The following is a 52550-nucleotide window of genomic DNA, read 5'->3' on the forward strand; positions in this document are numbered from 1 at the left end:
GGGCCCGGTCGGCACCACGGAGACCTGGGCCAAGCCGCTGGCGGACGGCTCCGTCGCGGTCGCGCTGCTGAACCGCGGCGACCGGGCCGCCGAGGTGGCCACGACCGCCCGTGACCTGGGGCTGCGCAGCCGAGCGTTCGAGGTGCTGGACACCTGGACGGACGCCCGCACGCAGTCGGCCGGGACGATCCGGGCCGCGGTGCCCGCGCACGGCGCGGCGCTGCTGCGTGTCACACCGTCCCGGGCCGACGGCGCCCCGCGGCTGGTCGCCGCGCCGCCGGTCTTCACGGCCGTGGGAGCCGACGACATCGCGCCGACCACCGACGTGCTGGCCGCCGCCGGCGACCGGCTGACCACGCAGGTGACGCTGCACAACGACGGCAGCACCCCGGTACGTGACCCACGCGTCGTGCTCGACGCGCCCGAGGGCTGGACGGCGCGCCCGTCCGGCAGCACCCCGCGGACCGTCCGGCCGGGTACCTCGGCCACGGTGTCCTTCACCCTGACCGTCCCGGCCGGCACGCCCACCGGCGGCTACGACGTCGCCGCGTCCGTCTCGTCTGCCGGCGGCCCGGCCGTGACGACGCCGCCGGCCCGGGTGACCGTCGCGCCCTCGGCACCGTCGGGTGGCGACGTGGTGCTCTCGCGGCACCCGTGGGTGAGTGCGAGCAGCGGCTGGATGGAACCCACCGTGGACCAGAGCGTCGGTGGTGGCTCACCCCTGACGGTCGCCGGCGTCGTGCACCCGGCCGGGATCGGCGTCGCGAGCCCGTCCACGGTCCGGTACTACCTCGGCGCCGCGTGCACCGCGCTGACCGGCAGCGTCGGCATCGACGACGTCGTCGGCACGGTCGGCCCGGAGGGCGGCACGGCGACGTTCGACGTCGTCGGCGACGGCGCGACCCTCTGGAGCAGCGGCACGGTGGAGCGGGGCGCGGCGGTCGCGCTCGACGTGGACGTCACGGGAGTCCGCGACCTGTCGCTCCGGGTGGGCGACGCGGGCGACGGCGGCTACAACGACCGCGCCGACTGGCTCTCCCCGACCCTCACCTGCTGACCCCGTTGAGTGCTGGACATTCGCCCTCTTGGCACACCGAAAAGGGCGAATATCCAGCACTCGACGGTCAGGGCTGGGCGTCCGACAGGAGTTCCGTCAGGTGCGGGGCCGGTGAGTTGCGGTCCGGGGTCGTGACCAGCGAGACGATCCAGTCCCCGGCGCCGTCCGGCGCCACCGGGACCGCCACCAGGCGGGCGGCCTGCGGCTTGGCCGCGACGTGCCGCGGCACGACGGCGACGCCGAGGCCGCGGTCGACCAGGTCCAGCAGCGTGTGCACGTCGTTGACCGTGAACCGCACGCGGCGGCGCACCCCCCGCGCGGTGAACGCGTCGTCGTTGAGCTGGCGGATCGCCCACGACGGGTGGAAGTCGATGAAGCTCTCGCCGCCGAGGTCGGCCCGGTCCACGGCCGCGCGGGCGGCCAGCGGGTGGTCGGGCGGGCACAGGAGCACCACCGGCTCCTGACCGAGCACGGTGCGCGGCAGCACGCCCACATGGTCGGCCGTCGCGACGAACGCCGCGTCGAGGTCGCCGTCGCGCACCCCGGCCAGCAGCTCGTGCGAACCCGCCTGCTGGAACGCGATCTCCACGCGCGGGTAGCGCCGGTGGAAGCGTTCCAGCAGTGTGGCGACGTCGACGACGCCGAGGCACTGCTCCGCGCCCACCCGCAGCGTGCCCGCGAGCTCGCGCGAGACCTGGACCACCGCGTCGCGCGCCTCCGTCGCAGAGGAGAGCATGGAACGGGCGAACGGCAGGAGCGCCAGGCCCGCCTCGGTGGGCTCGACCCGGCGGGTGGTCCTGGTGAACAGCTTGGTGCCCAGCTCGACCTCGAGGTTGCGGATGGCGGCCGACAGGCCGGACTGGGAGACGCCGGTGAGCTCGGCGGCCCGGGTGAACTGCCGTTCGTCCGCGAGGGCCACGAGGTATTCCATCTGACGCAGTTCCATTGAGCACTACCAGTTCTAGGAATGATGATCCACAGTTGTTGGACTTCTAGGTTACGGCTTCCTAGTCTCAGGTCCGAACACGTCGCGACACAAGGAGAGAACTCATGCAGCTCCGCACCATCGGCGGCCGTTCCGTCTCCGCGATCGGCCTCGGCGGCATGCCGATGTCGATCGAGGGCCGGCCGGACCGCGACCGTTCGATCGCCACGATCCACGCCGCCCTCGACGCCGGCGTGACCCTGATCGACACCGCGGACGCCTACCACCTGCACGCCGACGAGGTGGGGCACAACGAGGCGCTCATCGCCGAGGCCCTGCGGTCCTACGGCGGCGACACCTCGGACGTCCTGGTCGCCACCAAGGGTGGCCACCTGCGGCCCGGGGACGGGTCCTGGACCAAGGACGGCCGGCCCGAGTACCTCAAGGAGGCCGCGAAGGCGTCGGCCAAGCGGCTCGGGGTCGAGGCCATCGGCCTGTACCAGTTCCACCGCCCCGACCCGGCCGTGCCCTACGGCGACTCCGTGGGCGCCATCCGTGACCTGCTCGACGAGGGCGTCATCGAGCTGGCCGGCATCTCGAACGCGAACCCCGACCAGATCCGCGAGGCCAACGAGATCCTGGGCGGCCGCCTGGTGTCCGTGCAGAACCAGTTCTCGCCGCGCTTCCGCTCCTCGCTGCCGGAGCTGGAGCTGTGCGCCGAGCTGGGCATCGCGTTCCTGCCGTGGAGCCCGCTCGGCGGCATCTCGCTGGCCCGCTCGGGCGAGCTCGGCACCGAGTACTCGGCGTTCCAGGAGATCGCGGACGCGCACGGCGTCTCGCCGTTCCGGGTGACGCTCGCCTGGGAGCTGGCGCTGGCGCCCGTCGTCGTGCCGATCCCCGGGGCGTCGCGCCCGGAGAGCATCCGCGACTCCGCGCAGGCACCCGACCTGACCCTCACGGCGGACGAGGTCGCCCGCCTGTCGGCGGCCTGAGCCCCACCGCACCCACCACAGGAGAGAACCCGTGAAGACCTTCACCCTGCCGGGGACGGACCTCACCGTCCCGAACGTCGTGCTCGGCCTCATGCGCATCCAGGAGAAGACCGACGAGGAGGTGCGCACCCTGGTCAAGACGGCCCGGGACGCCGGCATCTCGTTCTTCGACCACGCCGACGTGTACGGCTCCGGCCCGCACGGCTGCGAGAAGCGGTTCGCCGAGGCCATGCAGCTCACGCCGTCCGAGCGCGAGCAGATCGTGCTGCAGACAAAGGCCGGCATCGTGCGCGAGGGGCCGTACTTCGACTACTCGTATGAGCACCTCGTCGAGTCGGTGAACGGCTCGCTGGCCGCGCTCGGGACCGACTACATCGACATCCTGCTGCTGCACCGCCCGGACGCCCTCGTGGAGCCGGACGAGGTGGCGCGGGCCTTCGACGACCTGTCGGCCGCGGGCAAGGTGCGCGCGTTCGGCGTCTCGAACCACACGCCCGGCCAGATCGAGCTGCTGCGCAAGTCCGTGACGCAGCCCCTGGTGGCCAACCAGCTCCAGCTCTCGGTGACCCACGCGCCCCTGGTGGCGCAGGGCGTGGCCGCGAACATGCAGGGGCTGGACCAGTCGATCAGCCGGGACTCCGGCACGCTCGACTACTGCCGCCTGCACGACATCACCGTGCAGGCCTGGTCCCCGTTCCAGGCCGGCTTCTTCAACGGCACCTTCCTGGGCTCGCCGGACTACCCGGAGCTGAACGCCGTGATCGACCGGCTGGCCCAGAAGTACGACGTGCCGGCCATCGCGATCGCCACCGCGTGGATCACGCGCCACCCCGCGCAGATGCAGGTGGTGCTCGGCACGACCAACCCGGAGCGGGTCGCGGGTGCCGCGCTCGGGTCGGAGGTGCCCCTGACGCGTGCCGAGTGGTACGAGATGTTCCGGACGGCGGGGTACACGGTTCCCTGACGCGCGCGGGCGGTGTGGCCGCGCGGGCGGTGCGGCCGTGCGGGCGGTGCGGCCGTGCGGGCGGTGCGGCCGTGCGAGCGGTGCGGCCGTGCGAGCGGTGCGGCCGTGCGAGCGGTCCGTGCGGGCGGTCCGGCCGCGCGGCCGACGACGAGACCGGCGCCCGGGAACCTGCCCCACGGGGGTGTGTTGCGCTCCGTAGACAACGTCTACCGCGTGCAACACACCCCCGAAGCGCAGGTTCCTCCGCGGTTGTGTTGCGCTCCATAGACAACGTCTACCGCGTGCAACATACCCCCGTAGGGCAGGTTCCTCCGAGGTTGTGTTGCACACAGTAGACAACGTCTACTGTGTGCAACACACCTCCGCGGGGCAGGTTCCTCCGGGACGCTCCCGCCGGCCCGGACCCGGCCCGACCCAAACCCGGACCCGGCCGGGCCGACGCCGTCAGGGCCTGACGTTGTGGTTCGACGCGAAGAGGTTGCCGGGGTCGTACTCCCGCTTCACCTCGCGCAGCCGGGCGAGCGTCGCCTCCGGGTAGGCGTTGCGGACGTCCTCCTCCGTGGCGGCCCCCATGAAGTTCACGTAGCCGCGGCCGGCGACGCCGAGCGCCGACGCCGCCGACGCCACCCACTCCTGGGTCACGGGCAGCGCCTCGGCCGCCGGCGCGCTCCCGCCCACCGTCACCATGAAGGCCGGGTCGCGGTGCGCGAAGGCCGTCGCCGCCGGGTCGACCCGGCCGATCGCGCCACCCATGGGCCGGATGTTCACCGCGGCCGGACCGGCCGCCCCGGACACGGCCTCGATCGCGGCGGCGGCCCAGTCCTCGTCAGGCGCCCAGACCCCCTGGCCGAGGAACCCGGTCCGCGCGTCGCCGACCCCGCCGGCCGGCGGACCGCCCGCACCCTCGAACATGGCGGCGTACGGCAGCTCGCGGACGCCGTCGAGCACCGGGCCGAGCGCACGCAGCGGCGCGAGCGCCTCGTCCGCCGCCGCGGACGTGCCCGAGTGGACCAGCAGCGCCATGAGCACCGGCGTGCCGTGCAGCTCGGCGGGGATCATCGGCGCGGGCGGGGCGACCATCACGTTGATCATGCCCGCGAACTCCTCCGGGCCCTCGGCGAAGGCACGCAGGATGGTGGCCAGCCCGGCCGGCGTCGGCTCCCACATCATCATGCCGCCCGTGACGGTACCGACCTCCCGCAGCCGCAGGTCCAGACGCGTCACGACGCCGAAGTTGCCGCCGCCACCACGCAGCGCCCAGTACAGGTCCGGGTTCTCGTCCGGACCGGCCTCCACCACCTGGCCGTCCGCGAGCACCACCTGTGCGCCCAGGAGGTTGTCGAGCGTGAGGCCGTCGCGCCGGCTGAGGTAGCCGATCCCGCCGCCGAGCGTGATGCCGCCGACGCCGACGGTCGCGGTGTCGCCGAACCCCGTGGCCAGGCCCTGGGCACCGGCTGCCGCCGTGTAGGCACCCGCGAGCACCCCGCCCTGCGCACGGCCGACGCCGGCCGCGGCATCGATCTCGACGCCGTCCAGGAGCCGGAGGTCGAGCACGAGGCCGCCGTCGACCAGGGCGTGCCGGGCCTGGTGGTGGCCGCCGGCGCGCACCGCGAGCGGCAGCCCCGCGTTGCGGGCGACGGCCAGCGCCGTGCCGACCTCCGCGGTGCTGCGCACGCGCGCGATCGCCGCCGGGATCCGGGGCGGACCGCCCACGAACACGGTCGCCGCCTCGGCGAACCCGGCCGCCGCCGGGGTGAGCAGGCGGTCGCCGAGAGCGGCCGCGAGCGGGGCGAGGGCGCGCTCCAGCGCCTCGGGAGAACGTGGTGCGGTGGTGCCGGTGGTGCTGTCGTGCGTGGACATCTCAGGGCCTCCGGGGGGTCGGGTACTGCCTCGAGCAACGTTAGACATCTAAGGATTAGGCGTCAACGCATTTCGGCGTGGGGCGAACTACGCTGCCTCCATGGCACCGAACGGGCGGCCCGACGGCCAGTCAGACGCGACCGACCACCCGGCGACCGGGCCGACACCCGTCGCGGTCGCCATGTGGCAGTCCGTGCAGCGCGTGATGCGCGCGTTCGACGCGCTCCTGTCCGAGCAGGGCGGGAGCTGGCAGGTCTGGCACATCCTGCTCGCCCTGCACCAGGGCACGCCCGCCACCCAGCGCGAGCTCGCGCGCGCCGTGGGCATCCGCGAGGCGACCATGACGCACCACCTGCGCTCCATGGAGGACCGCGGGCTGATCGCCCGCACCCGGGACGCGTCGAACCGCCGGGTGCAGCGCATCGAGGTCACCGAGTCCGGCGAGGCGCTCTACCGCCGGCTCAAGTCCGCGGCCATCACCTTCGACCGCACGCTGCGGGACGCGATCGGCGGCCGCGAGGGGGACGTCGACGCGTTCTTCGGCACGCTCTGCCGGCTCGCCGACTCCGTGCCGGACGACGGCCGCGGCGCCGTGCCGGAGGGCATCCCCGGCAACCGGAGCGCCTGACCCGGCACGACCCGCGGCCGGGTCGAGATCCTGGTCGCGGCCTCTAGGCCGACGTCGGCAGCGTGAGGATCTCCGCACCGTCCGGCGTGATCGCGATCGTGTGCTCGCTGTGCGCGGTGCGGCAGCCGGTCGCGCTGCGCAGGGTCCAGCCGTCGGCGTCGACCACGAGCTCGTCGGTGTCGGCCATGACCCAGGGCTCCAGCGCCAGCAGGAGGCCGGGGCGCAGCCGGTACCCGCGGCCGGGCCGCCCGGTGTTCGAGACGTGCGGGTCCTGGTGCATCGTCGAACCGATGCCGTGCCCGCCGAACTCCGTGTTGATCGGATAGCCCGCCCCGCCCAGGACGGTGCCGATGGCGTGCGAGACGTCGCCGAGCCGGGCGCCGGGCCCCGCAGCGGCGATCCCGGCGGCCAGGGCCCGCTCGGTCACGTCGATCAGCGCGACGCTCTCCGGGGGCCGCGCGTCACCCACCACGAAGCTCACGGCGGAGTCGGCGGCGATGCCGTCGAGCAGCACGGCCAGGTCGAGGGTCAGCAGGTCACCGTCGGCGAGCGCGTAGTCGCGGGGCATCCCGTGCAGCACCGCGTCGTTCACCGCGGTGCAGACGTAGTGGCCGAACGGTCCGCGCCCGAACGACGGCGCGTAGTCGACGTAGCAGGACTGCGCACCCGCCTCCTCGATCAGCTCCCGGGTCCACCGGTCGAGGTCCAGCAGGTTGGTGCCGACCACGCTCCGGCTGCGCAGGGTCCGCAGGATGTCCGCGACCAGGGCGCCGGTGGCGCGCGCCCGGGTCAGCTCGGCGGGGTTCAGGATCTCGATCATGGGGGCCTTTCCACGGCACGTCCGACAGTTCTCCCAATAACTATACCGGCCATGTCATACCGGTACTACTATCGGAGCCATGGTCAGGTTGCCGCTCACCCCCGCCGAGGTCGAACGAGGGCAGCGTCTCGGCGCCCTGCTGCGCCGCGCCCGGGGAGACCGCCCGATGCTCGACGTCGCGCTCGCGGCCGGCGTCTCGCCGGAGACGCTCCGGAAGATCGAGACGGGCCGCATCGCCACACCGGCCTTCCCGACCATCGCGGCCATCGCCGACGTCCTGGGCCTGTCGCTCGACGAGCTGTGGTCCGGGGTCAACCGGCCCGCCCGCGAGCCGCTCGCCTCGTGACCCCCGGGGCTCCCGCGGGAATAGGAGATGCCCCGGGCAACTTTGCATGTGTCGTGCAGCACACCCGGAGTCCCCAGCCATGACCACGTCCGAGACCTCGTCGGCCGAGGCAGCCACCGACACCAGGCTCGGCCTGCGCGGCGACCGCGGCCCGATCCTCGGTGCGCTGATGCTCGCCACGGCGCTGGTCGCGCTCGACGCCACGATCCTCGCCACGGCCTCGACCACCATCGCGCGCGAGCTGGGCGCGTTCGAGCAGGTGCCATGGCTCTTCTCCGCCTACACGCTGGCCCAGGCCGTGACCGTGCCGGTGTACGGACGGCTGGCGGACGTGTTCGGCCGCAAGCGCGTGATCCTGGCCGGGATCGCCCTGTTCGTGCTCGGCTCCGTGCTGTGCGCGGTGGCCTGGAGCATGCCGGCGCTGATCTGGTTCCGGGTGCTGCAGGGCCTGGGCGCGGGCGCCATCCTGCCGATGTCGATGACGATCACCGGCGACATCTACACGCTCGCCGAGCGCGCGAAGACGCAGGGCTACATGGCCAGCGTGTGGGCCGTCTCCTCCGTGCTCGGCCCCACCCTCGGCGGCGTGTTCAGCCAGTTCGTGAGCTGGCGCTGGATCTTCTGGGTCAACCTGCCGATCGGCGCGGCGGCCCTGCTGGCCCTCTGGCTCCGGTTCCACGAGAAGGAGCGCGACGGCGCCCGCGAGCCCGTCGACTACGTGGGCGCGGTGCTGCTCACGGCGGGCAGCACGCTGCTCGTGCTCGGCCTGCTGGAGGGCGGTCACGCCTGGGGCTGGGCGTCGGCGCCGTCGATCGGCATCTTCGGCGCCGCGGTGGTGCTGCTGGCGGCGTTCGCCGTGTCGGCGCGGCGCACCGCGCACCCGATCTTCGACCTGCGGCTGCTGCGGCGCCGGGTCGTGGGTGCCTCGACGGCGGCGTCGCTGATGGTCGGCGTCATCACCCTCGGGCTGTCCACCTACGTGCCGATCTACGCGCAGGGGGTGCTCGGCGTCGGGCCGCTCGTGGCCGGGTTCGCGCTGGCCGCGCTCACGCTCGGCTGGCCCATCGCGGCCACGCTGTCGGGGCGTGTCTACCTGGCCATCGGGTTCCGCTGGACCAGCCTCATCGGCTCCGTGGTCGTGCTGACGGGCGCCCTGCTCACGCTCGTGCTCGACGCGGGCTCAGCCGTCTGGCAGATCTCGGTGGCCGTGTTCGTGATCGGCCTGGGCATGGGCCTGGTGGCGGTGCCCACGCTGCTCGCCGCCCAGCACAGCGTGGGCTGGGGCGAGCGCGGCGCGGTGACGGCGACCAACATGTTCGCCCGGTCGATCGGCCAGGCCGTCGGCGTCGCGGCGCTCGGCGCGGTGGTCAACGCCCTGACGGTGGTGGGCCCGGACGGCACGCCCGAGGGCGCGGGCCTGGCCAGCGCGATGCACCTGGTGTTCTGGTGCGTGGTGGGCTGCGCGTCGCTGATGATCGGCACGGTGCTGCTGCTCCCCCGCGACCGCCCGGCGCCGGCCTGAACCAGGGCGGCTACGCGCTCTCGCGGAGGGTGCGGCGCTCGGCCTCGATCGCCAGGAGCTCGGCGAACGCCGCCTGGTAGGCCTCCGTGTCCGACGGGTCCAGCCGCTGCAGGCGGCTGCGCGCGTCGGCCACGCGCCGCATCAGCCCCATGTCCACCACCCGGCGCACGACGCCCTCGACGAAGGCCGCGATGGCCGTCTCCCGGTCCTCCGGGAGCGAGGCCACGGAGAGCTGCGTGACCAGGCCCGCGACGGTCTCGGAGGCCTGGTCCAGCACGGCCGCGACCCACTGCGCGGCCGACGTGTCCCGCCCGGCGGCGACGCCCCCGGCCGCCCGGATCGCCGTGTGCACCGCGCGCCACGCGGGAACCGCGAAGGCGTCCTCGCCCAGGTCGTCGAACGACGGCGGCACGTGCTGCGGGTACTGCAGCACCGCCACCAGTGCGAGCCGCTCGTCACGGGCCACGGGGTCGCGCGGGTCGGGTGCGGGCACCTGGGGCACGCCGCCCGACGCGGGCCGGCGGTCGCCGTCCGCCCCCGGTCCGGCAGGGCCGCCGGACGACGCCGCGGTGGCCGGCGCGTCCCGCAGGGACGGTGTGCTCGCCGCACGCTGGATCTCCCGGACCACGGCGCGCTCGTCGGTGCCGATCCAGCCCGCCAGCAGGCGCGCGTACTCGGGACGCAGCGCGGTGTCCCGGATGCCCGCGATGATCGGGGCGGCGGCACGGAGCGCGCCGACCCGGCCCTCGGCGGTGTCGAGGTCGAACTCGTCGAGCTTGCTGCGCACCACGAACTGGAAGAGCGGCACCCGCCCGTCCACGAGGGCGCGCACCGCCTCGGGGCCGTTCGCCATGCGCAGGTCGCACGGGTCCATGCCGCTGGGCTCGACGGCCACGAACGTCTGCGCGAAGAACCGCTGGTCCTCGCCGAAGGCGCGCACGGCGGCCTTCTGCCCGGCCGCGTCGCCGTCGAAGGTGAAGATGATCTCGCCGCCGAGCGAGGCACCGGACTTGAGCTGGAGCCCGCCGCCCGCGGTCGTGTCGCCCAGCAGACGCCGCACGACCTTGGCGTGGTCGGCGCCGAACGCGGTACCGCACGTCGCCACCGCGGTCGTGACACCGGACAGGTGCGCCGCCATGACGTCCGTGTACCCCTCGACCACCACGACGCGCTTGCCGCGGGCGATCTCGCGCTTGGCGAGGTCGATGCCGTACAGCACGTGCGACTTCTTGTAGAGGCTGGTCTCCGGGGTGTTGAGGTACTTGGGGCCCTGGTCGTCCTCGAACAGGCGGCGGGCACCGAAACCGATCACCGCGCCCGTCACGTCGCGGATGGGCCACATGACCCGGCCGCGGAACCGGTCGTAGATCCCGCGCTGGCCCTGTGACATCAGCCCGCTCGCCACGAGCTCCGCCTGGGTGAAGCCCCGGCCCTGGAGGTGACGCTGGAGCGCGTCCCAGCCCTTGGGGGCGAACCCGACGCCGAACCGCTCGGCGTCGGACCGGTCGAAGCTGCGCTCGGCCAGGAACGCGCGGGCCGCGGCCGCGTCGGGGCCCATGAGCTGCTCGGCATAGAACTCGGCCGCCACGCGGTGGGCCTCCAGCAGGCGCTGCCGCTTGCCGGGCTCCTCGCGCGGGCGGGCGGAGCCGCCCTCCTCGTACCGGAGCTGCACGCCGGTCTTGCCCGCGAGGTACTCGATGGCCTCGGTGAAGCTCAGCCCGTCCATCTTCATGACGAACTCGATGACGTCGCCGCCCTCACCGCACCCGAAGCAGTGGTACCGCCCGACGCTGGGGCGCACGTTGAAGCTGGGGCTGCGCTCGTCGTGGAAGGGGCACAGACCCACCAGCGCGCCGACCCCGGCGGGCTTGAGGGTCACGTGCGCCGAGACGATCTCGTCGATCCGCGCGCGCTCACGGACCAGGTCCACGTCCTCACGTCTGATCAGCCCGGCCACGCTCCGAAGTCTATGCTCGCGCGGCGGGGCCCGAGGCCGCCGTCCACACCTCCGGCTCAGCCGAGGGCGGCCGCGCAGGTGCGCGCGTACTCGCCCGGCGCGACGCCGACCGCCCGGACGAAGTCCCCCGTGAAGTGCGCCTGGTCGTAGTAGCCGACGGCGGCGGCCAGCCCCGCGAGGTCCAGCGCCGGATCCCGCCCCAGCAGCTCCGCGGCCAGGTGCACGCGGTGCCGCTGGAGCACCCACTTGGGGCTCACGCCCACCCAGTCGGCGAACAGCCGCTGCAGCGAGCGGGGCGTGGTGCCGAGCCGGGTCGCGAGCGCCGCTACGGTCGTGCCCGGCACGGCGTCGGCGACCGCGGCGAAGGCCTCGGCAAGCGTGGCCAGGGCCGCCGTCGAGCGGGGCGTGCGGGTGCGTTCCGCGGCGGCGAGGAGCAGCGGGGTGACGGTCCGGACGGCGTCGTCCGGGCGGCCGCGGCAGGCCTGGGCGATGGCCTCGGCCCCGGTGCGGTCCGCCGTCGGGCCGAGCACCAGGGCCGGGCCGACGGCGCCCCGCTCCCCCGGGCGATCCAGGCCGAGCAGGGCCCGGTATCCGCCGGGCCGCAGCTTGGTGCCGACCACGCCGCCCGCGCCGGACAGGGTGCGCCGGTCGACGGCCGCCGCCGGCATGGCGTAGGCGAGGAAGCCGGTGTGCTCGGCGACGACCTGGCCCACCGGGTGCGGCACCACCGCCTGCGTGAACGTGGCGCCGGGCGGCAGGTCCCAGGTGATCACCCAGTGCCAGTCCACGAGGTCGGCCAGCCCCGGGTCCGGGTCCACGCGCGCCAGCACGAACCGGTCGCGCGCCCGCGCGGGGTTGACGATGCCGAGGGTCGGCCCGTCGTCGAGGGCCTGGGTGACGGGCGGGGCGCCGTCGAACACCTGTCGCATTCTTCCAAGACTGGCACACCGGCGCCGCGGCAGCATCGACGGCATGAAGAACTCAGCCCTGCACCCCAACATCGCCGTGTCCGACGCCCGTGCCGCCATCGCGTTCTACGAGGCGGCGCTCGGTGCCGAGACGCTCGACGTGATCACGGCGGGCGACGCCGTGATCCACTCCGACCTGATCCTGCGGTCCGCGGCCGGCGAGTCGACGTTCACCGTCGCCGGCGCGTTCCCGCCGGACTCCGTGGCACCCGAGCCGGGAGAGCCCACGCACGCGAGCTTCACCGTCCCGGTCGACGACACGGACGCCGCCTACGCCCGGGCCGTCGAGGCCGGGGCGAGCAGCATCGCCGAGCCCGCCGACTGGTTCGAGGGGTTCCGGCAGGCGGCCGTACGCTGCCCGTTCGGGCACCGCTGGTACTTCGTGACGGTCGCGGAGTCGGTGACCGCGCAGGACGTGCAGCAGGCCAGCGACGCCTGGGTCGCGGCCCGGGACTGACCGCCGCGACGCTCAGGCGGGGGCCACGAGCCGCCCGTGCAGCGCCAGCGCCGACAGGTCGGTCAGCGACGCCACCTGGTCGACCACCACGCGCAGGCGCGCCGCGTCGTCGGACGCGGCGCGCCAGTCGGCGGCGAACGGCGCCTCCAGGTCGAGGGGCGCACGGTCGGCCAGGACGTGGACAAGGTCCGCGAGGATCTCACGCTCCCGCAGGTAGCGCGGCTCCTGCCCGCGCGGTGCCATCACGTAGGCCACGGCGATGCCCTTGAGCGCGAGGATCTCGTGCTCGGTCTCGTCGGGCACCACGAGCCGGGCCGCGTAGCGCGTGAGGGCGCCGTCGCCGTACTCGGCGCGCGTCGCGTCGATCGCCGCGCCGATGAACCGGCCGATGAGCTGGCTCGTCATGTCCTTGAGCGAGGCCAGGGAACGGCGCGACCCGTCGAAGGCCCGCACCAGGTGCCCCTCACCGCGCAGGTACTCCTGCAGCCGCCCGATCGCGGCGTCGACGGCGTCGGCCCGGTACCACTCGCCATACCAGGACCGCACGTACTCGGCCACGCGCGCCCGCTCCTCGGCGTCGGCCATGAGGTCCAGGTCGATGCGGCCGGCCACGACGCCGTCCTCGACGTCGTGCACCGAGTAGCTGATGTCGTCGGCGAGGTCCATGACCTGCGCCTCCAGGCACTTCACGCCGTCGGGCGCATCCTTGCGGAGCCAGGTGAAGACGGGCAGGTCGTCGGGGTAGACGCCGAACTTGCGGCTCGCGGTCCCGTCGGGCCGCGCGGGGCCGGCCCCGTAGGCCCACGGGTACTTGACGCTCGCGTCGAGGCTCGCGCGGGTGAGGTTGAGGCCGGCGGGGGTGCCGTCGTCGGCAAGGACCTTGGGCTCCAGCCGGGTCAGGAGGCGCAGGGTCTGCGCGTTGCCCTCGAAGCCGCCGATCGGCTCGGCGATCTCCGCGAGCGCCGTCTCGCCGTTGTGCCCGAAGGGCGGGTGCCCCAGGTCGTGGGTGAGGCAGGCGGTGTCCACGACGTCGGGGTCGCAGCCCAGGGAGCGGCCCATGCCGCGGCCCACCTGGGCCACCTCGAGGGAGTGGGTCAGGCGGGTGCGTACGAAGTCGTCGTGCCCCGCGCCCAGGACCTGGGTCTTGGCGCCGAGGCGCCGCAGCGCGGAGGAGTGCACCACGCGCCCGCGGTCACGCTCGAACGGGGTCCGGGCCTGCGACTTGGGCGGTTCTGTCACCCAGCGCTCGACGTCCTGCGCGCTGTACGACGGCGGGATGCTCTTCCCGGCGGGTTGCTCCACGCCGCCACTCTAGTCCGGCTACTTGTTGTTGCTGTACCAGCTCAGTCCGCCGGGCAGGTTGATGGAGTGCTTCTTGGTCTTCGAGTTCCAGGTCCAGGGACCGATCTTGAAGCTCATGGACGACAGGCCCCGCTGGGTGATGTTGAACTTGAGCGGGCCGAGCGACAGCCGCTTGCGATACCGGATTCCCATGATCCTGACTTTCCTCCTCGGGTCGGGGCAAAGCGTACCGAACTGCGCTAGCCCGGCAAAACGAATGTTCGCCCCTCAGAGCCAGCCGTTCTCCCGCGCGATCCGGACCGCCTCGGCGCGGGTGCGCGCCCCGGTCTTGCCGATCGAGGACGACAGGTAGTTGCGCACGGTGCCCTCGGACAGGTACGCCTCCGCGGCGATCCCCGCGACGGTGCCGCCGTCGGCCGCGAGCGCCAGCACGTGCGCCTCCCGGTCCGTGAGCGGGCTGGCGCCGACGGTCAGCGAGGCGACGGCCAGGTCCGGGTCCACCACGCGCAGGCCCGAGTGCACCCGGCGCACGGCGTCGGCGAGCAGCTCGGCGGGCGTGTCCTTGACCACGAACCCGCTCGCACCGGCGTCGAGCGCCCGGCGCAGGTAGCCCGGGCGACCGAACGTGGTGACGATCAGCGAGCGGCAGCCCGGCACCTGCTCCCGGAGGACGGCGGCCACCGCGACGCCGTCCAGGCCCGGCATCTCGACGTCGAGCAGCGCCACGTCGACGGCGTGCTCGCGGACGGCCTCGACCACCTCGTCGCCGCGTCCCACCTGCGCCACGACGTGCAGGTCGGGTTCGAGGTCGAGCAGGGCGGCGACGGCACCGCGCACGAGGGCCTGGTCGTCGGCGAGGAGGAGGCGGATCATGTGTCGCCCTCCGGGTGGGCGTCGGTACGGGAGCGGGCAGCGTCGCGGCGGGCGAGACCGGGGGGCTCCGCGGGGCGCGGGTACGTCACCGCGAGCCGGAAGCCGCCGCCCGGGCGGGGGCCCGCCTCCAGGACCGCACCGGCCCCGCGCGCCCGGTCCGCAAGACCGGGCAGGCCGTGTCCGCCGGCGGCCGGTGTCGGGCCGCCCGGGGTGGGGCCGCCGTCGCCCGGTCCACGCCCGTCGTCCTCGACGGCGAGCTCCTCGGCGCTCACCGTGATCCGCACGTGCCGTGCGTCCGCGTGCCGGAGCACGTTGGTGGAGCCCTCGCGCAGCACCCAGGCGAACAGCTCGCGGCGTTCGGCCGGGACGACGTCGACCGCGCCCGGCAGGTCGGCCTCGATCCCGGCGGCGTCGAGCGCGGAGCGCGCCGTGGCCAGCTCCCCCGCGAGCGAGGCGCGGCGCTCGTCCGCGATCATGGCGCGCACGTCGGCCAGGGCGGAGCGGGCGAGGGACTGGACGTCGGCCAGCTCGTCGGCCGCACGCTCCTGGGCGGCACCAGCCCTGAGCAGGCGTCCGGCCAGCTCCGCCTTCACGGAGATCACGGTGAGCGAGTGACCCAGCACGTCGTGCATGTCGCGGGTGATGCGCTCCCGTTCGCGGAAGGTGGCGAGCGCCGCCACCTCCTCCTGTGCCCGGCGGAGCTGCCGGTTGCGTTCCATGCCCTGCATCATGGCGAGCACCGCGACCCCGCCGAGCAGGGCGGCGACGGCGCCGGCGTCGTCGGGCCGCCAGCCCGGGAGCACCCGCGGCAGACCGACCATGGCCAGCACACCGAGACCGACGATCCAGGCCGCGGCCGTGCGCGGCACGAGGTAGGTCGCGGCGAGGAACACGAAGATCGCCGTGGCGAGGCCCTCCTCGCGGGCGGCGAGGCAGACCAGGACGACGCACACCACCTGCCCGCCGAGGACCGCGGCGGACAGGGCCGGCACCGGACGGTCGAGCCGGGCGCGGTAGCGGACCGCCACCCAGCCGAACAGGACGGCGAGGCCGGCGAGCCCGGCGACACCGGCCACCGCCGCCGGCCGCGGGGCCGCGAGGACCGCCGTGACCGTGTCCCGCAACAGGGTGACGGCGAGCACGACCCCGGCGGCGACACCGATCCGGGTACGACGGCGCCGGGCCTCCTCGGCCTGCGCCGTCGTCCGGGGCATCCGTACGTCCGCTGTCGCTGTGGTCACGGGCATCACCGTGTCACACACGAGACGTGTCGCGGCGGAAGCGCCACGCGGCACCGGCCACGAACAGGGCCGTCCAGACGGCGACGTTCACCACGGCCCAGCCGTCCAGCTCGCCGCTCAGCGGCGCCCTGGCCAGCACGGCCGCGCCCCAGGTCGGCGCGTACGGTGCCACGTCGCCGAGCACGCCGCCCAGCGGTACGAACAGCCCGCCGGCGACGGCGAGCAGCGTGACCACGGGGCTGAGCACGCGGGTCACGGCCTCCACCGGCAGCAGGTAGCCCGCGAACAGGCCGAGCGCGGCGAACGGCGCCGAAACCAGCCAGCCCACCAGTGCGCAGCCCACCCAGGCGGCGACCGGCATCCGCACGCCCTGCAGGGCGCCGAAGGCGAAGGTCACGACCATCGACAGGCCCCCGAGCGTCATCGACGCCAGCACCTTCGTGATCGCGTAGGCGCCGGGCCGCAGCGGGGTGAGCCGGAGCTGGCGCGTCCAGCCCTGCGCGCGCTCCGCGGCGACGCTCGCCCCGCCGGTGGCCGTCGCGAGGACCGCGCCGTACAGCGCGACCGACACCAGCAGCCCCGGCTCGTCCATGCCGACGATCACCAGCACCGCCGGCGGCAGCACCAGCGCGAGCAGGTAGCTGCGCCGGTCACGGAAGGTCCGGCGCACCTCCAGGGCGAGATAGGTGGTGCTCATCGCGCACCTCCCCCGGCCGGCGTCCCGGCCCCTACCGAGGTGACCTGGACGAACGCGTCCTCCAGCGTGCGCACGCCGACCTGGTCCTTGATCTGCTGGGCGGTGCCGTCGGCGACGACCCGGCCGCGGCTGACCATGACCACGCGGTCCGCGTAGAGCTCGGCCTCGTCCAGGTAGTGGGTGGCGAAGACGACGGTGCGCCCGCGGGCGGCGTCGTCCCGGACGGCGGACCAGAACTGGCGGCGGCCCATGACGTCCATGCCCGTCGACGGCTCGTCGAGGAACAGCAGGTCGGGTTCGGAGACGAGCGCCATCGCGAACCGCAGCCGTTGCTGCTGGCCGCCCGAGCACTTGCCCACCGGGCGGCGTTCGAGGTCGGCGATGCCCGCCCGCTCCAGGCAGGCGGTGACGTCCTGGTCGGTGCCGAACAGCGCGGCGGTCAGCCGTACCGTCTCGCCCACCGTCAGGTCGCGCAGCAGCCCACCCGTCTGCATGACGGCGGCGACCCGCCCCGCGGCGACGGCGTCGGCCGGGGTGCTGCCCAGCACGCTGACCGTGCCGGAGGTCGGCCGGGTCAGGCCGAGGGCCAGGTCGATGGTCGTGGTCTTGCCCGCGCCGTTCGGCCCGAGGAACGCGACGACCTCGCCGCGCCCGACGCGCAGGTCGAGGCCGTCCACGGCCCGGACGGTGCCGCCGCGGCCACGGAACTCCTTGACGAGGCCGCGGACGTCGAGCGCCGGCGTGCTCCCGTGCTGGCTCGGTGCTGGTGTCTGTGTCATGCCTCCAGGCTGGTCCCGCCCGGGGCGCGGCACGTAGGCCGTGCGTCACCGGCCGGACATGACATCCGTCATGGGGGGCCGGGAACCGCCACCGCGCAGACGGGTTGCACTGAGTAGACGTTGTCTACACAGCGCAACCCGTGCCCGCGGGGCACCTTCCCGGGCACGCGCTCGGCGTGCGGCAGCCGGGTCGGCGCGAGGCGGCCGGACGCGATCAGCCCTTGACCGAGCCTGCCGTCAGCCCGCCCACGATGTACTTCTGGAGAAAGAGGAACAGCGCGAGCACCGGCACGGCCGAGACGACCGCACCCGCCGTGAACAGCCCCCAGTTGGCGTCCTGGAGCGACGAGACCCAGCCGTAGAGCCCCACGGCCAGGGTCCAGTTCTCCTCCGACTGCAGCAGCACCCGGGCGATGATGAACTCCCCGAAGGTGCTGATGAAGCTCAGCAGCCCCACCACGGCGAGGATCGGGGCGGTCAGGCGCAGCACGATGGTCCAGTAGATCTGGGCGTGCGTGGCGCCGTCGATCTTCGCGGCCTCGTCGATCTCGCGCGGCACGGTGTTGAAGAACCCGTACATGAGGAACGTGTTCACGCCGAGCGCGCCGCCCAGGTACACGCAGATCAGCGAGAGCTTGGAGTCCAGGCCGAGGCCGGGCACCACGTTCCCGAGCGAGATGAGCAGCAGGAAGATCGCCACGAACGCGAGCATCTGCGGGAACATCTGGATCACGAGCAGGGCCGTGAGCCCCACGCGGCGGCCGCTGAACCGGAAGCGCGAGAAGGCGTACGCGGCGGCGGCCCCCATGAGCACCGTCCCGGCACCCGTCGCGACCGCCACCACCAGGGTGTTGGCCATCCAGGTCCAGAAGCGCGTGCCGGCCAGGGCCGCGTAGTTGGCACCCGACACCGACGCGAACAGGTCGTTCGAGCCGGTGAGCGTGCCGCCGTCGGCCAAGGAGGCCGAGACCACGTAGACCAGGGGGAAGCCGGCGTACAGGACGGCCAGCACGCCGACCACGTGCCGCCAGCCGATCTCGGAGAACCAGCGCCGCGCCGTCGGACGCCGGGTCAGCGGCTGCCGGGCCGCGGCCGCCGGGCGGGCCGGGGGAATCGTCGTGCTCATCAGGCGATGTCCTCCAGGGAGCGGGTGCGCCGGAACGCGAGGGCGGAGATGGTCGCGACCACCACGAAGATGACGATCGACAGGGCGCTGGCCAGGCCGTAGTCCTTGGCCGCCGTGCCGTCGAGGCCGGAGACGGAGTACACCATCGAGATGAGGATGTCGGTGTGCCCCAGCGGCACCGAGGCGTCGTCGAACCGCGGGCCGCCGCCCGTGAGCATGTAGATCAGCGTGAAGTTGTTGAAGTTGAACGCGAACGACGAGATGAGCAGCGGCGCCGTCGCGACCAGCAGCAGCGGCAGCGTGATGGACCGCCACGTGCGCCAGCGGCCGGCTCCGTCGATCTTCGCGGCCTCCAGCACGTCCGTCGGCAGGGACTGCAGGGCGCCCGTGCAGATGAGGAACATGTACGGGAAGCCCAGCCAGAGGTTCACGCCCAGGACCGCGAGCTTGGCGAGCACCGGGTCGGTGAGCCACGGGATCGACGCCCCGCCGAGCAGCACCTCGTTGACGAACCCGTAGGACCGGTTGAGCAGGCCCGACCACAGCAGGGCCGCGAGGAACCCCGGGATCGCGTACGGCAGGATCACGAGCGTCCGGTAGACCCGGCGGCCGCGCAGGCGCGCGTCGTTGAACGCGATCGCCAGGAACAGGCCGAGCAGGAACGTGGACGCGACGGACAGCACGGCGAACGCGAAGGTCCACAGCAGGATCTTGCCGAACGGGCCGGCGTACCGGTCGTCGCCGAACGCCGTGACGAAGTTGTCGAAGCCCACCAGGACGCGCCAGCCCACGGGCAGCGTCGTGCCGTCGGCGGCCTCGAACTGGCCGTCGTCGTTGGGTGCGTACGTCATCCCGGTGGTCGTGTCGGTCATCGTGTCGGACGCCGCGTCGTAGGTCAGCGTGGACGTGAAGACGTACCCGGTGCGGGCGTCCTGCGTGCGGACCGAGCCGTCGTTCGGGTCGTCCGAGACGGGCACGCGCAGCGCGGTGACCTCCTGCTGCCGCTCCAGCACGGCGGTGTACTCCAGCACGTCGTACCCGGGCAGCGCGGTGACCCGGCCCGCCTCGACGGTCGCGCCGTCCACGACCTCGAGGGGCCGGTCGGCCGTGCCGGCCTCCACCACGCCGTCCGGCGCGACGACGGCGAAGCCGAGCGTGTCGCCGTCGGCCACGACGGTCAGGGGTGACGAGGGTGAACCCTCCACGCGGCGCTCGTTCTGCACCAGGAGGGCCTCGATCGCCTGCTCCTTGGTGGAGTTGTGCCCGTCGCCGTAGTTCGTGAACGCGACGTAGCCCGTGTAGGCCACCACGTACACCTGGTAGACGAGCAGGAACGCGAGGCCCGGCAGGATGTACTTCAGCGGCAGCGCGCGCTTGGAGAAGTAGGCCCAGTTGGCCACCAGCAGCAGCGCCACCATGGCGGCCAGGACGCCCCAGGACCCGGCGCCCCACGCGGCCAGCACCGCGTAGACGCCGAGGGCGTCCACCAGGGCGATGAGGACGAGCTTGACGAGGAACCCGGGGCTCCAGCCGGTCCGGCCGGAGCCCCGGGTCACCGGTGCGTACATCAACCGATCTCGCCCTGGATGTCGGCGACCATCTTGTCCCAGGCCTTGGCCGGGTCGGACTTGCCGGAGACGATCGCGGCCTCGGTCACGCCCCAGTACGCCCACACGGCACCCATCTCGGGCAGCGACGGCATCGGGACGGCGTCGGCGCCGACCTCGCGGAAGCCCGCGGTGATCGGGTCCTCGGAGGCGGTGTCGGCAGCCTCGATGAGGGCCGGCGGACGGTCGCCCGCCTCGTACAGCGCGAGCTGCGCCTCGGGGGTGGCCATGTAGTTGACCAGGAAGTCGTTCGCGAGCAGGGCGTTCTCGCTCTGCGCGCTCACGTAGAAGCCGGCCACGCCCACGAACGGCCTCGCAGGCTCGCCACCGGCGCTGGGGATCGGGTCGATCGCCAGGTCGAGGTCGCCGAACGACTCCAGCATCCACGGGCCGCCCACGATGAAGGGCGACTCGCCCTTGGCGAAGGCCGCCAGCGCGATGTCGTACGTGACGTCGGTGCTCAGGTTGCCGGCCTCGCCCTGCTCCGCGAGCCACTCGGCGAACGCCGTGCCGCCCTCGCCGCCGAGCGCGAGCTCGGGCTTGTACGAACCGTCCTCGTTCTGCTCGAAGACCGGGGCGCCGAACGACGTCTGCAGCGGGTAGAAGGTGTAGGGGTCACCCTCGGTGGAGGTCTGGATCAGCAGCGGGTACTTCGTCCCGGCGTCCTTGCCGGCCGCGATCGCGTCGTCCCAGGTGGCCGGGGCCTCGGGGGCGAGCTCCGTGTTGCGGATCAGCGCGATGTTCTCCACCGCGTAGGGCAGGCCGTAGACCTGGCCGTCCTGCGTGAACGCCGAGACGGAGACGGGCTCGAAGGCGTCGGCCGTGTCGCCGAGCTCGATCGGGGCCACGACGCCGTTGGTCGTGAGCTCGCCCAGCCAGTCGTGCGCGCCGACCGTGATGTCCGGGCCCTTGCCCGTGGGGACCTGCGCCAGGAAGTCGGGGCGGATGTCCTCGAAGTTCTTCAGGACCACCTCGACCTTCGCGCCCGTGGCCTCCTCGAAGCCGGCGGCCGCGTCCTCGACGGCGGCCTGGCGGGTCTCGTCGACCCAGACGGTGAGGGTCGCGCCCGCCCCGTCCAGTGCGGTCGACTCCTCGGCCGCTGGTTCGTCCGCGCCGCCCGAGCAGGCGGCCAGCGCCAGCGTCGCGGTCAGCGCGGCGGCGGTCAGGATGCTCCGTCGCATCGTCACTCCTGATGGTTCGCGGCCCGTGGCGGGCCTGGTGTGGGGTGCTCGAACCGTACGGGGCGGAGCGGCAACCTTGCAAGCCGTTGCGATAAAGTTTCAGCATCGCTTGCAGACGTCACCCGGGACGAGGAGGTCACATGTCACCTAGGCTGCCAGGCGTGCGCACCCGACTGACCGACCTCGCCGAGCAGGCAGGGGTCTCCACCGCGACCGTGTCGCGCGTGCTCAACGGCAAGCCCGGCGTGGCCGGTGAGACACGTCAGGCGGTCCTCGCCGCCCTCGACGTGCTCGGCTACGAGCGCCCCTCCGCGCTGCGTGCCCGCCCCGCCGGCCTCATCGGCCTGGTGGTGCCCGAGCTGTCCAACCCGGTGTTCCCCGCGTTCGCGCAGGCCATCGAGTCGCAGCTCGCCTCGCGCGGGTACACGCCGCTGCTGTGCACGCAGTCCCCGGGCGGCACCACCGAGGACGAGTACGTCGAGACGCTCATCGACCACGCGGTGGACGGCATCGTCTTCGTCTCCGGCAAGCACGCCGACACCCGCGCCTCGACCGAGCGCTACCAGCGCCTGCGGGGGCGCGGGCTGCCGATCGTGCTGATCAACGGGTACGCCGAGGGCATCGACGCCCCGTTCGTGTCGCCGGATGACAGCGCGAGCATCGAGCTGTCCGTGCGGCACCTGGTGGCCCTCGGGCACCGTCGCATCGGCATGGCGATCGGCCCCGACCGGTTCGTGCCCGCCAAGCGCAAGATCGAGGCGTTCGTGGCCCAGCTCCTGCGGCACGGCCTGGCGGCCACCCCGGAGGAGGCGCGCGAGCACGTCAGCCTCACCCTGTACACCCTGGAGGGCGGCCAGGCCGCGGCCGGCGAGCTGTTCGACTCCGGTCACACCGCCGTAGTCTGCGGTTCGGACCTCATGGCGCTCGGCGCCGTGCGCGCGGCGCACGCCCGCGGCCTGTCGGTGCCCGACGACGTGAGCGTCGTGGGCTACGACGACTCCCCGCTGGTCGCGTTCACCGACCCTCCGCTGACCACCGTGCGGCAGCCCGTGGCCGACATGGCGCACGCGGCCGTGAGCGCCCTGCTCACCGAGATCCACGGCGAGCGGGCGCCTCGTTCGGAGCTGCTGTTCACCCCGGAGCTCGTGGTGCGCGGCTCGACGGGTGCGGCGCCGCACGCCTGAGCCTCCCAGAGACGGGCGCACCGCGCGGCGGTGCGCCCGTCGGCACGTGCGGGCGGAATCCTCCCGTACGCTTGCTGCAAGCGTTACACCGATAATCCCCCCGACCCGCGAGGACGCGACACGTGACACGTACTGCCCCGCTCACCACCGACGACCTCACCGCATCCGCCCCCGTCCACTCCCCCGCCGTCGGCGCCGAGTGGTGGCGCGACGCGGTGATCTACCAGGTCTACCCGCGCTCGTTCGCGGACGGGAACGGCGACGGGATCGGCGACCTCCCCGGCGTCACCGCCAAGCTGGACCACCTGAAGCAGCTCGGGGTGGACGCCGTCTGGCTCAGCCCGTTCTACCGCTCCCCGCAGAAGGACGCCGGGTACGACGTCGCCGACTACCGCGACATCGACCCGCTGTTCGGCACGCTGGCGGACTTCGACGAGATGCTGGCCGGCGCCCACGAGCGCGGGCTGAAGATCATCGTCGACCTGGTGCCCAACCACTCCTCCGACCAGCACGTCTGGTTCCAGGAGGCGCTGGCGGCGGCCCCGGGCTCGGCGGAGCGCGAGCGCTACATGTTCCGTGACGGGCGCGGACCGGCCGGCGAGGAGCCGCCGAACAACTGGCAGTCCATCTTCGGCGGCCCGGCCTGGACGCGGCTGGCCCCGCGCGAGGACGACGGCGAGCGCGGCCCGCAGTGGTACCTGCACCTGTTCGACTCCACGCAGCCCGACCTGAACTGGGAGAACCCCGAGGTCCGCGCCGAGTTCGAGGACGTGCTCCGGTTCTGGCTCGACCGCGGCGTGGACGGTTTCCGCGTGGACGTGGCGCACGGCATGGTCAAGGCGCCCGGCCTGCCCGACTGGGACGGCAAGGCCGCCATGGTCGAGGGCACCGTCGAGGGCCCGACCGATCCCGCCGCACCCGAGGACGGCTCCACGGGCGCCGGCAACAACGGCCCCATGTTCGACCAGGACGGCGTGCACGACATCTACCGCGCCTGGCACCGGGTGCTGGCCGAGTACGACGGCGACCGCTGCCTGGTCGCCGAGGCCTGGGTGGAGCCGCTGAGCCGCCTGGCCCGGTACGTCCGGTCCGACGAGATGCACCAGGCGTTCAACTTCTCGTTCCTCACCACGCCCTGGGACGCGGCGACGATGCGCACCGTCGTCAACGCGTCGCTGCGGACCATGGAGTCCGTCGGCGCTCCCACCACCTGGGTGCTGTCCAACCACGACGTGGTGCGGCACACGTCGCGCTTCGGCCTGGCGGAGATCGGCGGCCGCCAGCTCAACGGCATCGGCGCGAACGACCCGCAGCCCGACGCGGAGCTCGGCCTGCGCCGCGCCCGCGCAGCGACACTGCTGATGCTCGGCCTGCCGGGGTCGGCGTACCTCTACCAGGGCGAGGAGCTGGGCCTGCCGGACCACACCGCCCTGCCCGACGAGGTGCGCCAGGACCCGTCGTTCTTCCGCACCGGCGGCGCGGAGCCCGGTCGCGACGGGTGCCGCGTGCCGCTGCCGTGGGTCGGCGGTGCACCGGGCAACGGGTTCGGCCCCACCGGGAAGACCTGGCTGCCGCAGCCCGACGTCTACGCCGACCTGGCCGCCGACCGTCAGTACGGCGTGGCGGGCTCGACGTACGAGCTGTACCGCACGGCCCTGGGCCTGCGCCGGGCGGAGAAGCTCGGCACGAGCACGCTGGCCTGGGTGGACGCGCTGTCCGCGGACGCCGACGTGGTGGCCTTCCAGGTGGCCGGCGTGGTCGTCCTGGCCAACCTGGCGACGACGGCGCTGACGCTCCCGGCCGACGCCGAGGTGCTGGTCGCCTCGGGTGACCTGGTGGACGGCGTGCTGCCCGGCAACACCACGGTCTGGCTGCGCGCCTGACCGACGCCGGCGCTCAGGACGCTGGGTCGCGGATGACGGGGCAGGTCATGCAGTGGCCCCCGCCCCGGCCGCGACCCAGCTCCGCGCCGTTGATCTCGATCACCTCGATGCCGGCCTTGCGCAGCAGGTCGTTCGTCGTGGTGTTCCGGTCGTAGGTGAACACCACGCCCGGTTCCACGGCGACGGCGTTGTTGCCGCTGTCCCACTGCTGACGCTCCGACTCGTAGACGTCGCCGCCGGTCTCGATGACCTGGAGCGCGCCCAGCCCGGTCTCCCGGGCCACGACCTCCAGGAACGTGGAGCCCGCCTCGTCGGTCACCGACAGGGCGCCGCCGTCGCCCGGGCGCAGCACGAACGGGTGGATGTCGGCCACGATGCGCGGGTAGACGGTCACGGTGTCGACGTCGGCGAACGTCATGACCGTGTCCAGGTGCATGGCCGAGCGCAGCCGCGGCATGCCGGCCACGACCACCCGCTCGGCCGCGCCCCGCTCGAACAGCGCGGACGCAACCTGCGTGATCGCCTGGCGCGAGGTGCGCTCGCTCATGCCCACCAGCACGGTGCCGTTGCCCACGGGCATCACGTCGCCGCCCTCCAGCGTGGCCCGCTGGTGGTCCGTCTCGGGGTCGCCCCACCAGATCGTCGACCCGACGAAGTCGGGATGGAAGGCGTAGACGGCCTTCATGAGCAGCGTCTCGTCGTGCCGCGCGGGCCAGTACAGCGGGTTGAGCGTCACGCCGCCGTAGAGCCAGCAGGTCGTGTCGCGGGTGAACAGCGTGTTCGGCACGGGGGCGATCAGGTACTCCCGCGCGTCGGCGGTGTACTCGGCCAGCGAGCGGTACGCCGCCGGCAGGTCGGGCACGTCGTCGGTGGCCAGGCCCCCGATCAGGTGCTCGGCGAGCTGCTCGGGGGTGAGCGACTCCAGGAACGCCCGGGTCGGCTCCACGAGGCCGGGACCGACGATGCCCGGGACGATCCGGCGGTCCAGGATCCAGTCGCGGGCCCCGGGCACGCGCACGGTCGCGGCGAGCACCTCGTGCAGCTCCACGACCTCGACGTCGCGGGCCCGCAGGTCGGCGACGAACGCGGCGTGGTGCTCGATCGCGCGGTCCACCCAGAGCACGTCGTCGAAGAGCAGGTCGTCCGAGTTCGTGGGGGTCAGGCGCCGGTGGGCGAGCCCCGGCCGGCACACGAGCACCTTGCGCAGGCGCCCGACCTCGGAGTGCACCCCGTAGGCCGCCGACGGCAGAGTCTCGTTCGTCATGATGTCCCTTTCCGCTGGTCCGCCGGGTCCGCTCGGCCCGCTGGTCAGATCGAGATGGCCCCCGTGGCCAGGGCGACGACGCCGGTCACCGCCCCGAGGACCGACACGACGAAGATCGCCAGCTCGCCCCGGCTGAACACCCGCCGCCCCTGCTCGCGCCGGGTCATCGCGAACAGCACCGTCGCCGGCGCGTAGACCACGAACGACAGCAGCACGAACGTGAGCCCCGCCGCGAACAGCAGGAACGCCGTGTACAGCACCGCGAGGGCCGCCACCATGAGGTCCCGGGTGGTGTGCTGCCCGGCGGCGGGCCCGCCGCGCCCGGCGGCCAGCTTGAGGGCGTAGCCGGCGGCGAGCAGGAACGGGATGAGCGACAGCGCGCTGGTCAGGTCCAGCGCGAACGTGAACGCGTCGTCGGACACCAGGGTGATCACGAGCATCACCTGGATCAGGAGCGTCGTCAGCAGCAGGGCGGACCGCGGCACGTCGTTCGCGTCCGACCGGGCGAGGAAGCGCGGCATGTCGCCGTCCTTGGCCGCGACGTACAGCACCTCGGAGGCCATCAGGGTCCAGGCCAGGTAGGCACCCAGGACCGAGACGATGAGCCCCACGCTCACGAACGCCGCGCCCCAGCCGCCGACCGCCGCCTCCAGGACCCCGGCCATCGAGGGCTGCCGCAGCTCGGCGATCTCCTGCATCGGCAGGATGCCGTAGGACACGATCGTCACGGACGCGAAGATCGCCAGCACCATGAGGAAGCCGAGCACGGTGGCACGGCCGACGTCCTCCCGGCGGCGCGCGTGGCGCGAGTACACGCTCGCGCCCTCCACGCCGAGGAAGACGAAGACCGTGGCCAGCATCGTGCCGCGCACCTGGTCGAACAGCGGGCCGGTGATGCCGTAGCCCTCGAAGTTCTCGGCCAGCACCTGCGGGTCCAGCAGGAAGACCGCGATGAGCACGAACGTGATGATCGGCAGCACCTTGGCGACGGTGACGATGCGGTTGATCGCCGTCGCCTCCTTCACGCCGCGGCGCACCAGCAGGTAGAACAGCCAGACGCACGCCGAGGACGCCACGAAGGCGACGACGGTGTCGCCCTCGCCGAGCACCGGCACGACGGCGCCCACCGTGGACATGATGAGGATCCAGTAGGTGACGTTGCCGACGCAGGCGCTCGCCCAGTACCCGAACCCCGAGAAGAAGCCGAGGTACTCGCCGAAGCCCGCCTTGGCGTAGGCGTAGACGCCCGAGTCGAGGTCGGGCTTGCGCACGGCGAGCCGCTGGAAGACGAAGGCGAGCATGAGCATGCCCGTCCCGGCGACCGCCCAGGAGATCAGGGCGCCGAGCACGCCGGTCTCGCCCGCGAACCGGCTCGGGAGCGAGAACACGCCGGCGCCCACCATCGAGCCCACCACCATGGCGGTGAGCGTGGCGACGCTGATCTTGGCGGTCACCTGCTGGGTCGAACGGTCGGACTGCGTCATCACGAGCCCCCGAGGTCGAGCGCGGTCCGGTGTCCCGGCTTCCTGTGCCCGGTCGCCTCGCGCCCCTCGATGCTCCGGCACGTCCATTGATGCACGGCCCCGGGACGGCGGCAAACGATGGCCGGACGAACCGGCCGCCACGGCGGTCCGGTTCGTGAGAGCGACCACAACCACGCCCGGCCCGCGGTGGCGATGGGACAATGGCTGCGTGACCTCTGCCCTCGACACCGCCATCCCGTCGCCCACGGCACCCGGCCGGGCGTCGGGCTCCCCCGTGCTCAAGCCGCTCCAGATCGGGCCGCTGACGGTGCGCACGCCGGTCGTGCTCGCGCCCATGGCCGGCGTGACCAACCGCGCGTTCCGCACGCTGTGCCGCGAGGCCGGTCGGTCCACGGGGTTCGACCCGGGCCTGTACGTCGCCGAGATGGTGACCAGCCGCGCGCTCGTGGAGCGCAACGTCGAGGCGCTGCGGATCGTCACGTTCGGCGAGGACGAGACGCCGCGCTCCGCCCAGGTCTACGGCGTGGACCCGGCCACCGTGGGCGCCGCCGTGCGCATCATCGCCGGCGAGGGCCGGGCAGACCACGTCGACCTCAACTTCGGCTGCCCCGTGCCCAAGGTGACCCGCAAGGGCGGCGGAGCCGCGCTGCCCTGGAAGCGGCAGCTCTTCACCGACATCGTCCGGGCGGCCGTCGAGGCCGCCGAGCCGCACGGCGTGCCCGTCACGGTCAAGATGCGCAAGGGCATCGACGACGACCACCTGACCTACCTCGAGGCCGGCCGGATCGCCGAGTCGCTCGGTGCTGCCGCCGTCGCGCTGCACGCCCGCACGGCCGCACAGCACTACTCGGGCCAGGCGGAGTGGGAGGCGATCGCCCGCCTCAAGGAGGCCGTGCGCACCGTCCCCGTGCTCGGCAACGGCGACATCTGGGCCGCCGAGGACGCCCTGCGCATGGTCGAGCAGACCGGCGCCGACGGCGTCGTGGTGGGCCGGGGCTGCCAGGGCCGCCCCTGGCTGTTCGCCGACCTCGCGGCCGCGTTCAACGGCTCCGACCTGCGGGTCCGGCCGGGCCTGCGCGAGGTCGCGGACACCATCTACCGGCACGGCACGCTCATGATCGAGTACTTCGACGGCGACGAGGGCAAGGGCATGCGCGACCTGCGCAAGCACATGGCGTGGTACCTCAAGGGCTATGCCGTGGGCGGGGAGAAGCGGCAGGCGCTCGCCCTGGTCAGCACCCTGGCCGAGCTGCGCGAGCGGCTCGACGCCCTCGACCTCGACGCCCCCTACCCCGGGGACGACGCCGAGGGCCCGCGCGGCCGCGCCGGCTCCCCCAAGACCCCGCACCTGCCCTACGGCTGGCTCGACTCCCGCGAGCTGTCCGAGGAGTTCGAGGCGAAGCTGCGCGAGGCCGAGCTGAGCGTCAGCGGCGGCTGACGGCGTCGGCCCCGTCCGGCCCCGGGGGCGGCACTCGCCCCATGATCGACGACGCCATGACGAGCCCCGGCTCGTCCCGGCCCGCCGCGGGCTCCCGGTCGCGCAGGAGCGCCGCGCCGTCCCGCTCCCAGACGAGGCCGGGCCGCCCGCACGCCGCCCGGTAGAGGGCGTCGAGATGGTCCGGGTGGCGCTCGGCGAGCAGCGCGAGCACCCACGACGGGGCGTCCGGGTCGGCGAGCACCTGGGCCAGCCGACGCGGCTTCCACGGCGCGAGCGGCGGCGTGTGCACCTGGCGGAGCTGCCCGTACCAGTCGAGCAGGCGCAGGCCCCTGACCGGGTGGTGCGCCAGCGCGAACGCCGGGTCGTCCGGGTCGGCGGCGTCGTCGGGCAGCCAGCGTTCGTCGCGGAGCGAGCCCAGCAGCGCGAACTCCTCCGAGGGTGCCCCGATCCGGTCCTGGAACCGCAGGTAGCAGTCCATGACGTGCGACGCGGTGCCCTCCACGAGCACGTCGCCGAACAGGTCCCGGAACGCCCGGTGGTGGTCGGCCACGAGCTCACGGGCGCGCGCCAGGGTGCGCGGGTTGCGGTAGGCCGGGCAGGGCGTGGACGCGAGCAGCTCCACCACGCCGCCCACGACGTCGACGATGCTGTCCGGCGCGAAGACCGCCGGTGTGCCGGCGAAGACCCACGTGGCCCCGACGGGCAGCACGCGCCCTGACAGCGGGAGGCCCGGCAGGAGCGCCTCCGAACGGATCTCGGACCCGCCGGTGAAGACCCGGTAGTCCAGGTCGTCCTCCAGGTTGTGCAGCACCGCGTGCTCGTCCACCACGTCGGTCACGATGAAGTGGCCGAGCACCCCGCCGTCACGCCAGCGGTCCAGCAGCGCGAGCTCGACGGCGTCGAGCAGCAGGCCGGCGGGCGCGCTGCCGTCGTCCGGCTCTCCGTCGTCTCCGTCGAGGATCCGGCGGACCAGGGAACCGGACCCGTCACGCGGACCGGCGTACACCAGCATGTCGGTGGCGCACTGCCGGGTCACGGTGCCGTACCGGTCGAGGTCGACGTCGCCCACGGGCACCAGCGACTCCGCCTGGACGTACGCGGTCTGCCGGTCGACGGCACCCCTGTTGGCGGGGCGCAGCACGTGCGCGACCAGGCGGCGCGCCAGCCGGGCCGCCCGCGCCCGGCGCTCGCGCAGGGTGAGCGGGTCGAGCGGGTCGAGGGCGGGGCGCGGGGCGGCCGGTGCGGATCGGGTCGGTGGCGTCATGCGACCAGCATTCGGCACGAAGGCCCATCATGCTCGTCAAGCGTGATTACCTGGGGATAACCGGCCGGGCGGGTGTGGCCGTGCGGACGGCGGCAGTTCGGTTAAAGATTGACGTCGATCTCGACCGTGAAGAGCGCATAGGGCGCAAAGTAGACGAAGATCAGCGGTGGAGGACCCACGACCCCCACTCACCTGCTCTGACGAAAGGGACCCACCCACATGGCATCGGAGAAACGCCCCCGACGCGTTCCGGCGGTCATCGCCGACACGCGCAGGAACCCAGGCTTCGCCCTGGGTGCCTTCGGGCTCTCGGCCTGGGCCTACATCGGCATGTCGCACACCATCGCCGACTACGAGGGACCCCGGCTCGGCTACGCACTCGGCGTGGCCTACGAGGCCCTGGTCATCGGCCTCGCCTGGGAGGGCCGGCGACGGGCCGACCGGGCGCTCGAGATGGGCCAGCCGGTCTCCGGGCACGCGCGCTGGCTCGGCGGTGCGATCGTCGTCGGCATCCTGTCCGGCGCGCTCGCCGCGTGGCACGGCTGGCTGCTCGGCGAAGGCGTCTTCGCGATCTCCCGCGCGGTCGCCCCCGTCCTCGCGGCGGTCGCCGTGCACCTGTTCTTCCAGTCGGCGTCCAGCGCGCGGGCCCTCGACCGGCAGGCCGAGATCGCGAACGACCGGCAGACGGCCGTGCTCGACATGCTCGACGCCGTGCGCCTGGCGCAGATCGCTCCCCCCGAGGAGCGCGCGGCCCGCATCGCCGAGGTGAACGCCGCGGTGGGCCGGGTGCACCGCCACGTGCCGGCAGGCGTCACCGCCGAGGTGACCCGCCCGCACCTGGAGTCGGAACGCACCATCCGCGACGTGGTCCAGGAGGCCGCGGCGCTGGCCGGCGAGTGGATGCCGACCGCCGACGAGCGCGAGCGGCGCGAACGGCCGGCCGAGCAGCTGCTGCCGGAGCCGGTGCTGCCCGACTCCCTGCTGCTGGAGGCGCCCGAGCCGGAGCCGCGGGAGCTCGAGGCGGCCGAGCCGGACGCCCCGAGGCAGATCACGGCGGACGCCCCTGCGGCGAGCAGCCCGGCCCGCACCCCGGCCGAGGCCGAGGTCGCGCCCGCCGAGCCGGCGCCGGCGTCCCTGGCGCGCACCGAGACCGGGGAGACCGCCACGGCGGGGCCGATCGTCGCGGAGCGCGTGCGCCTGGAGGCCAAGTACGCACCCGTGTCCCCGGAGCGGGCGCGGACGACCCCGGCGGAGGAGGAACCGGCCGCCGACCCGGACAAGCCGCTCACCACCGGGCAGATCAGCGAGATCCGCGTGCTGCGGTGGGCGCAGACCCTCAGCGTCGAAGAGGTGGCGGCGCGCGTCGGCGTCTCCGTCGCCGCGGTGAAGCGGTACGCACCGAGCACCGACCCGACCACCGAGACCGGCTCCCTGCTGACGGTGTCGGCCACCGCGTCCTGACCCGGCGCGGGCACCGTGGGGGGACGGCCGGCCCGGCCGCACGTGTCGTGACGCGTGCGGCCGGGCCGGCCGGTGTGCCGCCGGGTCAGCCGAAGTTGACGCCCTGGGCCAGCGGCAGCTCGGTCGAGTAGTTCACCGTGTTGGTGGCCCGGCGCATGTACTGCTTCCACGCGTCCGAGCCGGACTCGCGGCCGCCGCCCGTCGACTTCTCGCCGCCGAACGCGCCGCCGATCTCGGCACCCGAGGTGCCGATGTTCACGTTCACGATGCCGCAGTCGGAGCCGACCTCGGACAGGAACGTCTCGGCCTCGCGCACGTCCAGCGTGAAGATCGACGACGAGAGCCCCTGGGGCACGTCGTTGTGCACGGCGATCGCCTCGGACAGGTCCGTGTAGGTCAGCACGTACAGGATCGGTGCGAACGTCTCCCGCTTGACCACGTCGGCCTGCGCCGGCATGCGCACGATCGCCGGGTGCACGTAGGCGGCGTCCTCCGCACCGGGCACGGTCACCGCCGTGCCGCCCACGACGAGCTCGCCGCCCGCCGCGACGGCCTCGTCGATCGCGGCCAGCATGCGGTCCCGGGAACCGGCGTCCACCAGGGGGCCCACGAGCGTGCCCTCGGTGCGCGGGTCGCCGACGGGCAGGCCGGTGTAGACCTTGGCCAGCCGCGCCACGACCTCGTCCACGATCGACTCGTGCACGATCAGGCGGCGCAGCGACGTGCAGCGCTGCCCGGCCGTGCCCGCCGCCGCGAACACCGCGCCGCGCACGGCGAGGTCGAGGTCCGCCGACGGCGCGACGATCGCCCCGTTGTTGCCGCCCAGCTCCAGCAGGTACCGCCCGCCGCGCGCCGCGACCACGGGCGCGACCTGCTGGCCCATGCGCTCCGACCCGGTCGCGGAGACCAGGGCGACCCGCGGGTCGGCCACCAGGGCCTCGCCCGCCTCGCGGTCGCCGAGCAGGAGCCGGGACACGCCCGCCGGGAACCCGGCCTCCGCCAGGGCCCGGTCCAGCAGCGCGGCGGCACCGACGGCCGACAGGAGGGTCTTCTCGCTCGGCTTCCACACCACGGTGTCGCCGCAGACCAGCGCGACGGCGGTGTTCCACGACCAGACGGCGACCGGGAAGTTGAAGGCGCTGATCACGCCGACCACGCCCATCGGGTGCCACGTCTCCATGAGGCGGTGACCGGGGCGCTCGGACGGCATGGTGCGCCCGCCCACCTGCCGCGACAGCCCGACGGCGTAGTCGCAGATGTCGATCATCTCCTGGACCTCACCCAGGGCCTCGCTGGTGATCTTGCCCGCCTCGATGGTGACGAGCTCCGCGAGGTCGGCCTTGTGCTCGGTGAGCAGCTCGCCCAGCCGCTTGACGACCTGCCCGCGCACGGGGGCGGGCACGGAACGCCACGTGGTGAACGCGTCGGCGGCCTCGCCGACGGCGGTGGCGGCCTCGGCGGCGCCGTCGCGGCGCAGCTCCAGCAGCGGCTGGCCGGACAGCGGCGACACGACGGGCAGACCGTCCCCGGTGGGCACCGTGGCGCCCAGCCGTTCCAGGGCGGCCAGGGCGGCGTCGCGCAGCTCGGTCGTCAGTGGGGTGGTGGTCGTGGTGCTCATCGCATGGCTCCTGTGGTGGTGGTGAGGGTGGCCGGGTCGACGCCGAGGGTCCCGGCGGCGGCGGTCAGCGACCTGGCCACCTGGTCGGCGTACAGGTCGAAGGGGTCGAACAGGTCGCGGCCGAGCGCGCCCGCCATCCAGTCGGCGTCCCGGTCGGTGGCCTCCTGGCTGGCGTCCTTGGCGCCGTCCGAGGTGAGGTTGGACTGGAAGATGCCGGCGGCCGAGCGGGGCAGGAAGTCCTCGTAGACGACGGGTTCGCGCCGCACCCCGCCGGCCCCGTCCACCTCGTAGGTGAACCAGCCCAGCCCCTGGTCGGCGAGCGCCGTCTCGGTGGTGGGGAACGTGCGGGCCCAGACGGCCCGGGCGATCTCCTGCCGCCCCTGCTCGGTGAGGCCCGGCTCCTCCGCGCGGGCCGCGGCGGCCGTCTCGTCGATCTCGACCACGGCGGCGTCGTAGGCGGCACGGCCCTCGCGGGTCAGCGCGATGCCACGCGCCTCCACCTCGCCGAACCGGACGCGCAGCGCGTCGCTGACGATCTCGCCGTCCGCCGTGCGGAAGGTGCGGGGCTCGGCGAGGGCACGGAACGACGTCTGCCGCAGCAGCACGTCCGGGCCCTCCCAGCGGGGCGGCCCCTGGATGGCGTCGATCATGGTGATGCCGCGCGCCTCCATGCGCGCGTACAGGTCGTCGATGTCCAGCACGCGGGGGGTGAGGTGGTTGATGTGCGTGGAGGCGATGCCGCCGATGTCGGCCGCCACGGCGCTGACTGCCTCGAGCTCGCGGTACCAGGCCTGGTCCACGGGCTCCCGGGACAGCTCGAAAGCCTGCGTGGCCAGGCGCAGGAACTCGGCGGCCTGGTCCTGCGGCAGGCCGCCCTCGGCCTCCGCGCGGTCGGCGAGGGCGAGCAGCTCGGGGCCGAACAGGGTGCGGGCGGCGAGGAAGGAGTCCAGCCGGCGCTCCAGGTCCGCGGTGAAGAACCGGCGGTCGGCCGTGACGAGCATCGACGTGAAGACCCGGAACGGGTTGCGCGCCAGCTCCTCGCGCTCGATCGGGCGGAACGCCGTCGAGATCACCGGGACGGAGCTGCAGGACGCGTCCCGCAGGTCGTAGAAGCCGACCGGGCGCATGCCCATGGCGCCGAAGATGCGGGCGACCTGCGCCATCTCGGTGGGGGTGCCCACCCGGATCGCGCCGTGCCGCTCGGCCGTGACGCGCGCGATGGAGCCCAGCCGCTCGGCGTCCGCCCCGTGGCGGGCCACGAAGTCCGCGTTGACCTCGTGCGACACGTCGAGCAGCGTGGTGTAGGCGGGCACCTCCTTGCCGTACATGTCCGAGAGGCTGCGCGCGAACGCGGCCCGCAGCTGCCAGGGCTCGAGGAACGTGGACATCAAGCTCTCCTGTCCGTCAGATGATGTTCGACTCGGGGCCTCGTCGCCCCGGGTCGGTGGGATCGCGGGGGTCGCCCGCGAACCGGTCGGCGCTGAACCCCGACACGTCGATCCCGGGCGTGCGGCCGGCGTACAGGTCGCGCACCACCTCGCCGACGGCGGGCGCCTGGAGGAACCCGTGCCCCGAGAACCCGGCGGCGTACAGCACGCGGCCGGGCACACCGGTCGCCTCGCCGATGAGGGCGTTGCGGTCGGGCGTCATCTCGTAGAGCCCGGCCCAGCCGCGCGCGACCGGCACGTCGGTCAGCTCCGGGGCGCAGGCGCCGAGCGCCCCGCGCAGGAGCGGCAGCCAGGCCGGGTCGTAGGTGCGCTCGAAGGCGACCGGGGTCGCCGGGTCCGCGATCCCGAGCAGCAGGCCGTCGGGCGCGGCGTTGTGGAAGTAGAAGGTGGTGCCGTAGTCGATGGTGAACGGCACGCGCACGGGCGCGGGCTCCAGGGGCGGCGTGAACCCGATCTGCCGCCGGTACGGGTCCACGGGCAGGTCGAGGCCCGCCTTGGCCGCCACGTCCCGGGTCCAGGCCCCGGCGCACAGCACGACGGCGTCCGTGCGCACCCGGCCCTGGTCCGTCCACACCGCGACGAGCCGGTCGTCGCGGGACTCGAAGCCGGTCACGGTGACGTGCGTGCGCACGCGGGCGCCGTACGCCTCCGCTCCCGCGGCGTAGCCCTCCACGACGGCCAGCGGGTACGCGAACCCGTCGCGCGCCGCGTAGGCGGCACCGGCGTAGCGGTCGACGTCGACGTACGGGTTGAGGCGCCGGACGGCGTCGGGGGCGAGCATGCGGCTGGCCACCCCGCGCTCGTTCTGCATGGCCACCGACTCCTCGAACAGCGCGACGTCAGCGGCGTCCGGCAGGAGGAACAGGTAGCCGGGCTGCTGCAGGCCGATGTCCGCCCCGGGGCGGTTCGCGAAGTCCTCGTACAGCTCCAGGCTGCGGTTGCCGAGGTCCACGTTGGCCGGGTCGGAGAACTGCGCCCGCACTCCCCCGATGGGCTTGCCCGAGCTGCCGGAGGCCAGCTCCTCCGCCTCCAGGAGCAGCACGTCCGCGCCGTCCTCGGCAAGGTGGAACGCCACGGACGCACCCATCGCGCCGCCGCCGACGACGACCACCTCGGCACGGGCGGGCAGCGATCCCCGGCGGTCCCGGGAGCGGCGCGCTGTGGTCATGCACGCATCCTGCCACGCACTCCGGCGGGAGTGGATCGACGCCGGAAATCTTCCTGGAAATCAGCCCGCAGACGCGGCGCGGCAGTCCGCGCAGGTACCCCACAGCTCGATGGTGTGCTCGATGTCGTCGAAACCCTGGGCCGCGGCGACCTTGGAGGCCCACGCCTCGACCGTGGGGCCGTCGATCTCGACGGTGCGGCCGCACTGCCGGCACACCAGGTGGTGGTGGTGCTCGCGGCGGGCGCACCGGCGGTACAGGCTCTCGCCGTCCTCGGCGCGCAGGACGTCGACCTCGCTCGCCTCCGCGAGCGCCTGCAGCGCCCGGTACACGGTGGCCAGGCCCACGGACTCGCCGCGGGCGCGCAGCGTCTCGTGGAGCTGCTGGGCCGAGCGGAAGTCGGCGAGCTCGTCGAGCGCCTCGACGACGGCGGTCCGCTGGCGGGTCATGCGTGCGGTCATCAGCGGCACTCCTTTGCGGCGGCCACCGCACGTTCCGTGGCGGCGGCAGGAAGATCGACGTCGTCGGGCAGATCGGGGTGGGGGTCACCCGCAGGGCGCCGCCGGGTCACCAGCGGAGCCACCAGGGACACCACGGCGTAGACCGCGATGGCGAGCACCACGATAGTCGCGCCCGGCGAGACGTTGTACCAGTAGGTGATGCTCAGGCCGGTCACGCAGACCACGACGCCGACGACGCACGCCGTGAGCATGGTGCGCCCGAACGCGTGCGTGACCTGCTGGGCCACGGCGACGGGCACGATCATGAGCGCACTGACCAGCAGCAGGCCGACCACGCGCATCGCCACGGTGACCGTGAGGGCCGACACGACGGCGACGACGATGTTCAGCGCCCACACGGGCAGCCCGGAGGCGACGGCGAACTCCTCGTCGTGGCTCACCGAGAACAGCGCGTGCCGCAGGCCCACGCCGATGGCCAGCACGACGGCGGAGAGCACCACGGTGAGCCAGAGGTCGGCGTCGGTCACGGTGGAGATGGAGCCGAACAGGTACGTCATCAGGTTGCCGGACGAGCCGCCCGCGATGCCGATGAGCAGCACGCCGCCGGCGATGCCGCCGTAGAACATGATGGCCAGGGCGAGGTCGCCGGACGTGCGGCCCCGGCGCCGGACCACCTCGATGAGGACGGAGCCGACCACCGCGGCGACCACGGCACCGGGGATGGCGAGGGCGTCGTTCGGCGTCAGGCCCATGCCCGCGCCGACGAGCCAGCCCAGCGCCACGCCCGTCAGCGCGACGTGGCCGATGCCGTCGCCCAGCAGGGAGAGCTTGCGCTGCACCAGGTACGTGCCGACCACGGGCGCGGTGACGCCCACGAGGAGCGCGGCCAGCAGGGCCCGCTGCATGAACGGGTCGGTGAGCATGAGGGTGATCACGGGCGGACCTCCAGGTCGAGGGCCCTGGCCTCGGTGCCGAGGGTGTTGTCGTCGGCGTGCGGGTGCTGGTGCCGGTGGCCTGCGCGGTCGTGGTCGTCCCGGGCCTGCGGCGGGGCGCCGTCGTGCACCACCGTGCCGTGCTTGAGCACGACGGCACGCGACACGAGCGGCTCGAGCTCGCCGAGCTCGTGCAGCACCACGAGCACCGTGAGGCCGCCGTCGACCAGGCGGCCCATGGTGGCCGCGAACGCCTCCTGGCTGGCGACGTCGACGCCGGCGACGGGCTCGTCGAGGACGAGGAGGTCGGGCTCGCGGACCAGGGCGCGGGCGATGAGGATGCGCTGCTGCTGCCCGCCCGAGAGCAGGTGCACCGGGTCGTGCACACGTTCGGCGAGGCCCACCTGCTCCAGGGCGGCCGCGACGCGGTCGCGCCAGCCGCGCGGCAGGCGCAGACGCCGCCCGTGCAGCAGCCCGGAGGCGACGACCTCCTGCGCGGTCGACGGGATGCCGCCGCCCGCGCCCGCCCGCTGCGGCACGTAGCCGATGCGACCCCAGTCCACGCTGCCGCGGCCCGGAGCAGTCAGCGGCTCGCCGAACAGTCGGACGCTTCCCGCAGACGGCACGTTGATGCCGACCAGCGACTTGACCAGCGTGGACTTGCCGGATCCGTTCGCGCCCAGCAGCGCGACGACCTCGCCGCGCCCGACCGTCAGGTCGACGCCGCGCAGGATGTGGCTCGCGCCCGCGCGGAAGTGCAGGCCGCGGGCCTCGATGACGGGTTCGCTCGTCTCGGTCACCTCCCCAGTCTCCTCCTCCTCGGTGCCGGTCATGCGCAGACCAGGCCCTCCTCCAGCGCCTTCAGGTTGGCCCGCATCACGGAGACGTAGTCCTCGCCGGCGGCCGTCGCGTCCTCGGACAGGCCCTCCAGCGGGTCCAGGACGGCGGTCCGCACGCCCAGGTCGTCGGCCAGCGTCTCGGTGACCTTGGGGCTCACGAGCGTCTCCGAGAACAGGGTGGTGACGCCGTTCTCCTTGACCACGTCGCCGATCTGGCGCAGGCGCGCCGGCGACGGCTCCGCCTCGGGGTCGAGCTCGGAGATGCCCACCTGCTCCAGCGCGTACCGGTCCGCGAGGTAGCCGAACGCGGTGTGGCTCGTCACCAGCGTAGCTCCCTGACAGGCGGCGAGGCCGTCGGCGAGCTCCTGGTCGAGCGCGTCGAGCTGCTGGCCCAGGCGCAGGGCGCCGTCGGCGTACTCCTCGGCGTGCTCGGGGTCCACCGCGGCGAGCTCGTCGGCCACGGCCTGCCCGACGGTCGCGAGCCGGCTCGGGTCCAGCCAGAAGTGCGGGTCGGCGGCACCGTGGTCGTGCTCGTCCTCGGCGTGCTCCGCGTGCTCCTCCGCGGTCTCGCCCTCGTGCCCCTCCTCGGTGCCGGTGTGCGCGACCAGCTCGGCGGTGTCGGCGGCGTCGACCACGTGCTCCGGCGCGCGGGCCTCGATGCCCTCGTCGACGGCGGCCTGGAAGCCCGACAGGTACACGACGAGGTCGGCCGTGCCGATCTCGCGGACCTGGGCCGGGGAGAGCTCGAGGTCGTGCGGCTCGGCGGCCGGCGGCGTGAGGTTGTCCACGGTGACGAGGTCGCCGCCGATCTGCTGGGCGACGTACTGGAGCGGGTAGAACGACGCGAGCACGGTCACGCCGTCGGACTCCCCGGCCGTTCCGCCTGCGCCCTGGGCGGAGCACCCGGCGAGGGTCGCCGTCCCGGCGAGGACGAGGCTGGTCAGGGCTGCGCCGGCGGCGCGGGTCGTTGTCATGAGAACGATTCTCACGCCAGGTGAGAACGGATGTCAAAGATCGGCCGCGAGAGGTGGGTCACGCCCTTATTCGTCCGGGGCTGGAGCGGCCCGGACGGTAGGCTGGGCGGACATCGTTCCCCGCCTGTTCCCCTGGAGAGACCCCCGTGTCCGACAAGTCAGTGCGCTCTGCGCAGACCGCCAAGCTCGACGCCGTCGTCTCGCTCGCGAAGCGACGAGGTTTCGTCTTCCCGTCGGGCGAGATCTACGGTGGAACGCGCTCCGCGTGGGACTACGGCCCCCTGGGCGTGGAGCTCAAGGAGAACATCAAGAAGCAGTGGTGGCGGGCCATGGTCACCAGCCGCGACGACATCGTCGGCCTGGACTCCTCCGTCATCCTGCCGCGTCAGGTGTGGGTGGCCTCCGGCCACGTCGGCGTGTTCACCGACCCGCTCACCGAGTGCCTCTCGTGCCACAAGCGGTTCCGCGAGGACCAGATGATCGAGGAGTTCGAGGAGAAGAAGGGCCGCGCCCCCGAGGGCGGCCTCGCCGAGATCGTCTGCTCCAACTGCGGCACCCGCGGCCAGTGGACCGAGCCCCGCGACTTCAACATGATGCTGAAGACGTACCTGGGCCCGGTCGAGGACGAGTCCGGCCTGCACTACCTGCGCCCTGAGACGGCGCAGGGCATCTTCGTGAACTTCGCCAACGTCGCGGCCGCGGCCCGCAAGAAGCCGCCGTTCGGCATCGGCCAGATCGGCAAGTCGTTCCGCAACGAGATCACGCCCGGCAACTTCATCTTCCGCACCCGCGAGTTCGAGCAGATGGAGATGGAGTTCTTCGTCAAGCCGGGTGAGGACGAGGAGTGGCACCAGTACTGGATCGACTACCGCACCAGCTGGTACACGGACCTCGGCATCTCGGCCGAGAACCTGCGGCACTACGAGCACCCGAAGGAGAAGCTGTCGCACTACTCGACCCGCACCGTGGACATCGAGTACCGCTTCGGCTTCCAGGGCAGCGAGTGGGGTGAGCTCGAGGGCATCGCGAACCGCACGGACTTCGACCTGAAGACCCACACGGAGAGCTCCGGCAAGGACCTGGCGTACCGCGACCCGGTGACCAACGAGAAGTACTTCCCGTACGTCATCGAGCCGGCCGCCGGCCTGACCCGCTCGCTCATGGCCTTCCTGGTCGAGGCCTACGCCGAGGACGAGGCGCCGAACACCAAGGGCGGCGTCGACAAGCGCACGGTGCTGCGCCTGGACCCGCGCCTGGCCCCCGTGAAGGCCGCGGTGCTGCCGCTGTCCAAGACGGCGGACCTGCTGCCGACGTCGGAGAAGCTGTCCGCCGAGCTGCGCAAGTACTGGAACATCGACTACGACGTGACGCAGGCCATCGGCAAGCGCTACCGCCGTCAGGACGAGATCGGTACGCCGTTCTGCATCACGGTCGACTTCGAGACGCTGGAGGACCAGGCGGTCACCATCCGGCACCGCGACTCCATGCAGCAGGAACGGGTCGCGCTCGACAAGGTGGTTCCCTACCTGGCCGGGCACCTCGTCGGCGCCTGACCGGATCCCGCCTCACCCGCCGCGCGGGTCCTGCGCCTGCTCCCGCAGCAGCCGCAGGACCCGCGCGACGTGCTTGTCGGTGGCCTCGATCTCGTGGAGCGGCTGGACGCGGAGCGGCGCGTGCTCACCCACGACGAGCACGGCGCGCGCCGTCTCCTCGTGCGGCGCGAACCGCACCAGGAAGGTGCGCAGCCAGTAGTTCAGGAGGAACGCACCGCCGTCCCCGAGCTCCACGAGCCGTGCGACCCCTTCGGGGCTCCGTACGCCGTCCAGAGGGTACGACCTGCCCAGCGGCGTCACCGCTGCGGCCCCCGTCTGCATCAGCCGGACGAGCCAGCCGACCGCTTCCGGCCCGTCGGGCAGCGCGAGGCCCACCCGGCCGGGCAGCGGGATCGGACCTCCGAGCAGTGCCGCGGCCGCCGTGCCCTCGAACCGGTAGCCGACGTCGACCAGCCCCTCCATGAGCGACACCGTCATGCTCAGGTCGTCCGCCGCCTCCGTGCTGCCCGCGGCACTCTCCCCCATGGCGGCGACCGCGCGGCGCAGGTCCTCGTCGAGCGGTTCGAGCTCCACCCTCATCTGCTTGCCGGTGGCCGCCAGGATCTTCGACAGCATCGCCCACGACGGCGAGCGCGCGCCGGTCTCGATCGCCGCCACCGTGGCCCGCGAGACGCCGGCCCGATCGGCCAGCGCCATCTGCGTCTGCCCGGCCGCGTACCGGGCGTCGCGCACGAGTCGCGCCGCGTCCACCGCCGCCCCTTGGATCTCCACCGCCTCATCGTGCACCGCCCGCCCCGGCGCCGCCGGGGCAACCGGCCGCGCCTGTGGACAACGCTGGTCTGCGAGTGAGGCACGCCGGTGCGTACCGGACTCCCGGCGCGGCAGCAAGCAGACATACGAGGCCGGCCGTGCGGGGCCGGGCGGGCGGAGCCCGGCGGGGCGGAGGGAGCGGAGCCGGGCGGAGCGGGGCAGGGCCCGGCGTGGGCGGGGCAGGGCCCGGCGTGGGCGGGGCAGGGCCCGGCGTGGGCGGGGCAGGGCCCGGCGTGGGCGGGGCAGGGCCCGGCGTGGGCGGGCGGAGCGGGCGAGGCGGGGGCGAGGAGACGCCCTCGGTCCGGACAGATGTACCTGGGCGAAGGTGGGTTGCGCTGAGTAGACATCGTCTACACACAGCAACTCACCTCCGCGGGGCAGGGCCGGGCCGGGCGTGGGCGGGGCAGGGCCGGGCCGGGCGTGGGTGGGCGTGGGCGGGCGGAGCGGGCGAGGCGAGGCGAGGGCGAGGAGGCGCCCTCGGCCCGGACAGATGTACCTGCGCGAAGGTGGGTTGCGCTGAGTAGACATCGTCTACACACAGCAACTCACCTCCGCGGGGCAGGTTCTCCCGAGCGGGTGCCTGCGCGAGGGAGACGCCCGCGCGAGGGGGACGCCCGCGCAAGGGAGCATGCCCGCGCAAGGGAGCATGCCCGCGCAAGGGAGGATGCCCGCGCGAGGGTGCATTGCGCCTGGCAGCAGCCCCGTGCCCGCGGGGCAGGTTCTCCACAGCTGTGACCTGCCGGTTCACCCGGGTGAAGGCCGGCCGTTCTGGATCACGTCCGCCGCGTCGCGGGCTCTGGAACTACGAAGGCGCCGCGTCGCGGTGCCCCGAGTCCGAAGAGGTCCGACCACCACATGATCCGCCGAAGCATCCTCGCCCTGGGCAGCGCCCTCGCACTCGCCCTGACGGCATCCGCACCCGCGTACGCGGGATCCGCGCAGCCCACGGCCGCCTACGACACCAACGTCACCGCCGACGCCAAGCCCGAGCCGGTCGCCAAGAACAGGACGCTCACCGTCACGGGCAGCCTGAAGTACAAGCGCAGCGGCACCTGGCGCCCGATGTCCGCCCGAGCAGTGACCATCCACTTCGACCCGTCGGGCACCGCCGGGTCCCGGAAGGTCGCGACCGTCCGGACGAACAGCAACGGCGTCTACACCTACCGGACCACCGCGACGCGCTCCGGGAAGTGGATCGTCCGCTACCAGCCCCAGGTGAGCACCTACCAGCCGGACGTCGCGTCCGACGCCGTCTGCGTCTACTCCGCCGGTCGCTGGCAGTGCCCCGTCTCGCCCACCAACCCCGACCTCGACTGCGCGGACATCGGCCGGACGGTCTGGGTCGGCACCAACGACTACCACGGCCTCGACCGGGACAACGACGGCTGGGGCTGCGAGTCCAGCTGACCGACCCTCGCGAGCGTGTGCCGAGCACCCCTGGCACTGTGGAATGCTTAGGCAATGCTTACCTCACCCGCGCCCGCATCCGCGGGACGCCGTGAGGGTGCGGAAGCCGTCGCTCACCGCGCCCGGCGACGGACGCTCGCGGTGCTCACGGCCCTGGTCGCCCTGGCGCTCGTCGTCCTCGCGAGCCTCGCGCTCGGCGTGCGCGACATCGCGCCGGTCGAGGTCTGGCGGGCCCTGACCGCGCCGGTGCCCGGCTTCGTGGACCACGACGTGGTCCTCGACCAGCGGCTGCCGCGCACCATCGTGGGCCTGGCGGCCGGGGTCGCGCTCGGGACGGCGGGCACCCTCATCCAGGGGGTCACCCGGAACCCGATCGCCGACCCCGGTCTGCTGGGCCTCAACTCGGGGGCGTCGCTCGCGGTGGTGTGCGCGGTGTGGATCTTCGGCGTCACGTCGCCGATCGGCTACGTGTGGTTCGCCTTCCTCGGCGCCGCCGCCGCGGCGGCGATCGTGTTCTCGGTGGGACGCGGCCAGCCGGTGCGTCTCGCGCTGGTGGGCGCCGCGGTGACCGCGCTCATCACGCCGCTCATCACCCTCGTCCTGTTGCGCGACCAGCAGGCGTTCAACCTGTACCGGTTCTGGTCGGTCGGCTCCCTCACGGGGCGCGGCCTGGACACCGTGGCCTGGCTGTGGCCGTTCGTCGTGGTCGGCGTGATCCTGGCGGCCGCCCTCGCCCACCGGCTCAACATGCTGGCTCTCGGCGACGACGTCGCCACGGCGCTGGGTCAGCGCGTCGGGACCACCCGGGCGTTCGCCGCGGTCGCGATCGTGCTGCTGGCCGGTACGGCGACGTCGCTCGCCGGGCCGATCGCACTGGTCGGCCTCGTGGTGCCGCACGCGGCGCGGCGCCTGGTGGGCACCGACTACCGCTGGATCATGGCGATCGGCGCGCTTCTGGGCCCGGTCATGCTGCTCGCGGCCGACGTGCTGGGCCGGCTCGTGCTGCCCCGCTCCGAGCTGGAGGCAGGCGTGGTCGCCGCGCTCCTGGGCGCCCCCGTCCTGATCGCCGTCGCGCGCGGCCGCAACGTGGCGGGTGCCTGATGGCCACGGACACCGACCTGCGCACCGTCCTCGCCGGGCTGCGCACCGCCCGCCGTCGTCGCCAGGTCCTCGTCGTGACCGGGATGGTCCTCGTGGTGCTCGTCGCCGCGACCGGCGCCCTTCTCATGGGTGCCGCCGGGCTCACGCCGGGCCGGGCCATCGCCGGTGCCGTGGGCCTCGGCGACAGGGGCGACGTCTTCATCGTGCAGATGCTGCGCCTGCCGCGCATCGAGGCGGCGATCGTCGTCGGTGCGGCGTTCGGTCTGGCGGGTGCGCTGTTCCAGGCGACGCTGCGCAACCCGCTCGCCTCCCCCGACATCCTGGGCATCTCCACGGGCGCGAGCCTCGGGGCGGTGACCGGCATGCTGGTGCTGGGCCTGAGCGGCGTGGCGCTGTCCGGCCTCGCCTTCACGGGCGCGGGCACCATCGCGCTGCTCATCTGGCTGCTCGCGTGGCGCAAGGGCCTGCACTCGATCCGGTTCGTGCTGGTCGGTGTGGGGCTGGCGTACCTGTGCGCCTCCCTCATCGCCTGGGCCATGGCACGCTCGCAGGAGCACGAGGCGGCGGCCGTGCTGACCTGGACCGTCGGCTCCGTGTCCGACATCCGTGGGGAACAGCTCGGGCTGGTGGCCGCCGGCACGCTCGTGCTGTGCGTGGCGGTCGCCGTCGTCGCCCGGACGCAGGGGCCGCTCGCCCTGGGCGACAACAACGCACGAGCGCTCGGCGTGCACGTCGACGCGGCGCGCATCGGCGCGCTGCTGCTCGCCGTCGCCCTCGTCGCGCTCGCGACGAGCGCCGGCGGCCCGATCGCCTTCGTCGCGCTCGTCGCCCCCGCCATCGCCCGCCGGCTGGTGAACGACGGCGGCGCCGCCCTGGTCGCGTCCGCCGCGACCGGCGCTGCCCTGACCCTCGTCGCCGACGTCGTCGGGCAGCACGGGCTGCTCGGCGTGGCCGCCCCCGTGGGCATCGTCACGGGGCTCGTGGGCGCCCCCTACCTGCTGTGGCTGCTCGCCACGACCGAGAAGAGGAGCCGATGACCAACCTGCGCGCCGAGGGCGTCAGCCTGGGCTACGACGGCCGACAAGTCATCGAGGGCCTCGACCTCACGCTGCCCGACGGCAAGATCACCGCCGTCGTCGGGCCGAACGCCTGCGGCAAGTCCACGCTGCTGCGCGGCCTGGCGCGCCTGCACCCGCTCGACGGCGGGCGCGTCACGCTCGACGGCGCCGACATCACGGTGATGCCCCGCAAGGAGCTGGCCCGCAAGGTCGGCATGCTGCCGCAGTCGTCCATCGCGCCCGACGGCGTCCGCGTCGCCGAGCTGGTCGCCCGCGGCCGCTACCCGCACCAGGGCTGGTTCGGCCGCCACTCCTCCGACGACGACGCGGTGGTCACCACCGCACTGGAGTCGACGGGGGTCGCGGAGCTCGCGGACCGGCCGGTCGCCGAGCTGTCCGGCGGACAGCGCCAGCGCGTCTGGATCGCGATGGTGCTGGCGCAGCAGACGGACATCGTGCTGCTCGACGAGCCCACGACGTTCCTCGACGTGCGCCACCAGCTCGACCTGCTGGACCTGCTCACGGAGCTGAACCGGGACCGCGGCACCACCGTGGCCATGGTGCTGCACGAGCTCAACCTCGCCGCCCGCTACGCCGACCACCTGGTCGTGATGTCGGCCGGGCGGATCGTCGCGGAGGGCGCGCCGTCCGACGTGCTCACGCAGGAGGTCGTCGACGAGGCGTTCGGGCTGCGCGCCCAGGTGGTGCCCGATCCGGTGGCGGGTTCACCCCTCGTGGTGCCCGTGGGCCGGTTCCACTCGGGGGTCTGACACCGGTCCGTGGTCTTCCTCACCCGATTCCCGACTAATTTCGCAACATCGTCGTGACCAAATCTGGTTAGGGTTACCTCATCTCGACCGGCGCCCGCCGGTCGTCCCACTGAACATCCGGGAGTTACCGTGCGCCCTCGCCGTTCCCTCGCGGCGGCCGTCGGCCTTGTCGCCGCCTCCGCCCTCGCCCTGTCGGGCTGCGCGTCCGAAGCACCGGCCGCGGACGACGCGACGCCGTCGGCCGACGCCTCCGGTGCGACCGACGAGTTCCCGCTGACCATCGAGCACGCCCTCGGCGAGACGACGATCGAGGAGGCGCCGGTGCGCGTCGCCACGTGGGGCTGGGGCTCCACGGAGGCCGCGATCGCGGCGGGCGTCTACCCGGTCGCCGTCGCCGAGCAGACCTGGACCGTCGGCGAGGGCAACCTGCTGCCGTGGGTCGAGGAGGCCTACGACGAGGCGGGCGTCGAGCACCCCACCGTGCTGACCGACGCCGAGGCCGGCGCCACCGTGCCCTACGAGGAGTTCGCGGCCGCCGATCCCGACGTCATCATCGCCACCTACTCAGGGCTCACGCAGGAGCAGTACGACCTGCTCAGCGAGATCGCCCCGACGGTCGCCTACCCGGAGACGCCCTGGCAGACGCCGTGGGACGAGATCATCACCGCCACCGACGACGCCCTGGGCCGCAGCGCCGCGGGCGAGGCCAAGGTCGAGGAGATCAACACCTACCTGGCCGAGCAGGCCGAGGCGCACCCGGAGTTCGAGGGCAAGACGGTCGCCGCGATCGTCGACTCGGCCGCCGAGGGCCTCGTCTACGTCTACCGCGCCGCCGACCCGCGTGCCGGCTTCCTGGAGGGTCTCGGCTTCGAGACCGCTCCGGCCGTGGAGGAGCTCGCCCCCGACGACGGCGAGTTCTTCTACACGCTGTCGTACGAGGAGCTCGACAAGCTCGAGTCGGACGTCGTGGTCGCCTACACGTACACCGAGGAGGAGGCCGCGGCGCTCCCCGACAAGAAGGAGCTCCAGGCCATGCCCGCCGTCAAGAACGGCATGGTGGTGCAGCAGGTCGGTACCGTCGCGGTCTCGGCGGTCTCGCCCCCGACCGCGCTCTCGGTCCAGTACCCGGAGGGCATGCCCAAGCTGATCGACGCCCTGTCGGAAACCCTGGGCAAGTGACCACCGCGCCGAAGTAGAACGGTGACCGTTCTACTTCGGCGCAGGTGCGTCCAGGGCGCCGCCGTAGCGGCGGTCGCGCTTCGCGTACTCCTCGACCGCGTGCCAGAGGTGCCGGCGGTCGACGTCGGGCCAGGGCTCGTCCAGGAAGACCATCTCGGCGTACGCGGCCTGCCACAGCATGAAGTTCGACGTGCGCTGCTCCCCCGAGGACCGCAGGAACAGGTCCACGTCGGGCACGTCGGGCAGGTAGAGGTACTTCTGCACCGTCTTCTCGGAGATCCGCCTCGGGTCCAGCTTTCCGGCCGCGGCGTCCCGCGCCATGGCCGCGGCCGCGTCGGCCAGCTCGGCCCGGCTGCCGTAGTTGACGCACATCGTCAGGGTGCAGCGGTCGTTGTCCTTGGTGCGCTCCTCGGCCTCCAGCAGCACGTCGATCACGGACTTCCACAGCTTGGGACGGCGGCCCGCCCAGCGGATCCGCACGCCCCAGGAGGCCATGACGTCGCACTGGCGCCGCATCACGTCCTGCGTGAAGTTCATCAGGAAGCGCACCTCCTCGGGCGAGCGCTTCCAGTTCTCCGTGCTGAACGCATACGCCGAGATGTACTCGACGCCCACCTCGACGGCCCCGGCCACGACGTCGAGCAGCGAGTTCTCCCCCGCCTTGTGGCCCTCGATGCGCGGCAGACCACGGGCGTTGGCCCACCGGCCGTTGCCGTCCATCACGACGGCCACGTGCCGCGGCAGGAACTCCCGGGGGATCCGCGGGGCCTGCTCGCCGGACGGGTGCGGGTACGGCGCCACGAGCTGACGGGCCATCAGCGTTCCACCATCTTCAACGATCGCAACGTTCTCTCCAGGTAGTACTGGCCATAGGCGGCGACGATCCCGCTCGCCTCCTTGCGGTGCCGCGCGTCGGACGCGTCGGCGGTCGCCCAGTCGCCCGCGAGCAGCGAGGACAGCAGGGCAAAGGTCTCGGGCGCCGGGGCCGTCGAGCCCGGCGGGCGGCAGCGCGGGCAGACGGCGCCGCCCTGCGCCACGTTGAACGCGTGGTGCGGCCCCGGCTCGCCGCAGCGCGCGCAGTCCTCGAACGACGGCGCCCAGCCCGCCACCGCGAGCGCGCGCAGCAGGTAGGAGTCGAGCACGAGGCCGGCGTCGTGGTGCCGCTCCGACAGGGCGCGCAGCCCGCCGGCGAGCAGCCAGTACTGCTGCACCGCGGGTTCGTGCTCCTGCGCGACGAGCCGGTCGGCGGCCTCCAGCATGACGGTGCCCGCCGTGTACAGGGCGTAGTCCTCGCAGATGCGGCGGGCGTACGCACCGATGGTCTCGACCTGCGTCACGGTGTCGAGCCCCATGCCCGGCCGCGGGCTGCGGCCGGTGTGGAGCTGCACGTCGACCCCCATGAACGGCTCCAGCCGGGCCCCGAACTTGGACGACGTGCGCCGCACGCCCTTGCCCACGCCACGCACCTTGCCGTGCTCGCGCGTCAGGAACGTGACGATGCGGTCCGCCTCGCCCAGCTTCTGGGTGCGCAGCACGATCGCGTCGTCTCGGTACAGGGGCACGGAGCCATTCTGCCCCCAGTCACCGACACTCAGGCACGCTCGACGAACCGGGTGCCGTCCGGGGTCAGTTCCGGCTCCCACACGAACCGGTGGATCACGTGCTTCTCCAGGACCCAGCGCACCACCAGGGCGACGGTGCCCCAGATCACGAAGAGCAGGAGCGTCTGCAGAAAGTTGACGCTGATCTTGTCGAACCCGGTGAGCGCCAGCGTGGGCACGAGGAACATCAGGCCGAGGAACGCGGGCAGGAGCTGGATGCCCACCCACTGGATCACCGACAGCATGTCGACCCGCCGCTCGGCCACCACGCCGTGGAAGTCCATCACGTTGACCACGTGGTCGGCGCGCCACCTGGCCACGTGCCGGGCGACCGTCCACTGCGCGTCGCGGGCGTCGAGCGCCGAGCTGCCCGTGGGCAGCCAGATGCCGAGGACCTGGTGGATCTCGGCGGGCGTGAGGTAGCCCTTGTCGAGGATGGTCAGGCTGTGGACCGGTGGCTGGCGCGTGTTGGTCGGCAGCACCAGGGCGGCCAGGAACAGCAGGATCCCGCCGGTGCCGAGCAGCCCCACGAGCGCGTCCGGCAGCCACGGCAGCAGGAGGGTCGCGGCGGCGAACGCCAGGGCACCGAGGAGCGCGCAGATGATGCGGTTCTTCATGGTCATGATGCGCAGGATTTTACCGGCAACTCGGCGCACTTCAGGGCGATAAGTCCGGTTCGTAACCGATCCGCGCCCGACCTGCCGGAGGTCTACGCACCACCGAACCGGGACCAGGCCGCGATCGCCGTGCCGACCACGGGCGCCGCGACCATCACGGCGGTCACGATCACGGGTAGCGGCGTGGTGCGCCGCAGCCGCCACACGACGACGGCGTCGCCGTGCAGCCGCGTCACCACCACGGCCACGACCGCCAGGCCCAGGGCGGCCAGCCCGTTGCCCCACGCCACGCCGAGCAGGGCTCCCCAGCTCCCGGCGAGCACGATGCTCGCCACCACCAGGACCGCCTCCCAGACGTCGTGCCAGACCTGCCCGGGCCGGCGGCCGCGCAGCCAGAGGACGGCGTCGCGCACCACGCACGACCCCGCGAGCGCCACCACCAGGGGGTAGGCCACGCGCATCAGGTCGGACGCGGCCTGCGGGAACGCGAGGACCAGCACCAGCGCCGCGGCCACGAGCGACGCCTCGCCCGGCAGCCGGAGCGGCCCGACGGCGGCCAGCACCGCGTTCCGCCGGGCGGGCGCGCGCCGCCTATCGCTGCCGTCCTTGCCGCGTTCACGCAGCAGGGTGGCGCCGACGCCCTGGACGGCGCCGTCGAGCACGACCCATGCGACCAGCAGGATCGTCAGCAGGACACCCCAGACCGCGGCAGCGCTCATCCGGTGCCCAGCAGGCCGGCAGGTTCCGTGACGTCCACACCGGAAAGCCTACGTAGCAGGACAAGCCGCTGCGACAGGATCGGTCCGCGTCAGTAGGGGGTGCGGGCCGCGTGCGCGCGCCAGATCTCGAAGGGTTCGCCCGCGCGGGCGATCCGGCGGTTCAGGACCGGGTTGGGCCAGGTCGAGCGGTCGCGGGCGAGCAGGTCGTAGAACTCCCGGTCGTCGAAGCCGGCCCGCTCGGCGTCGTGCCGGTCCGCGGCGAACACGACACGGTCCACGCGGGCCCAGAGCGCCGCCGACAGGCACAGCGGGCACGGCTCGCACGAGGCGTAGAGCGTGGTCCCGGCCAGGGAGAACGTGTCCAGGGCCCGGCAGGCGGCGCGGATCGCGACGACCTCGGCGTGGGCCGTCGGGTCCAGGTCGCGCGTCACGCGGTTGCCGCCGGCGGCCACCTCGGCACCGGCGCGCACGACGACGGCCCCGAAGGGGCCACCGCCGTCGGCCACGTTGCGGCCGGCGACCTCGACCGCGCGCAGGAGCCAGGCCTCGTCGTCGTGCACGGGTGCGCCGGACGGGGCGCCGGACGTCTCCAGGGGGCTGCTCACCCTTCGATGCTCGCACCGTCGGATTTCAATTGCGTTCCCAGCAGGTCTCCCTGGCGAAACACCTGTTTCTACCCGGGGCCGGTGCGCAGCAGCTCCCACAGCCGGTCCCGCTGCATCGGCAGGTCACGCGGGCGTACCCCCGTGGCGTCCGCGACGGCGTTCGCGAGCGCCGGGGCCACGGGGTTGTACGGCGCCTCGCTCATCGACTTGGCGCCACGTGGCCCGAGGCGGTCGTAGGTGTCGGCGAACAGGACCTCCGTCCCGGGCACGTCGGCGACCTGGGGCGCCCGGTAGTGCCGCAGGGTGCGCGTCACGACGACGCCGTCACGCACCACCATCCGCTCGGTCAGCGCCGACCCGAGCGCCTGCGCCACACCGCCCTCGATCTGCCCGCGGAGCTGTTGCGGGTTGATCACCACCCCGGCGTCGGCCGCGTGCACGGACCGCAGGATCCGGATCTCCCCGGTCTCGCGATGCACCGCGACCCGGAACCCGTGCACGTTGAACGCCACCGACCGCGGCGACCCGTCGTGCGTCGCCTCCCCGAACGTCCCGGCGAGCTGAGTGCTGGACATTCGCCCTGTCGAATCGTCCCCCGAGGGCGAATATCCCGCACTCGACAGGGTGGTGGACAGGTGGGCGGCGGCGCGGTGGACCGCCAGGGCCGCCACCACCGAACCCGTCGAGCCGAAGGCGCCCGTGTCGTAGCCCGCGGTGGCCGTGTCCGACGGGCGGACCCGCACCCGGGACACCGGCACGCCGAGCTCCGTGGCGGCGACCTGCGCGTGCACGGTGGTGGTGCCGTTGCCGAACTCGGCGGTGCCGACGTCGACCACGAAGGTGCCGTCGGCCTCCAGCGTGACCCGGGCGTGCGTGCGGTGGCCGCGCGGCGGGATGGTGGCGATCATCGCGAGGGCGACGCCGCGGCCCTCGACCCACCCGGCACCGGTCGGCGGCGCGTCGCCGGGCCGGGACAGTGCCTCCTCGACGAGGTCGAGGCACTGGTCGAGCCCGTAGGAGCCGTACTCCAGGTCGCCGTCCACGAGCTGGCCGACGACGAACGGGTCGCCCGGGCGGACCACGTTCCGCCGCCGCATCTCGAACGGGTCGACGCCGAGCCGCGCGGCCAGCTCGTCGATCGCCCCCTCGATGGCGAACTGCACCTGGCCCAGCCCGTACCCCCGGAACGCCCCGGACGGCACGTTGTTCGTGTACACGGACTCGGCGTCCACGCGCTTGGCCGGTGCGCGGTACACGGCCATCGACTCGTGCACGCCGTGGAACAGGACGCCGGGGGCGTGGTTGCCGTAGGCGCCGGTGTCGGCGAGCACGTCGATCGCGAGCGCCGTCAGGGTGCCGTCCGCCGCCGCCCCGGCACGCACGGTGACCCGGAACGGGTGGCGGCACGGTACGACGGTGAACTGCTGCTCGCGCGTGAGCTCCCACTGCACGGGGTGCCCGGTGCACAGGGCGGCGAGCGCCACGACGTCCTCGACGAGCAGCTCCTGCTTGCCGCCGAACCCGCCGCCGACGCGCCCCGCCACCACGCGGACGCGGTCCGTCGGGAGGTCCAGGAGGCGGGCGAGCTCGTCACGCACGAGGAACGGCACCTGGGTGGAGGTGCGCACGTGCAGCACGTCGCCGTCCGGCCCCGGTTCGGGCCAGGCGCGCGCCCCGTGGGTCTCCAGCGCCACGTGGTTGACCCGTTCGGTGGTCCAGGTCCCGGTCACGGTGGCGGCCGACGCCGCGAGCGCCGCCTCGACGCCGTCGTGCCCGGGTTCGGCGTACTCCTCGTGGATCTGCGCCACGACGTTCCGGCCGGCGTCCGCGACGCGGTGCTCGTGCGGCGTCCGGTCCGGGTGCAGCAGAGGCGCGCCGGGCCGCCGGGCGTCCTCGGGGTCGAAGACGGCGGGCAGCACCTCGTACTCGACGTCCACCAGGGCGAGCGCCTCGCGCGCCTGCCGCGGCGTCTCGGCGACGGCGACCGCGACGCGCTGCCCGGTGAACCGCAGCACGGGGTCGAGGATGCGCGTGTCGTCGGGGTCGTCGAGACGGTTCTCGTGCCGGGCCGTGGAGTACGGCGTGGCGGGTACGTCGTGGTGGGTGAGCACCAGGTGCACCCCGGGCGCACGCCGGGCAGCGGTCGCGTCGATGCGCGTGATCCGGGCGTGCGGGTGCGGGCTGCCGAGCACGGCCACGTGCAGCAGACCCGGCGGCTCGGGCTCGTCCAGCGTGTACGGTTCGCGTCCGCTCACGACCCGGGTGGCGGCCGGTGCGACGACGGCGCGGCCGAACGCCTGGCCCGGCTCGGCCACCTCGGTGTTCACGCGGCCGGCGAGGGCGTCCCGGATCGAGCGGTACCCCGTGCACCGGCAGAGGTTGCCCTTGAGGTGCTCGGCGAGCGCGGCAGGG

48 protein-coding genes (1 of these 48 running past the window's edge) are annotated in these 52550 nt (G+C 73.5%); 17 read left to right on the top strand and 31 right to left on the bottom strand.

Annotated elements, in window-relative coordinates:
- Nucleotides 1-1057: the 3' portion of an NPCBM/NEW2 domain-containing protein gene (locus tag ACIBBF_RS04645; RefSeq protein ID WP_397410985.1), read on the top strand. The gene continues 1022 nt to the left of window position 1, outside the view; only the last 1057 of its 2079 coding nucleotides appear in the window; its start codon lies off the left edge, out of view; the stop codon is at nucleotides 1055-1057.
- A 67-nt stretch (nucleotides 1058-1124) separates the two neighbouring features.
- Here the strand turns inward: ACIBBF_RS04645 and ACIBBF_RS04650 are convergent, their stop codons facing one another.
- Nucleotides 1125-1988, bottom strand: a complete 864-nt coding sequence (locus tag ACIBBF_RS04650) for a LysR family transcriptional regulator (RefSeq protein WP_397410988.1) — start codon at nucleotides 1986-1988, stop codon at nucleotides 1125-1127.
- Between the two features lie 119 nt (nucleotides 1989-2107).
- On the opposite strand from ACIBBF_RS04650, the gene ACIBBF_RS04655 reads away from it, so the two are divergent.
- Both ACIBBF_RS04655 and ACIBBF_RS04660 read left to right on the top strand, forming a co-directional pair.
- Nucleotides 2108-2974 carry an aldo/keto reductase gene (locus ACIBBF_RS04655; RefSeq protein ID WP_397410990.1) on the top strand — a complete coding sequence of 289 codons (867 nt, stop codon included), beginning with the start codon at nucleotides 2108-2110 and terminating at the stop codon, nucleotides 2972-2974.
- Between the two features lie 31 nt (nucleotides 2975-3005).
- The gene (locus ACIBBF_RS04660; protein WP_397410992.1) at nucleotides 3006-3938 is read left to right on the top strand and encodes an aldo/keto reductase family oxidoreductase; all 933 of its coding nucleotides are present in this window, start codon (nucleotides 3006-3008) and stop codon (nucleotides 3936-3938) included.
- A gap of 444 nt (nucleotides 3939-4382) precedes the next feature.
- Here ACIBBF_RS04660 and ACIBBF_RS04665 read toward each other — a convergent pair whose 3' ends face one another.
- Nucleotides 4383-5798, bottom strand: a complete 1416-nt coding sequence (locus tag ACIBBF_RS04665; protein ID WP_397410994.1) for an FAD-binding oxidoreductase — start codon at nucleotides 5796-5798, stop codon at nucleotides 4383-4385.
- Between the two features lie 100 nt (nucleotides 5799-5898).
- Between ACIBBF_RS04665 and ACIBBF_RS04670 the strand changes: the two genes are divergently transcribed.
- A complete protein-coding gene (locus ACIBBF_RS04670; RefSeq protein ID WP_397410996.1) occupies nucleotides 5899-6426 on the top strand; it encodes a MarR family winged helix-turn-helix transcriptional regulator in 528 nt (175 codons plus the stop codon).
- A 43-nt stretch (nucleotides 6427-6469) separates the two neighbouring features.
- On the opposite strand, the gene map is transcribed toward ACIBBF_RS04670, so the two are convergent.
- The gene (map, locus tag ACIBBF_RS04675) at nucleotides 6470-7246 is read right to left on the bottom strand and encodes a type I methionyl aminopeptidase (protein ID WP_397410998.1); all 777 of its coding nucleotides are present in this window, start codon (nucleotides 7244-7246) and stop codon (nucleotides 6470-6472) included.
- Nucleotides 7247-7325: 79 nt separating this feature from the next.
- Here map and ACIBBF_RS04680 point away from each other — a divergent pair, with 79 nt between their 5' ends.
- Together ACIBBF_RS04680 and ACIBBF_RS04685 are read left to right on the top strand one after the other, a co-directional pair.
- Complete coding sequence (locus ACIBBF_RS04680) at nucleotides 7326-7592, top strand: helix-turn-helix domain-containing protein (RefSeq protein ID WP_397411000.1); 267 nt, start codon at nucleotides 7326-7328, stop codon at nucleotides 7590-7592.
- Between the two features lie 79 nt (nucleotides 7593-7671).
- Nucleotides 7672-9114 carry an MDR family MFS transporter gene (locus ACIBBF_RS04685; protein WP_397411002.1) on the top strand — a complete coding sequence of 481 codons (1443 nt, stop codon included), beginning with the start codon at nucleotides 7672-7674 and terminating at the stop codon, nucleotides 9112-9114.
- 10 nt (nucleotides 9115-9124) lie between these two features.
- Here ACIBBF_RS04685 and dnaG read toward each other — a convergent pair whose 3' ends face one another.
- The gene (gene dnaG / locus ACIBBF_RS04690) at nucleotides 9125-11071 is read right to left on the bottom strand and encodes a DNA primase (protein ID WP_397411004.1); all 1947 of its coding nucleotides are present in this window, start codon (nucleotides 11069-11071) and stop codon (nucleotides 9125-9127) included.
- A 56-nt stretch (nucleotides 11072-11127) separates the two neighbouring features.
- On the bottom strand, nucleotides 11128-12000 hold the full coding sequence (locus tag ACIBBF_RS04695; protein ID WP_397411006.1) for a helix-turn-helix domain-containing protein: 873 nt from the start codon (nucleotides 11998-12000) through the stop codon (nucleotides 11128-11130).
- Nucleotides 12001-12043: 43 nt separating this feature from the next.
- Between ACIBBF_RS04695 and ACIBBF_RS04700 the strand changes: the two genes are divergently transcribed.
- Nucleotides 12044-12496 carry a VOC family protein gene (locus tag ACIBBF_RS04700; RefSeq protein WP_397411008.1) on the top strand — a complete coding sequence of 151 codons (453 nt, stop codon included), beginning with the start codon at nucleotides 12044-12046 and terminating at the stop codon, nucleotides 12494-12496.
- Between the two features lie 12 nt (nucleotides 12497-12508).
- On the opposite strand, the gene ACIBBF_RS04705 is transcribed toward ACIBBF_RS04700, so the two are convergent.
- The 9 genes from ACIBBF_RS04705 to ACIBBF_RS04745 all read right to left on the bottom strand — a co-directional run bounded on the left by ACIBBF_RS04705 (nucleotide 12509) and on the right by ACIBBF_RS04745 (nucleotide 21302).
- On the bottom strand, nucleotides 12509-13798 hold the full coding sequence (locus tag ACIBBF_RS04705) for a deoxyguanosinetriphosphate triphosphohydrolase (RefSeq protein ID WP_397411010.1): 1290 nt from the start codon (nucleotides 13796-13798) through the stop codon (nucleotides 12509-12511).
- Nucleotides 13799-13816: 18 nt separating this feature from the next.
- A complete protein-coding gene (locus ACIBBF_RS04710) occupies nucleotides 13817-13990 on the bottom strand; it encodes a DUF4236 domain-containing protein (RefSeq protein WP_119143454.1) in 174 nt (57 codons plus the stop codon).
- 75 nt (nucleotides 13991-14065) lie between these two features.
- Entirely contained in the window at nucleotides 14066-14671 is a 606-nt protein-coding gene (locus ACIBBF_RS04715; RefSeq protein ID WP_397411012.1) for a response regulator, read from the bottom strand.
- Nucleotides 14668-15912, bottom strand: coding sequence for a sensor histidine kinase (locus tag ACIBBF_RS04720; RefSeq protein WP_397411014.1), 1245 nt, complete (start codon nucleotides 15910-15912; stop codon nucleotides 14668-14670). Before ACIBBF_RS04720 ends, ACIBBF_RS04715 begins: the two co-directional genes overlap by 4 nt.
- A gap of 13 nt (nucleotides 15913-15925) precedes the next feature.
- Complete coding sequence (locus tag ACIBBF_RS04725; RefSeq protein ID WP_397411016.1) at nucleotides 15926-16609, bottom strand: ABC transporter permease; 684 nt, start codon at nucleotides 16607-16609, stop codon at nucleotides 15926-15928.
- Nucleotides 16606-17388: an ABC transporter ATP-binding protein gene (locus tag ACIBBF_RS04730; protein ID WP_397411018.1), complete on the bottom strand. Its 783-nt coding sequence runs from the start codon at nucleotides 17386-17388 to the stop codon at nucleotides 16606-16608. The genes ACIBBF_RS04725 and ACIBBF_RS04730 overlap by 4 nt, the downstream gene beginning before the upstream one ends.
- Before the next feature lie 214 nt (nucleotides 17389-17602).
- The gene (locus ACIBBF_RS04735; protein WP_397411020.1) at nucleotides 17603-18514 is read right to left on the bottom strand and encodes a sugar ABC transporter permease; all 912 of its coding nucleotides are present in this window, start codon (nucleotides 18512-18514) and stop codon (nucleotides 17603-17605) included.
- Nucleotides 18514-20082 (bottom strand): ABC transporter permease subunit, encoded by a 1569-nt coding sequence (locus tag ACIBBF_RS04740; RefSeq protein ID WP_397411022.1) that lies wholly within the window; start codon nucleotides 20080-20082, stop codon nucleotides 18514-18516. The genes ACIBBF_RS04735 and ACIBBF_RS04740 overlap by 1 nt, the downstream gene beginning before the upstream one ends.
- Nucleotides 20082-21302, bottom strand: a complete 1221-nt coding sequence (locus ACIBBF_RS04745) for an extracellular solute-binding protein (RefSeq protein ID WP_397411024.1) — start codon at nucleotides 21300-21302, stop codon at nucleotides 20082-20084. The genes ACIBBF_RS04740 and ACIBBF_RS04745 overlap by 1 nt, the downstream gene beginning before the upstream one ends.
- Before the next feature lie 140 nt (nucleotides 21303-21442).
- Between ACIBBF_RS04745 and ACIBBF_RS04750 the strand changes: the two genes are divergently transcribed.
- Together ACIBBF_RS04750 and ACIBBF_RS04755 are read left to right on the top strand one after the other, a co-directional pair.
- Nucleotides 21443-22486, top strand: coding sequence for a LacI family DNA-binding transcriptional regulator (locus tag ACIBBF_RS04750; protein WP_397411026.1), 1044 nt, complete (start codon nucleotides 21443-21445; stop codon nucleotides 22484-22486).
- 122 nt (nucleotides 22487-22608) lie between these two features.
- On the top strand, nucleotides 22609-24369 hold the full coding sequence (locus ACIBBF_RS04755; protein ID WP_397411028.1) for a glycoside hydrolase family 13 protein: 1761 nt from the start codon (nucleotides 22609-22611) through the stop codon (nucleotides 24367-24369).
- A gap of 13 nt (nucleotides 24370-24382) precedes the next feature.
- Here ACIBBF_RS04755 and ACIBBF_RS04760 read toward each other — a convergent pair whose 3' ends face one another.
- Nucleotides 24383-25633 (bottom strand): arginine deiminase, encoded by a 1251-nt coding sequence (locus ACIBBF_RS04760; RefSeq protein WP_397411030.1) that lies wholly within the window; start codon nucleotides 25631-25633, stop codon nucleotides 24383-24385.
- A gap of 44 nt (nucleotides 25634-25677) precedes the next feature.
- The gene (locus ACIBBF_RS04765) at nucleotides 25678-27117 is read right to left on the bottom strand and encodes a basic amino acid/polyamine antiporter (RefSeq protein WP_397411032.1); all 1440 of its coding nucleotides are present in this window, start codon (nucleotides 27115-27117) and stop codon (nucleotides 25678-25680) included.
- Nucleotides 27118-27325: 208 nt separating this feature from the next.
- Between ACIBBF_RS04765 and dusB the strand changes: the two genes are divergently transcribed.
- The gene (dusB, locus tag ACIBBF_RS04770) at nucleotides 27326-28555 is read left to right on the top strand and encodes a tRNA dihydrouridine synthase DusB (protein ID WP_397411034.1); all 1230 of its coding nucleotides are present in this window, start codon (nucleotides 27326-27328) and stop codon (nucleotides 28553-28555) included.
- Here dusB and ACIBBF_RS04775 read toward each other — a convergent pair.
- On the bottom strand, nucleotides 28542-29819 hold the full coding sequence (locus tag ACIBBF_RS04775; RefSeq protein WP_397411036.1) for a hypothetical protein: 1278 nt from the start codon (nucleotides 29817-29819) through the stop codon (nucleotides 28542-28544). The genes dusB and ACIBBF_RS04775 overlap by 14 nt on opposite strands.
- 219 nt (nucleotides 29820-30038) lie before the next feature.
- Here ACIBBF_RS04775 and ACIBBF_RS04780 point away from each other — a divergent pair, with 219 nt between their 5' ends.
- Complete coding sequence (locus ACIBBF_RS04780; protein ID WP_397411038.1) at nucleotides 30039-31280, top strand: hypothetical protein; 1242 nt, start codon at nucleotides 30039-30041, stop codon at nucleotides 31278-31280.
- An 85-nt stretch (nucleotides 31281-31365) separates the two neighbouring features.
- Here the strand turns inward: ACIBBF_RS04780 and ACIBBF_RS04785 are convergent, their stop codons facing one another.
- The 7 genes from ACIBBF_RS04785 to ACIBBF_RS04815 are packed head-to-tail and all read right to left on the bottom strand — an operon-like array spanning nucleotide 31366 to nucleotide 38718.
- Nucleotides 31366-32898 carry an aldehyde dehydrogenase family protein gene (locus tag ACIBBF_RS04785; protein ID WP_397411040.1) on the bottom strand — a complete coding sequence of 511 codons (1533 nt, stop codon included), beginning with the start codon at nucleotides 32896-32898 and terminating at the stop codon, nucleotides 31366-31368.
- Nucleotides 32895-34286, bottom strand: coding sequence for a 2-oxoadipate dioxygenase/decarboxylase family protein (locus ACIBBF_RS04790; RefSeq protein WP_397411042.1), 1392 nt, complete (start codon nucleotides 34284-34286; stop codon nucleotides 32895-32897). The genes ACIBBF_RS04785 and ACIBBF_RS04790 overlap by 4 nt, the downstream gene beginning before the upstream one ends.
- A 16-nt stretch (nucleotides 34287-34302) precedes the next feature.
- Nucleotides 34303-35514 (bottom strand): NAD(P)/FAD-dependent oxidoreductase, encoded by a 1212-nt coding sequence (locus tag ACIBBF_RS04795; RefSeq protein WP_397411044.1) that lies wholly within the window; start codon nucleotides 35512-35514, stop codon nucleotides 34303-34305.
- Between the two features lie 60 nt (nucleotides 35515-35574).
- Nucleotides 35575-35973: a Fur family transcriptional regulator gene (locus ACIBBF_RS04800; RefSeq protein ID WP_397411046.1), complete on the bottom strand. Its 399-nt coding sequence runs from the start codon at nucleotides 35971-35973 to the stop codon at nucleotides 35575-35577.
- The gene (locus tag ACIBBF_RS04805) at nucleotides 35973-36896 is read right to left on the bottom strand and encodes a metal ABC transporter permease (protein WP_397411754.1); all 924 of its coding nucleotides are present in this window, start codon (nucleotides 36894-36896) and stop codon (nucleotides 35973-35975) included. Before ACIBBF_RS04805 ends, ACIBBF_RS04800 begins: the two co-directional genes overlap by 1 nt.
- An 8-nt stretch (nucleotides 36897-36904) precedes the next feature.
- Nucleotides 36905-37738 carry a metal ABC transporter ATP-binding protein gene (locus tag ACIBBF_RS04810; protein WP_397411048.1) on the bottom strand — a complete coding sequence of 278 codons (834 nt, stop codon included), beginning with the start codon at nucleotides 37736-37738 and terminating at the stop codon, nucleotides 36905-36907.
- Nucleotides 37735-38718 carry a metal ABC transporter substrate-binding protein gene (locus ACIBBF_RS04815; protein WP_397411050.1) on the bottom strand — a complete coding sequence of 328 codons (984 nt, stop codon included), beginning with the start codon at nucleotides 38716-38718 and terminating at the stop codon, nucleotides 37735-37737. Before ACIBBF_RS04815 ends, ACIBBF_RS04810 begins: the two co-directional genes overlap by 4 nt.
- Nucleotides 38719-38864: 146 nt before the next feature.
- Here ACIBBF_RS04815 and ACIBBF_RS04820 point away from each other — a divergent pair, with 146 nt between their 5' ends.
- Nucleotides 38865-40271, top strand: coding sequence for a glycine--tRNA ligase (locus ACIBBF_RS04820; protein ID WP_397411052.1), 1407 nt, complete (start codon nucleotides 38865-38867; stop codon nucleotides 40269-40271).
- 12 nt (nucleotides 40272-40283) lie between these two features.
- On the opposite strand, the gene ACIBBF_RS04825 is transcribed toward ACIBBF_RS04820, so the two are convergent.
- Complete coding sequence (locus ACIBBF_RS04825) at nucleotides 40284-41042, bottom strand: helix-turn-helix transcriptional regulator (protein WP_397411054.1); 759 nt, start codon at nucleotides 41040-41042, stop codon at nucleotides 40284-40286.
- An 894-nt stretch (nucleotides 41043-41936) separates the two neighbouring features.
- Between ACIBBF_RS04825 and ACIBBF_RS04830 the strand changes: the two genes are divergently transcribed.
- From ACIBBF_RS04830 to ACIBBF_RS04850, 5 genes are all read left to right on the top strand, one after another.
- Nucleotides 41937-42488 (top strand): hypothetical protein, encoded by a 552-nt coding sequence (locus tag ACIBBF_RS04830; protein ID WP_397411056.1) that lies wholly within the window; start codon nucleotides 41937-41939, stop codon nucleotides 42486-42488.
- Between the two features lie 54 nt (nucleotides 42489-42542).
- Nucleotides 42543-43589, top strand: coding sequence for a FecCD family ABC transporter permease (locus ACIBBF_RS04835; protein ID WP_397411058.1), 1047 nt, complete (start codon nucleotides 42543-42545; stop codon nucleotides 43587-43589).
- On the top strand, nucleotides 43589-44626 hold the full coding sequence (locus ACIBBF_RS04840; protein ID WP_397411060.1) for a FecCD family ABC transporter permease: 1038 nt from the start codon (nucleotides 43589-43591) through the stop codon (nucleotides 44624-44626). The genes ACIBBF_RS04835 and ACIBBF_RS04840 overlap by 1 nt, the downstream gene beginning before the upstream one ends.
- Entirely contained in the window at nucleotides 44623-45417 is a 795-nt protein-coding gene (locus ACIBBF_RS04845; RefSeq protein ID WP_397411062.1) for an ABC transporter ATP-binding protein, read from the top strand. The genes ACIBBF_RS04840 and ACIBBF_RS04845 overlap by 4 nt, the downstream gene beginning before the upstream one ends.
- 129 nt (nucleotides 45418-45546) lie before the next feature.
- Nucleotides 45547-46596 carry an ABC transporter substrate-binding protein gene (locus tag ACIBBF_RS04850; RefSeq protein WP_397411064.1) on the top strand — a complete coding sequence of 350 codons (1050 nt, stop codon included), beginning with the start codon at nucleotides 45547-45549 and terminating at the stop codon, nucleotides 46594-46596.
- Nucleotides 46597-46626: 30 nt separating this feature from the next.
- On the opposite strand, the gene ACIBBF_RS04855 is transcribed toward ACIBBF_RS04850, so the two are convergent.
- The 6 genes from ACIBBF_RS04855 to ACIBBF_RS04880 form a co-directional block, all read right to left on the bottom strand.
- The gene (locus ACIBBF_RS04855) at nucleotides 46627-47412 is read right to left on the bottom strand and encodes an isoprenyl transferase (protein ID WP_397411066.1); all 786 of its coding nucleotides are present in this window, start codon (nucleotides 47410-47412) and stop codon (nucleotides 46627-46629) included.
- On the bottom strand, nucleotides 47412-48158 hold the full coding sequence (gene recO, locus ACIBBF_RS04860) for a DNA repair protein RecO (protein ID WP_397411068.1): 747 nt from the start codon (nucleotides 48156-48158) through the stop codon (nucleotides 47412-47414). Before recO ends, ACIBBF_RS04855 begins: the two co-directional genes overlap by 1 nt.
- A gap of 29 nt (nucleotides 48159-48187) precedes the next feature.
- Complete coding sequence (locus ACIBBF_RS04865) at nucleotides 48188-48820, bottom strand: hypothetical protein (protein WP_397411070.1); 633 nt, start codon at nucleotides 48818-48820, stop codon at nucleotides 48188-48190.
- An 86-nt stretch (nucleotides 48821-48906) separates the two neighbouring features.
- Nucleotides 48907-49533, bottom strand: a complete 627-nt coding sequence (locus ACIBBF_RS04870; RefSeq protein WP_397411072.1) for a cytochrome d ubiquinol oxidase subunit II — start codon at nucleotides 49531-49533, stop codon at nucleotides 48907-48909.
- An 89-nt stretch (nucleotides 49534-49622) separates the two neighbouring features.
- Nucleotides 49623-50138, bottom strand: a complete 516-nt coding sequence (locus tag ACIBBF_RS04875) for a nucleoside deaminase (RefSeq protein WP_397411074.1) — start codon at nucleotides 50136-50138, stop codon at nucleotides 49623-49625.
- A gap of 68 nt (nucleotides 50139-50206) precedes the next feature.
- Nucleotides 50207-52550: molybdopterin cofactor-binding domain-containing protein (locus tag ACIBBF_RS04880; protein WP_397411075.1), on the bottom strand; the 2344-nt coding region annotated here is incomplete at its 5' end.

Origin of the sequence: Promicromonospora sp. NPDC050880, assembly GCF_044456525.1 — a bacterium.
Taxonomy (GTDB): Bacteria; Actinomycetota; Actinomycetes; order Actinomycetales; family Cellulomonadaceae; genus Promicromonospora.

Excerpts from the sequence above, each read along its gene's own strand:
- ACIBBF_RS04650 (WP_397410988.1), bottom strand. The coding sequence starts at position 1,988 with ATGGAATACCTCGTGGCCCTCGCGGACGAACGGCAGTTCACCCGGGCC.
- ACIBBF_RS04655 (WP_397410990.1), top strand. The coding sequence starts at position 2,108 with ATGCAGCTCCGCACCATCGGCGGCCGTTCCGTCTCCGCGATCGGCCTC.
- ACIBBF_RS04665 (WP_397410994.1), bottom strand. The coding sequence starts at position 5,798 with ATGTCCACGCACGACAGCACCACCGGCACCACCGCACCACGTTCTCCC.
- ACIBBF_RS04670 (WP_397410996.1), top strand. The coding sequence starts at position 5,899 with ATGGCACCGAACGGGCGGCCCGACGGCCAGTCAGACGCGACCGACCAC.
- map (WP_397410998.1), bottom strand. The coding sequence starts at position 7,246 with ATGATCGAGATCCTGAACCCCGCCGAGCTGACCCGGGCGCGCGCCACC.
- ACIBBF_RS04680 (WP_397411000.1), top strand. The coding sequence starts at position 7,326 with ATGGTCAGGTTGCCGCTCACCCCCGCCGAGGTCGAACGAGGGCAGCGT.
- ACIBBF_RS04685 (WP_397411002.1), top strand. The coding sequence starts at position 7,672 with ATGACCACGTCCGAGACCTCGTCGGCCGAGGCAGCCACCGACACCAGG.
- ACIBBF_RS04695 (WP_397411006.1), bottom strand. The coding sequence starts at position 12,000 with ATGCGACAGGTGTTCGACGGCGCCCCGCCCGTCACCCAGGCCCTCGAC.
- ACIBBF_RS04700 (WP_397411008.1), top strand. The coding sequence starts at position 12,044 with ATGAAGAACTCAGCCCTGCACCCCAACATCGCCGTGTCCGACGCCCGT.
- ACIBBF_RS04710 (WP_119143454.1), bottom strand. The coding sequence starts at position 13,990 with ATGGGAATCCGGTATCGCAAGCGGCTGTCGCTCGGCCCGCTCAAGTTC.
- ACIBBF_RS04715 (WP_397411012.1), bottom strand. The coding sequence starts at position 14,671 with ATGATCCGCCTCCTCCTCGCCGACGACCAGGCCCTCGTGCGCGGTGCC.
- ACIBBF_RS04725 (WP_397411016.1), bottom strand. The coding sequence starts at position 16,609 with ATGAGCACCACCTATCTCGCCCTGGAGGTGCGCCGGACCTTCCGTGAC.
- ACIBBF_RS04730 (WP_397411018.1), bottom strand. The coding sequence starts at position 17,388 with ATGACACAGACACCAGCACCGAGCCAGCACGGGAGCACGCCGGCGCTC.
- ACIBBF_RS04735 (WP_397411020.1), bottom strand. The coding sequence starts at position 18,514 with ATGAGCACGACGATTCCCCCGGCCCGCCCGGCGGCCGCGGCCCGGCAG.
- ACIBBF_RS04740 (WP_397411022.1), bottom strand. The coding sequence starts at position 20,082 with ATGTACGCACCGGTGACCCGGGGCTCCGGCCGGACCGGCTGGAGCCCC.
- ACIBBF_RS04745 (WP_397411024.1), bottom strand. The coding sequence starts at position 21,302 with ATGCGACGGAGCATCCTGACCGCCGCCGCGCTGACCGCGACGCTGGCG.
- ACIBBF_RS04750 (WP_397411026.1), top strand. The coding sequence starts at position 21,443 with ATGTCACCTAGGCTGCCAGGCGTGCGCACCCGACTGACCGACCTCGCC.
- ACIBBF_RS04760 (WP_397411030.1), bottom strand. The coding sequence starts at position 25,633 with ATGACGAACGAGACTCTGCCGTCGGCGGCCTACGGGGTGCACTCCGAG.
- ACIBBF_RS04765 (WP_397411032.1), bottom strand. The coding sequence starts at position 27,117 with ATGACGCAGTCCGACCGTTCGACCCAGCAGGTGACCGCCAAGATCAGC.
- ACIBBF_RS04775 (WP_397411036.1), bottom strand. The coding sequence starts at position 29,819 with ATGACGCCACCGACCCGATCCGCACCGGCCGCCCCGCGCCCCGCCCTC.
- ACIBBF_RS04780 (WP_397411038.1), top strand. The coding sequence starts at position 30,039 with ATGGCATCGGAGAAACGCCCCCGACGCGTTCCGGCGGTCATCGCCGAC.
- ACIBBF_RS04785 (WP_397411040.1), bottom strand. The coding sequence starts at position 32,898 with ATGAGCACCACGACCACCACCCCACTGACGACCGAGCTGCGCGACGCC.
- ACIBBF_RS04790 (WP_397411042.1), bottom strand. The coding sequence starts at position 34,286 with ATGTCCACGTTCCTCGAGCCCTGGCAGCTGCGGGCCGCGTTCGCGCGC.
- ACIBBF_RS04795 (WP_397411044.1), bottom strand. The coding sequence starts at position 35,514 with ATGACCACAGCGCGCCGCTCCCGGGACCGCCGGGGATCGCTGCCCGCC.
- ACIBBF_RS04800 (WP_397411046.1), bottom strand. The coding sequence starts at position 35,973 with ATGACCGCACGCATGACCCGCCAGCGGACCGCCGTCGTCGAGGCGCTC.
- ACIBBF_RS04805 (WP_397411754.1), bottom strand. The coding sequence starts at position 36,896 with ATGCTCACCGACCCGTTCATGCAGCGGGCCCTGCTGGCCGCGCTCCTC.
- ACIBBF_RS04810 (WP_397411048.1), bottom strand. The coding sequence starts at position 37,738 with ATGACCGGCACCGAGGAGGAGGAGACTGGGGAGGTGACCGAGACGAGC.
- ACIBBF_RS04815 (WP_397411050.1), bottom strand. The coding sequence starts at position 38,718 with ATGACAACGACCCGCGCCGCCGGCGCAGCCCTGACCAGCCTCGTCCTC.
- ACIBBF_RS04830 (WP_397411056.1), top strand. The coding sequence starts at position 41,937 with ATGATCCGCCGAAGCATCCTCGCCCTGGGCAGCGCCCTCGCACTCGCC.
- ACIBBF_RS04835 (WP_397411058.1), top strand. The coding sequence starts at position 42,543 with ATGCTTACCTCACCCGCGCCCGCATCCGCGGGACGCCGTGAGGGTGCG.
- ACIBBF_RS04840 (WP_397411060.1), top strand. The coding sequence starts at position 43,589 with ATGGCCACGGACACCGACCTGCGCACCGTCCTCGCCGGGCTGCGCACC.
- ACIBBF_RS04845 (WP_397411062.1), top strand. The coding sequence starts at position 44,623 with ATGACCAACCTGCGCGCCGAGGGCGTCAGCCTGGGCTACGACGGCCGA.
- ACIBBF_RS04855 (WP_397411066.1), bottom strand. The coding sequence starts at position 47,412 with ATGGCCCGTCAGCTCGTGGCGCCGTACCCGCACCCGTCCGGCGAGCAG.
- ACIBBF_RS04865 (WP_397411070.1), bottom strand. The coding sequence starts at position 48,820 with ATGACCATGAAGAACCGCATCATCTGCGCGCTCCTCGGTGCCCTGGCG.
- ACIBBF_RS04870 (WP_397411072.1), bottom strand. The coding sequence starts at position 49,533 with ATGAGCGCTGCCGCGGTCTGGGGTGTCCTGCTGACGATCCTGCTGGTC.